We start from the raw sequence: 57,671 nt of genomic DNA, 5'->3' as shown, positions 1-57,671 counted from the left end.
GGAAGGACGAGCCGAACTCGAAGGGCAGGTCCATCGCCGTCAGCCCGCCGAAATCGCCGGACGAGCCGATATACATCGCCGCCTCGCCGTCGTTGAAGCGTGCCTGGTTGTCGTCCCAGCTGGTGCCGTAGAAGCCGAACAGCCCGGCATCGAGCCATTCCTTCAGCTTGGTGAAGTGCATCGCCATCTCGGGCGAGTCGATCAGGATCTCGGTCCCCTCGGCGCCCTCGTAGCCGTTGTCGTTGGTGGCGAAGGGCAGGTCGTGGCGCGAGTGGAAGTTCTCGACCATCTCCCAGGGCAGGTGCGTCTGGACGAGCGGGATGTAGCCCGCATCGCGCAGCGCCGGGGCGATCTGCTCGAAGTCCTCGTAGGTCTGCGGCACCTCGACGCCGGCCTCCTCGAGCGCGGTCTCGTTGTAGTAGAGCACCGGCGAGGACGAGTTGAACGGCATGCCGATCATCTTGCCGTCCGTGTCGGCGTAGAAGTAGCGCACACCGGGAATATAGGCCTCGATGTCGAACCCGGCGCCGTTCTGCTCCAGCAGGTCCTGCACCGGGATCGTGGCGCCCTGCGCGCCGATCACGGTGGCGGCGCCGGCGTCGAAGACCTGCACGACGTTGGGCTGCTCGCCCGCGCGGAAGGCGGCGATGGCGGCGGTCAGCGTCTCTTCGTAGGAGCCGCGGAAGACCGGGGTGATCGTGTACTCGTCCTGGCTCTCGTTGAAGCCGGTCGCGATCTCGTTGACGACCTCGCCGAGCTGGCCGCCCATGCCGTGCCACCAGGTGATCTCGACCTGTGCCATGGCGGTGGAGCCGAGCAGCGCGAAGGTCGCGGCCGCCGGAAGGATGAAGTGTCGCTGCATGTGTTCCCCTCGATGCAATTCGGGCCGCGCCCGGCATCTGCCGGACCGGCGGACCGGACGAGGGCCTGCGCCATGCGGATTCACCGCGCGGTCACGTCCCCCCCGTCCACGCGGCGTCCCTAGGCACCGTAGGATACAGGTCTGTGAAGCGGGGATGTCGGTTTGACGACAATCGCGTCCCGAGACCCCGGCCAGGGTCTCGAGGGTGGATGGTCGGGACCGGTCCCTCCCCCTCCATCCCCGTCACGGCGCCCCGCGCGAGGACCGGCTGTCGCGCGACTGTCGCAAACGCGTGCGATGGGCGCTTCCGCCAAGTCACCAATCACTTCCGGGGGAACCATGCACAGACCCACCCTTCCGCTCGTTTCGCTGCTCGCGCTCGTCGCCGGCACGGCCTCGGCCCAGGACATGTCCTTCAACCGGATCGCGAGCTTTCCGGTCGCCGCGAACGGCGAGGCCGAAGAAACCTCGGCCGAGATCATCGACGCCACGGGCGACGGCATGACGCTGGTCTATTCCAACAGCCCCGCGGGCGTCATCGGCATGATCGACATCGCCGATCCCGCGAACCCGCAGCCCGCCGGCGAGCTCGACCTCGGCGGCGAGCCAACCGCGGTCGCGGTGATCGACACCGCCGCCTTCGTCGGCGTCAACACCTCCGAGAGCTACACGGCCCCGTCCGGCCGCCTTGCCGTCATCGACCTGCAGACCCGGGTCGAGGCCTATTCCTGCGACCTCGGCGGCCAGCCCGACAGCGTCGCCGCGGCGCCGGACGGCAGCTTCGTCGCCGTCGCGATCGAGAACGAACGGGACGAGGACCTGGACGACGGCCGGGTCGGTCAGCTTCCGGCCGGCTGGCTCTCCATCGTGCCCGTCGATGGCGGCACCCCCGATTGCGCGGGCATCGTGCAGGTCGACCTCACCGGCCTCGCCGACATCGCCCCCGAGGATCCCGAGCCCGAATTCGTCGACATCAACGCCGAAGGCGAGATCGTGCTGACCCTGCAGGAGAACAACTGGATCGTGGTCGTCTCGCCGGAGGGCGACATCCTCTCCAGCTTCTCCGCCGGGGCGGTCGATCTCGAGGGCGTCGACGCGACCGAGGACGACGCCCTGTCCTTCACCGAAGGTCTCGCCGGCGTGGTGCGCGAGCCCGACGCCGTGGGCTGGATCGACGCCGACCACTTCGCCACCGCCAACGAGGGCGACATGGACGGCGGCAGCCGCGGCTGGACGATCTTCGCCCAGGACGGCACCGTCGTCTGGGACTCCGGCAACACGTTCGAGCATGCGCTGGTCGAGATCGGCCACTACCCGGAGGGCCGGTCCGAGAACAAGGGCGTCGAGCCAGAGTCGATCGAGGTCGCGACCTTCGGCGGCGTGCCGATGGTGTTCGTCGGGTCCGAGCGCGGCTCGGCCGTCGGGGTCTACGACGTGACGGATCCGGCCGATCCCGTGCTGACGCAGATCCTGCCCTCCGGCATCGGCCCCGAGGGCTACGTGGCGATCCCCGAGCGGAACCTCCTGATCTCGGCCAACGAGACCGACCTCGGCGCCGATGGCGGCGCCCGGGCGCATGTGTTGCTGTTCGACTACGGACAGGGCGCGCCCTCCTATCCCATGCTGACCTCCGCCGGTGCGGACGAGCTGATCGGCTGGGGCGCCCTCTCCGGCCTCGCGGCGGGCGAGGACGGGATGCTCTACGCGGTGAACGACAGCTTCTATGCCGGCTCTCCCACGCTCTTCGCCATCGATCCGTCCGCCGAGCCGGCCCGTATCGTGTCGGCCACGCCCGTCACGCTGGACGGAGCGGCGCCCGAGGGCATCGACATGGAGGGGATCACCTCCGACGGGGCGGGCGGGTTCTGGATCGCCAACGAGGGCCACGCCGAGAACGGCCGCCCCCAGGTGATCTGGCATGTCGGCGCCGACGGCGCGATCATCGAGACGGTGGACCTGCCGGCGGACCTGGTGGCGGGCGCGACGACCAACGGTCTCGAGGGCATCACGCTGGCCGAGGACGGCACGCTCTGGATGGCCGTCCAGCGCGCCTGGGCGGACGACGAGGACGGCACCGTGAAGCTGCTGAACTACGCGCCGGAGACCGGCGAGTGGACCGCCGTCGCCTACCCGCTCGAAGCCACCGAGACCGGCTGGATCGGCCTCTCCGAGATCGTCGCCCATGACGGCGCCCTCTACCTCATCGAGCGCGACAACCAGATCGGCGCGGCGGCGCGGGTGAAGCTGATCACTCGCGTGTCCCTCGACGGCGTCACCCCCGCCCCGCTCGGCGGCGAGTTGCCGGTGGTGGAGAAGGAGATCGTCCGCGACCTGCTGCCCGACCTGACCGCCACCGGCGGCTACGCGGTGGACAAGGTCGAGGGCATGGCCTTCAGCGCGGACGGCACGGCCTACGTGGTGACCGACAACGACGGTGTCGACGACAGCTCCGGCGAGACGCTGTTCTTCCGTCTGTCGCTCTAGGGTCCGGGATCGACGGGAGCGGCGCCGCGCGGGCGCCGCTCCACCGGCCGCCCGGGACCACGTGACCCGCCCCTTTGCCTCGCGGGGGCACCCGCCCCGGACCCGCCCCGGATCCGGCCCGGATCCGGCCCGGTCCGCCGCCCCCGGGGCGGCGCCGCTCCTCCAGGCGACGGACCTTCGGGCGGGCGACGACCCGGGGACCGACCGCCCCGTCTGGCCGGAGGCCCCCCAGGGGGGACGGACGGGCGCGCCGCCGCGAAGCTGTTCCGCAACTTTCGGATCGGGCCCGAACCCGGCTTGCCGGGTTCCGGCTTTGCCAATACGCAGATGTCATGCAAGCTCACGAACTGCTCGCCCGCGACCTCGCCCGCCGCGGACCCGTGTCGGACAGGGATCGCGCGGCGCTCGCCGCCCTGCCCTCCCGCCCGGTGCGGATCGGGCCCGCGACCCGGCTGATCGAGGCCGGCCCGGCGCCCGATGAAAGCTGCCTGCTCGTCCGGGGCATGACGATGCGCCAGCACCGGATCCCGGGGCGCCGGCCCGTCGTCTCGGCGATCCAGGTCACGGGGGAGTTCCTCGACCTGCACGCGGCCCTTCTGCACCATCTGGACCACGACGTGACGACCATCGGCCCCGCCGAAGTCGAGTTCGTTCCGGCCGAGGCGCTGCGCGCCCTGACCGAGAGCCATCCGACCCTCGCCCGGCACCTCTGGCTCGCCACGCTGATCGACGCCAAGATCCACAGGGTCTGGATCGCGGTCCGCAGCGCCCTGCCCGCGGCACGACGGACCGGGCATTTCTTCTGCGAATTGCGGGCGCGGATATCGACGGGGACCGGACCGGCGCCGGAGGCGTTCGACGTGCCCTTCGACCAGCGCACGCTGGCGGAGATCCTCGGCTATTCCGCCGTCCACATGAACCGCGCAATCCGCGACCTGCGCGAGGAAGGTCTGCTGACCTGGCAGAACGGACGGATCCACCTGCCCGATCCGGACCGTCTCGCCCGGATCTGCGGCTTCGACCCGGCCTATCTCGAGCTGGGCGATTTGCCTGCGTGACCGCCCGGCCGGCCGGCCGACCTCACGCCGGGCTTTACATTTGTTAACTTTTGTGTCCGGACCCCCGGCGGCCTCTACCTGACCCCTGCGCCCGGGGACCGACCGGCCCGCCGGCGCGCGTGCAGATGACCCGCACGTCCCCCCCTGCGGCCCGGCATGTCCCGTGCCGGTTCCGCCGGGTGGGGCGCGGGCGCCTTTCAGCAAAGGGTCCAGACCGATGTTCCACCATTCCAGCAAGCTGCAATACGAAGTCCGGGTCGACACGCCCGATCCAGTCTTCGCGAAATACCTCCAGCAGGCGATCGGCGGCGTCGAGGGCGAGATCCGCGTCGCGATGCAGTATCTCTTCCAGGCGATGGGCGCGCGCGGCGACAGCAAGTTCCGCGACATGCTGATGATGACCGCGACCGAGGAGCTGAGCCATATCGAGTTCCTCGGCCATGCCGTCGCGCTCAACCTGCAGACCGCGCCGCTGAGCCAGCAGGAGGCGGCGGCGCAGGACAGCGTCGTCGGCGCGATCATGGGCGGGATGAACCCACGCCACGTCCTGTCCTCGGGCCTGTCGGCGATGCCCGTGAACTCGAACGGCGTGCCCTTCGACATGAGCCATGTCTACGCCACCGGCAACATCGCCGCCGACATGCTGGCCAACGCGATGGCGGAATCGTCGGGCCGGGTTCTGGCCAGCCGGCTCTACAACATGACCGACGATGCCGGGATGAAGGACATGCTGTCCTTCCTGATCGCCCGCGACACGATGCACCAGCAGCAATGGATGGCCGTGATCGAGGAGCTGGGCGGGATCGAGGCCTGCACCCCGATCCCCAATTCCACGCCCGAGAGTCACGAGGCGATGGAGCACAGCTACTACTTCCTCAACACCTCGCTCGACGAGCCGACGCCCCAGGGCGTGTGGACGAATGGCGGGCCGACGATGGACGGCCGCGGCACCTACATGGCGAAGGAGAAGCCCGAGCCGCAGGGCCAGAAGCCCGATCTCGGCAAGGCGCGCGAGGGGTCCGGCGCCCAGAAGGAACAGATGTAGGGACGCTTTCCCGCGACGCTCGACGGCCTCCCCCGCCGGGAACATCGGACCTCCCGGCTTGTTGGGGGCCAGCCCTGCCTTGGGAACGCCGCCGCCGCGGGACATTCCGACCACGGCGGGGGCCGGGGCGATGCGGCCCCCGCCCCCGCCGACCGATCCGCGCGGCCCGGCGAGACGGCCGGGTCGTGATAGGCGAAAAGGACACGAGATGGCGGCCCCGATCGAGAGGCGACACCCTGCAGGGCAGGTCCCCCTGGCCATCGTCGACACGTTGGCGCCGCACCCCTATTCCGACCGGAACGACAGCCTGATCGGCCTCGGCGGGACCGAGGCGACGGTGATCGCCGTCGTCATGGCGCTCGGCATCGAGGTCGACGTCCGGCAGGCGGCCCGGCAGGACACCGACCGGCGGGGCCCCGTCCGTTTCGCCCCGCTCGACCTTGCGCGGCCCCTGCCGGGCGATCCGGCCCGCATCGTCGTCATCAATTCGTGGAAGGTCGCGCTGAAGCTGCGGCGTCTCCACCCCGAGGCGGAGATCGCGGTCTGGCTTCACGTCTTTCCCGGCCGCCACAATCGCGGCATGGGGCCGGCGCTCGCGCAGGCGGGCATCGGGGTGGTCTGCGTCTCGGCTGCGCTGGCCGACCATCTGGTCCGCCGGGCGGGGGCGCCGACGCCGCGGATCGACGTCGTGCCCAATCCCATTCCCGACGACCTCGTCCCCGACGCCACGCCGCGCGACCCGGACCTGCTGCTCTTCGCCTCCTCGCCGCACAAGGGGCTGGACCAGGTCTTTACCGCCTTCGCCGCGGCGCGGGCCGAGTTGCCGGACCTGCGGCTCGCGGTGGCGGATCCGGGCTACCTGCGCTGGCGGACCGGGCCGGTCCCGGACGGGGTGGAGATGCTGGGCCGGCTGGAGCCGCCGCGGCTGCACGCCCTGATGCGCCGCGCGCTCTGCCTCTTCTATCCGCAGACGATGTTCGCCGAGACCTTCGGCCTCGTCGTGGCCGAGGCGAACGCGCTCGGCTGCCCGGCCCTGCTGCATCGCCGTCTCGGCGCGAACGATGCCGTGGCGAGCGATCCGTCGCAGCTGGTCGACGTGCGCGACCCGGCGCAGATCCTGGAGCGGCTTCGCGCGTGGCGGGACCATCCGCCGGATGTCGCGGGGCGTGACGAGTTCCGCCTCTCGCGGGTCCGGCTGGCCTGGCTGGATCGTCTGGGCCTCGGCGCCCGGCCGGCGATGGCGGCCGCCGAATGAGGGGCGCGGCGCCTTGTCCCTGGACCGTCGCCGTGACGATCCCCGCCCGGGACGAGGCCGAGCGCATCGGCGCATGCCTCGACTCCGTAGCCGCGGCGCTGGAGGGACGGGGCGGGGTGGTCGTCATGGTGAACGGCGCGGCGGACGCGACGGCCGACATCGCCCGGGACCGGCTCTCGGCCCTGGGCTGCCCGGGGCTGGTGCTGGAGCAGCGCTTTCCCCCCGCCGGCGGGGGCGTCGGCTGGGCAAGGCGGCTCGCGATCCGGGCGGCGCTGGACCGGCTCGCCCCGGGCGGGGCCGTCATGACGACCGACGCCGACAGCCGCGTCGCGCCGGACTGGGTCCGCGCGAACCTCTTCGAGCTGGACCGGGCCGACGTGATCTGCGGCACGATCCTCCCCGACCCGGAGGAGGCGGCCGCCCTGCCCCCCGTCATCGCCGGCAAGGGCCGGGTCGAGGGCGAATACGAGGCGCTGTCCCGCCGGATCGGGGCCCTGATCGACCCGGTTCCGCACGATCCCCATCCCGCCCATCTGAACGCGGCGGGGGCCAGCCTCGCCTTCCGGCGCGGTGTGCTGGACCTGATCGAGATGCCGCTGCTGGCCACCGGGGAGGACCGCGCCTTCGTCCGCGCCGCCGGTGCCGCCGGCCTGCGGGTGCGCCATTCCTGGCGGGTGCGGGTCACGACGTCGTGCCGGCTAGACGGCCGGGCGGACGGCGGCATGGCCGGGGCGCTGCGCCGCCGCATCACGGAGGAGGACCCATGGGTGGACGAGATGCTGATGCCGGTGGAGGTGCTGCTGCGGCGGGCCCGGACCTCGGCCGAGCTGCGGGCGGGGCGGGACCAGCGGGCCTACGGTCCGCTCTGGGCGGCGCGCGAGACAGCCGATCCCGCGCTGCGCGCGCCCCGGATGCGCCTGTCGGACCTGTGCCGCGAGCTGCCCCGCCTGCGGGTGGAGGCCGCGCGCCTGACGGAGCCGGAGGTCCCGGCATGACGCTGGATATCCCGCCGACCTGCCCGGCCCCGGCCGAGGCGCTGGACAACATCCGGGCGCGGGCGCTTGCCGCGGACGAGGGCCGGGCCGACCTGTCACAGGACATCTCGGACCTGCGGGCCTGCGGGCTTCTCGATGCGCTGGCCGAGCCGGGCGACCCGCTCTGGCAGGCGACATGGCTGCGCCGGATCGGGCGGGCCAGCCTGTCCGTCGGGCGGCTGGTCGAGGGGCACATGAATGCGGTGGCGCTGATCCGCCTCTACGCCTCCTGCCCCCGCAAGCACGCCCTGCTCGCCCAGTGCCGCTGGGCGCTGCATGGCGTCTGGGGCGCCGAGCGCGAGGATCCGGCCACCATTCGGGAGGCGTTCGACGGGCGCCTCACCCTATCGGGGACCAAGAGCTTCGCCTCGGGCCTCGGCCTCGTCGGCACCGCGATCGTCACCGTCGGCGGGGCGGATGGAACGCGGCTCGCGCTGGTCCCGGCGAGCGATCCCAGCCGGGCCGACATCTCGGGATGGGCCGTGCCCGGAATGCGGGCGACGGCCTCGGGGACGTTCGGCCTCGACGGGCTGGAGGGCGAGGAGCTCGGCCGCGCGGGCGATTACGAGCGCGAGCCGCACTTCCAGGGGGGCGTCTGGCGCTACGCCGCCCTGCAGGTGGGCGGGCTCGAGGCGCTGGTCGAGGCGGCCCGGCAGGCCGTCCGGCGCGACCCGACCGAGGCGCGGCTGCACCGCCTGGCCCGGCTCGCCGCCCGCACCCATGCCGCCCGGTTGATGGTGGAGGCGGCCGCCCGCGCCACGGCCGGACCACGGGCCGGTGAGGCCGAGGTCTCGCTGGCCCTGCTCGCCCGCGAGAGCGTGGAGGAGGCCTGCCTCACCGGCATGGGCGAGGTCGAGCGCCTGCTCGGCACGCGCGCCTTCGTCGAGGGAACAGAGGTGGAGCGGGTGCGCCGCGACCTCGCCTTCTTCCTCCGGCAGGCGGATCTGGACGGAAAGCTCACGCGTGCCGGGCAGGCCGTCTGCGCCGGCGGCGCCATCGGCGAGACCTGGGGGGCCGATGACGCCCTTCCGTGAGGATACCGCCCTGCTGAGGGCCGCGGCCACGGCCCCCGAGCCGGAACTCGAAGAGCTGACCGGCGAGGGGGATGTCCTCGTCCTCGCCCCGCATCCCGACGACGAGAGCCTCGCCTGCGGCGGCGCGATCGCGGCGGCGATGGAGACGGGACGACGGGTCCGCGTCGTGATCGTGACGGACGGCTCCCGTTCGCACCCCTCCTCGACGAGCGATCCGCCCGGAATCCTGGCCGAACTCCGTCATGGCGAGGTCGACAGGGCCGTCGCGATCCTGAGCGAGGGGCGGCTCGTCCCCGACTGGCTCGGCTATCCCGACGACGCCGCGCCGGATGGTCCGGCCGCGTTCGAGGAGATCGAGGGGCGGCTGGCGCCGCTGCGGGGGATCACCTCGATCTGGACGACATGGGGCGGCGATCCCCACCCCGACCACCAGCGGGTCTGGCGCCTTGCCCGCTGGCTCGCCCCCCGGATCGGGGCGCGGGTCTGGGGCTGCCCGGTCTGGGGCCGGTTCGAGACGTCATGGGACATCCCGGACCGCGTGGTCCGGTTCGGAACGACCCCCTGGCGCGAGAGGAAGCGCGCCGCCGTGGCGGCGCATCTGTCGCAGATGACCGCGCTGATCGACGACGATGGCGGCGGCTTCGTCATGCCGGAGGAGGTCCAGCGCCACTTCGTCGACACCGACGAGATCTTCATCCCGGCATGAGCACCGATCCCGCCCATTTCGACAGGCTCTACGCCGCCGACCCCGATCCCTGGGGCTTCGAGACCAGCGCCTACGAGGCCGCGAAGCTGCGCGCCTGCCTGGACCTCCTGCCGGAGGAGCGCTTCGCGCGCGGGCTGGAACTCGGCTGCTCCATCGGGGTGATGAGCGAGGCGCTGGCAGCGCGGTGCGGGCGGTTCCTCGGCCTGGACACGGCCCGGGCCGCCATCGACCGCGCCCGGGCCCGCCGGATCGCCAACGCGGAGTTCCGCGTCGCGCATCTGCCCCGCGACTGGCCGGACGGCGGCTGGGACCTCATCGTGCTGTCGGAATTCCTCTACTTCCTCGACGCGGAGGATATCGCCCTCACCGCGTCGCGCGTCGCGTCGTCCCTCGCCCCCGGGGGCACCCTCCTCCTGTGCTGCTGGCTCGGTCCAACGGAGACCGAACTCGATGGCAGGGCCGCGCAGTCGCTGTTCGTCGATCGCCTGAACGGGATCGCGCCCTTCGACATGACGGACGGGCACGAGACCGACGCCTATGCCGCGTCGATCTGGCGCTTGCGGTAGGCCGGACCGACCGGGAGGGGCGGCCGCGCCGGCAGCGCGGGACGGGACGATGCCGGAACGGCCATTCGCGAGGGGCCGGGGAAAGGATTATTTCCGGGCGCTCCGCGCCGCCCCTTGCGGGGGATCGCGGCCCCTCCGATCTTGCCGGGATGATCGACGGGCGCCATCGCGATGACGGGCTGATCCTGCGCTGGCTGCGCGTGATGGCCGCGCTCTGCCTTGCGCTCGGCCTTCTCGCCTTGCCTGCTTCCGGGGCGCACGGGACGGCGCGGCTGACGGTATCCCCCTCGGGCCTCGACCTGCCCGGCGGCGCCGCCGCCCTGGCCGTCATCCAGGGCCCGGCGGCGCTCCAGCGAGGCGAGTGCCGCGTCGAGCCCCGCCCCGCTGGTCCACCGGGACCGGCCCCCTGCGCGGGCCGATCCGTCCTTTCCAATCGTTCCGGCTCGCCCTGCGGACTGGGCCCCCCTGCGCGGCAGGCGGTCCCGCTGCGGAGCTTCCGCCCCGCGCGCCCGCCGTCGCAGGCCCCGCCGCCCCCGGCCTGACGCGCCCGCCCCGCCGGGGCAAGGGCGCTGCCCGGCCGCCGAAGCGCCGCCTTCGTCCTCCATCCTCCATTCCCCCCTTGGCCCCGAGGGCCGCCCGCCGCGTGCGCGCGCCCCTGGCCCTGTCCCGGATCCCCTCCCATGTGGCATCGCTCCACCTCCCCGTCCCCGTCCCTCACGCTCCCCTTGCCGATCCCGGTTCCGCCTCCCGCAAGCGAGGGCGCCTCGCGTCAGGCGACCGCCAGCCCTGCCGAAGAGGGTCCGACCTGCCGCGGCTGCGGCACCTCAGTCCCGGCGAACGAACCCCTCTGCCCGATCTGCCTGCGCGTGCAGGCGCCGGCGACCGGAACGGACTGGACGACCCTGCGCAACTGGCTCGTCATGCTGCTCGCCCTGGCGGTGATCCTCGGCGCGGGCGTCTGGCTCGCGCCCGCCTGAGCAGCGCAGGCGATCCCGGCGGGTCCGCCGGGTCGCCTCGCCGGCACCCCTTACGCGATCGAGGACGTTGCGCCTCTCATGTGATCGTATGTCCGGGCGCCCGGGTCTCGTCCCGATGAGGCGCCGCCCGTCGGCGTGCCCCGGCAGCGACACCGGAAAGCGCCGCGCTCCGGCCCGGTCCGGGGGGCCCCGGCCGATCAGCCGGTCCGTCCGGCGAGCTCCCTCCGAAGGACTGGATCCCGGCGCCTCATCAATGCGGCGCTACGAACGCCACCGGCATCCGGCCGTGCCCGACCACGTGCCGGATCGGCCGAAGGACCCGGTGCGGACACGAATCATCCGCCGGAGAGCACGGCCCTCTCCCGCCTTGCCTGTCGGGATCCGGGCGCCCCGGCCCGTCGACGGCGGGAATCGGCCGAGGACCGGGCGGCGTCAGCCGTCCGTCCGGTCCGCCTCGTCGATCAGCCGCTGGAGATGACGCGCCAGCAACCTCAGTCGCTCCGGCGTTTCCTCGGCCGTGATCTCCCGAAGCTTGCGCTGCAATTCCTCGTCGACCTGATCCCCGACGCGGGTCGGATCCTGGCTGTCCTGTTCCATATCGTCATTCCGCCTACCTGACCTCGATCTAGGCCCCGCGGCGCAGGAAATCCAACCCGGGGCAGGCTTCCACTCGCCATCGGAACATGATCGTGACAAACTGATCCCTGAAAGCGGAAGGGCCGCCGCAGTCGTTTCCGGTCCGGCAGACGCGAGGTGCTCGATGGGCCGCAGAGGACTGCCGATCCTGATCGTCGAGGACGATTACTTCATCGCCCAGGACATCGCCAAGGCCGTGCGCGCGCACGGCGATCAGGTCGTCGGACCCTTTCCCGACGTCGATCTGGCCCTGCAGCATCTCGGCGAGGCGCGCGCCGCGATCCTCGATATCAGGGTGGGCGAGCGCACCTCCTTCGCCATCGCCGACCTGCTGGCCCGGCACGGGACTCCGTTCATCTTCTATTCCGGGATCTCTCGCGCGCGCCTGCCGCCCCATCTCAACCATGCGCGCTACGTCTCGAAACCCTGCCGACCGACGACCCTGATCGACCTGCTGCACCGGATGGACGCCCGCCCGGCCGGGACGGATACGGATATCGAGGATCTCCTGCCGCTGCTGAGACTGCGCGCGCGGCAGCTGCTCATGGACGAGCAGGCATCGGACCGCCTCGTCGAGGCGACGCTCATGCGGGCCGTCGCGTCCTTGGAGGAGCGTTCGTTCCCGCCGGACACGGCGAAATGGCTGCTGGACCTGCTGGCGCGCGAACATCGGCGGCATCCCGGTCGGCACCTGAGCTGACCGGGCCCGTCCCGGCGGACGGGGGTCGGCTCGGCGCTAGAGCTTCGCCGGGTCGCGCCCGATCAGGGTGCCAAGCGTCTGGACGAGTTCCGACACGGCGACCGGCTTCTCGTACCGGCAGACTTCCGAGAACCGGTCCGGAATCACCCGCGCGTCGTATCCGCTGGCGATCAGCAGCGGCACGCCGCGCTCGATCAGCGCGTCGGCCAGGTCGAAGGCCATCTCCCCCTGCAAGTTGATGTCGAGCAGGGCGGCGTCGAGCATCGGTTCGGCCTGCATCATGGCCATGCCCTGCCGGATGTCCGGGGCCGGACCGACCACGACGGCGCCGCGCAGCTCGAGCTCGGCGCGGAACGCGTCGGCTATGACGTATTCGTCCTCGACGACGAGGATGCGTCGACCGGTGAGATCGGGTTCGGACATCGGGTCTCCCGTGGTGGCTTGCCGCCGGACGAAGGCGCGGACCGATCCGATACCGGCCGGCGCCGCGGGCGGGTCGTTTCCCCGAACAAAATCGGGCGGGAATTGATCCGGCGCCGCGCGACGGCTTTTCCGGGGCCTGCCGGGCCGCCGCTCTGAACCTGCCGTCGCCTGCCCGGGGCCGACGCCGCACGATCCCCGGCCTTTCGTCCAGCGGGCGGACGGGCTGGAACATCGGATGCCGCTGCCTGTTCCGGGACTTGCCCGGCCCCCCGCGCGAGCCGGATCGACAGGATCGACGGAAGGTTCCGATGAGAGACAAGACCCCACCCCGCCCACGCGTCCATCCGGCCGTCGCCGTCCTGGGCTGGATCTGCGTGCTTCTCGGCCTCCTGCTGCTGGCGGGGGGGCTGTGGCTCATCGTGCTCGGGGGATCGTGGTACTACGCCCTCGCCGGGATCGGCCTCTGCGCCACCGGATTGCTGCTGACGCGGGGGAATCGCGCCGCGATCTGGGTCTACCTCGTCACCTGGCTGGGCACGCTCGCCTGGGCCTGGTGGGAGGTCGGGTCCGATTGGTGGCAGCAGGTGCCCCGGCTGCTCGCCCCGACCCTGATCCTCGTCCTCGTTCTTCTCTGCCTGCCCGCGCTCGGCGCCCGCAGGGCCCGGCACCCCGGAGTCCCGTCATGACCAGATCCCTTCCGACCCTCCTCCTGCTGGCGCTCGCCGCTCCGCTGAGCGCGCAGGAGGCCGCGCCCGCCGCGGAGCCGGGGGACCAGGCCGTCGAAGCCGAAGCAGCCGACAGCCCCGCAGGCGAAGACCGATCCGAAAATTCCGCAGCCGGGATCGCCGCCGAACCCGCTTCGGAGGCCGGTGCCGCACCCGTCCCCGGGGCCCGAGCGGCGCAGCCGCAGCGCGAAGTCGGCGCGGACTGGCCGTTCTGGGGCGGCGACGCCGCCGCGACGCGCTACACCCCGCTCGACCAGATCACGCCCGCCAACGTGGACCGGCTCGAACGAGCCTTCGTCTACCATACGGGCGACCTGCCCGAGGGCACCGCCGAGGGGACCTATTCGCCCGAGACCACGCCGCTGAAGGTCGGGGACGACCTGCTGCTCTGCTCGGCGATGAACGTGCTGATTTCGGTGAACGCCGCGACCGGAGAGGAGAACTGGCGCTTCGATCCCGGCGTGCCGAACGAGGCCATCCCCTATGGCGCGACCTGCCGGGGGGTCGCGCTCTGGACCGATCCCGAGGCGGCGGAGGGCGATCCCTGCGCGACGCGCGTGATCGAGGCGACGCTCGACGCCAAGCTCGTCGCCGTCGACATCGCGGACGGCTCCCCCTGCGAGGAATTCGGCGAGAACGGCACGGTCGATCTCTGGCAGGACATCGGCGAGCGGGTGCCCGGCTGGTATGCCGTGACCGCCCCGCCCGCGATCGTGCGCGGCGTCGTCGTCACAGGCGCGCAGGTGCTGGACGGCCAGGCGGAGGAGGCCCCCTCCGGCGTCGTGCGCGGCTTCGACGCCCGCACGGGCGAGCTGGCCTGGGCCTGGGATCTCGCCGCGCCCGAGCAGAACCGGAGCGGCCCGCCCGAGGGCGAGGTCTATACGCGCGGCACGCCGAACATGTGGACCACCGCGACGGCGGACGAGGAGCTGGGCCAGGTCTACCTGCCGATGGGCAATTCGGCGGTCGACTATTACGGCTCGAACCGCAGCGAGGCCGAGAACGAGTACGCCACCTCCCTGGTCGCGCTCGACGCGACGACAGGCGAGGAGGTCTGGCACTTCCAGACCGTGCGCCACGACGTCTGGGACTACGATCTCGGCAGCCAGGCGACGCTGCTCGACTGGCTGGGCACGCCCGCGATCCTGCTGCCCTCCAAGCAGGGCGATCTCTACATCCTCGACCGCCGCACGGGCGAGCCGCTGACGCCGGTCGGCGAGCTGACCGACCTGCCGCAGGGCGAGATCGAGCCGGACTACATCTCGCCCAGCCAGCCCTATTCGGAATGGCACACGCTGCGGATGGAGCCGCTGGAGGCGAAGGACAGCTGGGGGGCCACGCCGCTCGACCAGCTCTGGTGCCGGATCCAGTTCCACCGGGCGAATTACGACGGCTATTTCACGCCGCCCTCGTCGGACGAGCCCTGGATCCAGTATCCGGGCTACAACGGGGGGTCCGACTGGGGATCCGTCGCGGTGGACACCGCTCGCGGGATCATCGTCGCCAATTACAACGACGTGCCGAACTACAACCGGCTCGTCCCGCGGGACGAGGTGGAGGGGGTGCCGATCGACGAGCAGGACGAGCGGGGGACCGGGCCCGAAGGCGCGGCGGACCCGCAGGTCGGCGCGCCCTACGGCATCAACGTCAATGCCGGCTGGCGCAATCCGGTGACCGGCATGCCCTGCGTCGCTCCGCCCTATGGCGGCATCCGCGCCATCGACCTCGATACCGGCGAGACGCTCTGGGACCGCCCCCTCGGCACGGCGCGCCGCAACGGCCCGTTCGGCATCCCGTCCTACCTGCCGATCGACATCGGCACGCCGAACAACGGCGGCTCGGTCGTCACCGCGAGCGGGCTCGTCTTCATCGCCGCGGCGACGGACAACCTGTTCCGCGCCATCGACATCGAGACGGGCGAGACGCTGTGGAGCGACGTGCTGCCGGCCGGCGGCCAGGCGAACCCGATCGCCTACGAGGCGAACGGCCGGCAATACGTGCTCGTCACCGCGATGGGGCATCATTTCATGGAGACGCTCGTCGGCGATTCCGTGATCGCCTACGCGCTGCCGGAATGACGGGGCGGGCGAACGCGCGGGAATGGCCGTTTCCGCCCGGGGGCTGAAGCCGGCCCGGCGGCCGCAGATGGACCGGGCCGGAACCGGAAGGAGGCGGGGCGCGCTCCGGCCCGCCGGCGGCGGCGCCCCGCCGCGCCCTGCCGCCCTGGCCCGTCCTGTTCCGTCCACCCGCATCGCGCCGCCACGGCCGGCCGCCGGCCGTGGGCCGTCGGTCCGAACGCCGCGCCGCATGGGGCTTGCCCCGGCAACCCTCCGACTGCGGGCCCTCGAAAAGCGGGCCCCGAATGTGCAGGCCCCGATATGCTTGAACGGGACGGCAGCCGGTTGCCATGTCGCGAAGGGAAGCACAGGCCACCGACTGCCGCCGGCCCCGCCCGAAGGGGAAACAGGGGCGGGGCATCCGGATCGCGCATCTTCCCCGCCGACCGCGAAGCGAGGGCGGGAGGAGAGGCGCAGTACTCGCAGGGCATCGACTGCCCGACTTCGGGTGTCCTCGAACACGGGCGATGCGGCGATGTTCCCGGCTATCGGGCACCGGACCGGCGGTCCCCCCAGGACGGGCCCGCCTGGAACATCGCCGGGCCTCTTCTGTTGGGGCCTAGGAAAGGATCGCGATGCCCCATGAGAGTCACCAGCCGCTGCTCTGCCTCAATGCCGGCTCTTCCAGCCTCTCCGCCGCGTTCTTCGACGGAGGGGACGAGGCCCGCTGGACGGCCGAGATCGACCTGACCGCCGGAACGGGCCCCGTGATCCGTGCCGCGGACGGCACGTGCGAGACGCTGGACGGCCCCGATCCCGCCGATTTCCCCGCCGTGGCGAAGTCGCTGCTGGGCCGGGCGGAGGGGGCGGTCCCGGTGCACCGCATCGTCCACGGGGGCGGCGCCACCACCGACGCGGTCTGGCTGGACGCGCCGGAGATGACCCGGCTCGGCGCGCTGTCCCCGCTGGCGCCGATCCACCAGCCGGTGAACCTCTCCCTCGTGCGGGCTCTGGCAGAGGAGCGGCCGCGCCGGCGGCAGATCGGAGTGTTCGACACGGCCTTCCACCGGACGATGCCGCCTCTTGCCCGCGCACTGCCGGTCCCGGCCGAGGGGCCGTTCGCGGGGCTGCGCCGCTACGGCTTCCACGGGCTGTCGCATGAATGGGTCGCGCATGTCATGGCGCGGTCCGACACCGCGCCCGACCGCATCGTCTCGCTCCACCTCAGCGGCGGGGCAAGCGCCTGCGCGATCCGGGGCGGCGTCAGCGTCGACACGACGATGGGCGCGACACCGCTGGACGGGCTGATGATGGGCTCGCGCTCGGGATCTCTCGATCCGGGCCTGATGCTCTACGCCCTCGGCCAGGGGATGGAGGTGGAGGCCCTGTCCGAGCTGCTCTGGACAGGGGCGGGCCTGAAGGGCCTGTCAGGCCTCTCGTCCGATCCGCGCGACATCACGTCGGCCGGCGGCGTGGAGGCGGAGGCGGCGATCGCGCTCTATTGCCGCCGGGCGGCACAGGCCGTCGCGCGGATGGCCGTCTCCATCGGCGGGATCGACGCGCTCGTCTTCACCGGCGGCGCGGGGGTGGAGCAGGCGGGCATCCGCGCGCGCATCGCAGGCGATCTCGGCTGGATGGGGGTCGTGCTCGATCCGGAGGCGAATGACCGGCACGCGCCGGTCGTCAGCCCTGCGGACAGCGCGGTCGAGCTGCGCCTCGTCCCCCCGGAGGAGGAGCGCGTCATGGCCCGCCACGCCCGATATCTCATCGCAAGGGAGGAGGCATGACTCCCGACCTCGACGCCGTCGACGCCTGGTGGCGCGCCGCAAACTACCTGTCCGCGGGGCAGATCTACCTGACGGGCAATCCACTTTTCTCCCGCCCGCTGGAGCCGCGGGACATCAAGGCGCGGCAGCTCGGCCATTGGGGCACGACGCCGGGCCTGACCTTCCTGCAGGCCCATGCGATGCGCGCAATCGTCGCGCGCGGCATCGACATGCTGTTCGTCGCCGGCCCGGGCCATGGCGGGCCCGCGATGCTGGCCGGGTCGTGGCTGGACGGGTCCTACAGCGAACGGCATCCGGAGGTGACGCGCGACGCGCGCGGCATGGCAGAGCTCTTCCGCCAGTTCTCCTTTCCCGGCGGCGTCCCCTCCCACGCCGCCGCCCCCACCCCCGGCTCGATCCACGAGGGGGGCGAGCTCGGCTATTCGCTCGCTCACGCGACCGGCGCGGCCTTCGACAATCCGGAGCTGACGGTCCTCTGCGTTGTCGGGGACGGCGAGGCGGAAACGGGCGCGCTCGCGACGAGCTGGCATTCGCACCGCTTCCTGCGGCCCGAACGCGACGGGATGGTGCTGCCGGTCCTGCACCTCAACGGCTATCGGATCGCCGCGCCGACGATCCTCGGCCGGATGCCGAAGCACGAGATCGCCGCGCTATTCGCCGGCTTCGGCTGGAACCCGATCTTCGTCGAGGGCGACGATCCGGCGAAGATGCATTCCGGCATGGCCGCGGCGATGGATACCTGTCTCGACGCACACGCGCGGATCCGGCGCACGGGAACGGGCCGCCCGCCGATGATCGTCCTGCGCAGCCCCAAGGGCTGGACCGGCCCGCGCGAGGTGGACGGCGATCCGGTCGAGGGCACGTTCCGCGCGCATCAGGTGCCGCTGGACGTACCACGCGAGGACGGCCCGCAACTGCGCCAGCTCGAGGACTGGCTCCGCGGCTACCGGCCGGACGAGCTGTTCCCGGACGGGCGTCCCTCCGACCTCGTCCTGTCGCTGGTCCCGGAGGGCGACCGCCGGCTCGGCGCGACGCCCCATGCCGATGGCGGGCGGCTGACGCGCCCGCTGGACCTGCCGCCGGCGGAGGCGGCCGCGCTCGACATCTCCGCCCCCGGCGCGGTGACGGACAGCGCGACGAAGGTGCTGGGGCACTGGCTGGCCGACGTGATCCGGCGCAATCCCCGCACCTTCCGGCTGTTCGGCCCGGACGAGACCGCCTCGAACAGGCTCGACGCCGTCTTCGACGCCTCGCCCCGCTACGCGCCCGGCCGGGTGGAGGAGACCGATACCGACCTCGCCCCGGACGGCCGGGTGATGGAGGTGCTGTCCGAGCATCTCTGCGAGGGCTGGCTCGAGGGCTATCTGCTGACCGGGCGGCACGGGCTGTTCAACTCCTACGAGGCCTTCATCCCCATCGTCGCTTCGATGGCGACGCAGCACGTCAAGTGGATGCGCGAAGCGAAGGAGACCGGGTGGCGGGCGCCCATACCCTCGCTCAACTGGCTGCTCTCCAGCCATGTCTGGCGACAGGACCATAACGGCTTCACGCACCAGGATCCGGGGTTCCTCGACCATCTCGCCGCCAAGGGGGCGGAGATGGTGCGGCTCTACCTGCCGCCCGATGCCAACACCCTGCTCGCGGTGGCCGAGCAGGTTCTGGCCTCGACCGACCGCGCGAATTGCATCGTGGCGGGCAAGCAGCCCGAGCCGCAATGGCTGAGCCTGGACGCCGCCCGCGCCCATCTGGGTTCCGGGTTCGGCATCTGGGACTGGGCGGCGGACGATCCGGATCCGCAGGTGGTCATCGCCGCCGCCGGGGACGTGCCGACGCTAGAGGCTCTGGCGGCGGTCGACCTCCTCCGCCGGGAGGCGCCGGACCTGCGCCTGCGCTTCGTCAACGTGGTCGACCTCATGGCCCTCCAGCCGCCGGACCTCAATCCGGACGGAGCGCCGGATGCCGCCTTCGACGCAGCCTTCGGCACGGACATCCCCGTGATCTTCGCCTTCCACGGCTATCCGGGGCTGGTTCACGAACTGGCGTATCGCCGCGCGGCTCACGCCAGGCTTCACGTCCACGGCTACGGGGAGAAGGGGACGACCACGACGCCGTTCGAGATGGTGGCGATGAACGGGCTCGACCGCTTCACGCTCGCCCTCGATGCGGCCGACAGGGCCGGCCATCCCGCGCCCCGTCTGCGCGCGGTCTGCGCGGATCTGCGGGACCGGCAGCACGCCCATAGCCGCGAGACCGGCACCGACCTGCCCGAGATCCGGGACTGGTCCTGGCCCGCAGCCCCCCTTCCCACCGGCCCAGGAGGCGACGATGACGACGCATGACGACAGGCGCGCGCGCATGGTGGAGCAGCAGATCGCCGCGCGCGGCATCACGGACCCCTCGGTCCTCGAGGCGATGCGCGCGGTGCCGCGCCACCGTTTCGTGCCCGAATCGCGGGCCCAGCAGGCCTACGAGGACGCGGCCCTGCCCATCGGCGAGGAGCAGACGATCTCGCAGCCCTGCATCGTCGCGGCGATGATCGAGGCGGCGGAGCTGCGGCAGGACGCGCGCGTGCTCGAGATCGGGACGGGGTCCGGCTACGCCGCCGCCGTGATCGGCCGGATCGCGATGGAGGTGCATTCCGTCGAGAGGATCGGCAGGCTGGCCGAGGAGGCGGCCGAGCGGCTGCGGGAAGAGGGCGTGCGCAACGTCCATGTCCATCACGGCGACGGAACGCGGGGCTGGCCGATGGAGGCCCCCTACGACGCGATCCTCGTCGCGGCCAGTGCCCCGCACGTTCCGAAGGCGCTGTGCAGCCAGCTCGTGCCGGGGGGGCGGATCGTCATGCCCCTGGGCGATCCCGATTCGCCCGGGGGTCAGGCGCTGACGCGGCTGACCCTCGTCGGACCGTCGAGCTGGGACGAGAAGCGGATCGGCTCGGTGCGGTTCGTGCCGCTGATCGGGGAATAGGCCGGCGAAGACACCGGGTGAGGGCATTTCCGGGCCCGTCCCGTGATCCCGGGCCGTCGCTGTCCGGGATCGACCGGTGGGGCCGGGCGCAGCCGGGACCGGCCCGGGGATCGGGCAGACCGGCCCCCGGAGCGAGCCCGCCCTGTGCGGGATCCGGCGCCGGGACGCGACGATCCGCCGGGGGTCTATCGGCGCCTTCGGCGGATCGTCCGCGGGCCGGCGTCGGTCCTGGCGGAGGGGGAGGCCGGCCCGCCGCGCCGCGCATCCGTCCGGGCTCAGCCCTTCGGCGCGTCGCCGCCCCGTCCGCGTCCGCTGCGATCCCGGCCCTCGGACCGGGAACCGCCTTCGTCCGTCGCCCTCCCGCGCGCGCCGGCGCCCGGCGCCTCGCGCCCGGAGCGGCGCGGCCAGCCGCCCGGCCCGTAATCGCGTTCGGCAGCCCTGAAATCGGGCGTCTCGGCCAACGGGCGCCCGGGATCGGAAGAGGGTCCGGGGGGCATGCCGTAGCGGTCGGCGTAGCTGTCCGGGCGGGGCGCCCGATCGGGGCGCGGGCCGTGCCGGCCCTTCGCCACCCGGTCCCCGTCGCGGTCGATCCCTTCGCCGGGTCCGGGGCCGCCCTCCACGGCGTCCGGGCCGCCGGCCCGGAGCCATGCATCCTCGCGGGAATGTCGTCTGTCCATGACGTCAACCTCCTGGTCTGGCCCCCACGAACAAGGCCGGGGCGTCGATGTTCCCGCCCGCCCGGGGATCGGCCCCCTCCGCCCGCCACCGGAACGCGCGCCCTTCCCCGCGCGTTGTCCACCGCAACGTCCGTGTCCCGAGCCGGAACCGAGCGACATGCCCGAGCGCCACGCCGACGCCAACGACCGCGACCGCCTTCTCGAGAGACAGCGCATCCTCGCCGATTTCGGCGACTTTGCCCTGCAATCCGAGGATCTGGACGCGGTGCTGACAGAGGCCTGCCGCCTCGTCGCAGAGGCGATGCAGACCCGCCGGGCCAAGATCCTCGAGATCGAGGAGGATGGGCGCACCCTTCTCGTCAGGGCCGGGACCGGCTGGAGTGCGGAGGTCGTCGGCCATACCCGCATCCCGATGGACGAGACCTCGTCCGAATCCTACTCGATCCGCGAGGGGGCGCCGGTCATCAGTCGCGACATCACGACCGATGGCCGGTTCAGCGTGCCGCCCTTCATGCGGGACGAGGGGGTCGCCGCGCTGGCGAATGTCCCGATCTTCCTCCCCGGCGGCCGCCCCTACGGGCTGCTCCAGGTCGACGATACCGAGGCGCGCGACTTCGACGGCGACGATTCCGAGTTCCTGCGGACCTATGCGACGATCCTGGGGCCCGTGATCGACCGGCTCTTCGCCCTGCGCGACCAGCGCTCCACCGAGGCGCGCTACCGCGCCTTCGTGAATGCCAGCGCCGACCAGGTCTTCCGGCTGAGCCTCGACTTCGGCGACCTGCGCGACCTCGACGAGCGGGGCCGGCTCGTCGCCCTGCAGGGAACCCCGGCGAACTGGCTCGATCACTTCGCGCATGACGAGGATCGCCCCGCCCTGCGGGAGGCGATGGAGGCGGCGATCCGGACCGGTGCGCCCTTCGAGACGGAGCATCGCTCCGCAGACGGCACCAAATGGCTGCTCACCCGGATCGTGCCGCTGCGCGACTCCGAGAACGCCATCGTCGAATGGATGGGCACCGCGCGGGACATCACGGGTCAGAAGGAGGCCGAGCTTCATCTCCGCGAGAACGAGGAACAGCATGCCCTTCTGCTGAATCTCTCCGACGCGTTGCGGCCCCTGGTGGACCCGGCCGAAATCCAGGCCACCGCCTGCCGGCACCTCGCCGAAGAGCTGTCGGTCGACCGGGTCTACTATGTCGAGCTCGACCATGCGGCGGGCCGCGCCAGTGTCGCGCGGGACCATGTCGAACCGGGCGTCATGTCGCTGGCCGGGATGCATCGGATCGCCGACTTCGCCTGGTCCGTCGATCTGCTCCGCGCGGACCGGCATGTCATCCGGGACACCCGGGTCTCGGACCTCGTGCCGGAGGCCGACCGGCAGGCGGCAGCCGCGCTGGATATCATCGCCTGCGCCGGGGCGCCGCTGATCAAGGGGGGCGAGTTGGTCGGGGCGCTGTGCGTGACGAACGGGCAGCCGCGCAACTGGACAGCTCACGACCTGCAGCTCCTGCGCGAAGTCGCAGACCGCACCTATGCGGCCATTCTGGCGGGGCGTGCCGACGCGGCCCGGTCGCGGAGCGAGGCCCGACTCGCCTCGGACCTCGCCGCGACGAGCCGGCTCCGCGATCTGGGCGAGCGGCTCGTGACGGAGGAAAGCATCGGCGCCATCCACGAGGAGGTGCTGGACGCCGCCCTCGCCATCCTGTCGGCCGATGCGGGGTCGGTGCAACTCCACGACCCCGGGTCCCGATCCCTTTATCTGCTCACGACCCGCGGCTTCGACGAGAGGCTCACGCGGCACCTCGCCCGGGTCGACGTGGACGGCCCGACCGCCTGCGCGCGGGCGATCCGCTCCGGCGCGCGGGTGATCGCGCGGCTGGACGAGTCCGAGGCCGGCGAGATCGGCCGGATCAATGTCGCCGCGGGCTACCGTTCGGTCCAGGCCACGCCGCTGATCTCGCGGTCCGGGGCGATCCTCGGCGTGCTCTCGACCCAGTGGCGCGCCGCCGACCATTCGCCCGACCAGCGCGACCTGCACTTCATCGACCTTCTCGCCCGGCAGGCCGCCGACCTGATCGAGCAGCGCCGCGCCGCACGGGCCCTCCGCGAGCGGGAGGCGCAGCTGCAGGGCTTCGGCGAGGCGAGTTCGGACGTGCTGTGGATCCGCGATGCCGAGACCTTGGGCTGGACCTATCTCAGCCCCGCCTTCGAGCGGATCTACGGGATGCCGCGCCAATCCGCGTTGGCGGGCGACACGCTGGGCAACTGGCTCTCGCTCGTCGTGGAGGAGGACCGCGACCTGGCGCGCCGGAACCTGCAGCGCGTCCTGGAAGGGGAGCGGGTCACGTTCGAATACAAGATCCGCCGCCCCTCCGACGGCGAAATCCGCTGGCTCAGGAACACCGACTTCCCGATCCGCACCGTCGCTGGAGAGGTCGCCTGGATCGGCGGGGTGGGTCACGACGCGACCGACGAGATCCGGATGCGCGACCGCCTGGAACTGCTCGTCGCCGAGCTGCAGCACCGGACGAAGAACCTGATGGGCGTCGTGCTGTCCATCGGCGAGCAGACCCTCGGAACCAGCGCGTCGCTGCCGGACTTCGCGGTGCGGTTCCGCCGGCGCATGGACGCGCTGGCCCGGGTCAACACGCTGCTCTCCCGGCTCGACGTGGGACAGCGCGTCACCTTCGACGAGGTGATCGGTGCCGAGATCGACGCGCTCGACGAGGTATCCCTGCGGGCGGGAAAGGTGCGGCTGGACGGCCCGCCGGGCATCGCCCTGCGGTCCAGCGGTCTGCAGACCTTCGCCCTCGCCCTGCACGAGCTGGCGACGAACGCCCTGAAATATGGCGCGCTGGCGCATCCGCAGGGGCGGCTCGACGTCTTCTGGCGTCTAGAGGAGATCGAGGGGCGGCCCTGGCTGCGCGTCGACTGGCACGAGACGGGGGTGCCCCTCGGCGACGAGGCGGACCGGCAGCGTCCGAGAGGGGCAGGACGCCGTCTGATCGAGGAGGGCCTGCCCTATCAGCTCGGGGCGCGGACCAGCTTCGTCCTCTCGCGCGGCGGCGTCCGGTGCTCCATCGCCGTGCCGGCCTCGCAGCAGGGCAGGACCGGGACGGGCCCGGACTGATCCGGCGCCCGTCAGGTCCGGCCGCCCCCCTTGGCCCGGAGGGGCCGGGGCGCGGGCCACGAACCTCCCCGGGGGGGGCGGGGCAACCCCGGGGGCCTCTTCGCGCGCATGACCCGCCCATCGCGCGCCGCCCGGCCGACCGGGACCGCCAGGCGACACCGGCCTAACCGGTCTTCAGGACCACCTTCGTCCAGTCGTTCTGGTTGAAGCGGAAGTTCTCATAGCCGCGGGCGGCCTCTTCCAGCGGGAGGCGGTGGGAGATGAGGAACGTCGTGTCCAGCTCGCCCTCGCCGATCTTGTGCAGCAACTCCTTCAGGTAGCGCTGCACGTGGGTCTGCCCGGTGCGGATCTGGACGCCCTTCTCCATCACCGCGCCGAGCGGGAACTTGTCGAGAAAGCCGCCATAGACGCCGGGGATCGAGATCCGGCCGCCCTTGCGCACCGCCAGGATCGCCTCGCGCAGGGCATGCGCGCTGTCGGCGCCGACACCGATCCGCTGCTTGAGGTTGTCGAGCAGCGTGTCGGGGGCGAAGCCGTGCGCCTCCATCCCCACGGCGTCGATCACGGCGTCGGGGCCGATCCCGCCCGACATCTCCATTAGCGCCTCGAGCACATGGGTCCGCTTGAAGTCGATCACCTCGGCGCCGAGCTTCCGGGCAAGGTCGAGCCGGTTCGGCCATTCATCGATCGCGATGACCTTGCCGGCCCCCATCGCCAGCGCCGATTGCACGGCGAAGAGGCCGACCGGACCGCAGCCCCAGACCGCGACCACGTCGCCCTCCTCGATGTCGGCATTCTCGGCCGCCATCCAGCCCGTCGGCAGGATGTCCGACAGGAACAGCACCTTGTCGTCCTCCAGCCCGTCCGGGACCACGATCGGGCCGACATCGCTGTAGGGCACGCGGACGTATTCCGCCTGCCCGCCGGGATAGCCCCCGGTGAGGTGCGTGTAGCCGAACAGGCCGGACATGGCGTGACCGTAGAGCGGCTCGGTCAGGTCCTGGTTGTCCACGGGATTGGAATTGTCGCAGGCCGAGTATTGCTGCCGCTGGCAGAAGAAGCAGGCCCCGCAGGAGATGGTAAAGGGCACGACGACGCGCTGGCCCTTCCGCAGGGTGCTGTCCGGCCCGGTCTCGACCACCTCGCCCATGAATTCGTGGCCGAGGATGTCGCCCGATTGCAGGCCGGGGATGACGGCGTCGTAGAGATGGAGGTCCGAGCCGCAGATGGCGGTCGAGGTGACCTTGAGGATGGCGTCGCGGGGATTGACGATCTCGGGATCGGGGACCGTGTCGACCCGCACGTCGTGCTTGCCGTGCCAGGTAAGGGCGCGCATGGGATTTTCCTTCAGTCGGTCTTGCGATTGCGGTTCGTGGCGATCTCGCCCGTCTCGAAGAGCATCTTGAGCCGCTTGAGGTCGCGGCGGCTCTGGATGGCGGGCTCGGTTCCGAGGGTCTTGGCGATCCATCGGCCGAGTTCCCCCATCGGCGGAACGTAGGCGATCAGCGCCTCGACCTCGGTGCCGCGCCCGGCGGGCGCGTCGCGGAAGCGGACCTTGCCGCGCGTCTCGATCCGGGACTCCTCGGTGGAGGCCCAGGCGATCTGCTCGCCCTCGATATCGTGGACGACCCGCGTCTCGACCGTCACCGCGCCGGTCGGGGCGGGGATGACCCAGCGCGTGATGTCGCCCGCGACGGTCACGTCCCGCACGTTCCGCATGAAGGCGGGCAGGTTCGTGAAGTCGCGCCAGAAGGCGTAGATCTCCTGGCGGGGCGCGGCGATGGTCACCGTCCGCCCGGTGACCGCGTAGTCGTCCCCGCGGGACCGGCGCGAGGTCCGGCCTGGCGCGCTGTCCGGCGGCCGGCGATCGACCGCGTTCCGGTCCCGCTGGTGCCAGAGGCTCACCCCGGCATAGCCGGCGACGAGGCCCGCGCCCAGAAGCAGCAGGGCCCCTCTCGATCCGGACCCCCGGTGGTGTCGTCCCGTCATGTCGGCTCCTTTCTGCCTCCGCGGCGCGAGGCCGGCCGGGATCCGGCGATGCGCCGCCCCGGTCCGGACCCGGTCCGAGGTCCAAATCGGGCGGGCCGGCAAATGTTCCCGACCTGCCGGTCGGCATCGGCCCCCGGGGGGCTCGCATCACCGGGCCGGTGAGGGGGAATCTACGGGGCCCGGCGCGGTCTCCGGTCCCGACATGCGTTGCACCGTCGCGCCAGAGCCGCGCCCTACGCCGGTCGGCCCATTCGCGGCTGTCGTGCTCGAGCGCGCATCTCCTTCGGAGGGCCAACGGCGTGGGGGCACCCGAAGCGGAGACCCGGCCGCCAGCCGTGTCGAGGGGCGAGCGTCGACCCCTCCCTGCCGGCGGGCGGCGGGATGAACCGCCCCATTGCCGGGGCGATCCGGGCAGGTGTCGTGCGGGTGAGAGAGCCCCCCTCTTCCCGGGAAAGGCCGAAGGCCCCCCGGCCGACCGGCGGTCCGGGCTCCGCCTGCGACTCCGAACCGGGAGGAGCGATGGTCGGCGCCGGCAACGCGCTCCTGCCACGGGCGGGAACGGCCGCGCCGGACAGGGCTATTTCGGGCAGGCAGGGACCCGGGATCGCCGGTGGACCGGGCCGGCCCCTCTCTCTCTGGGAGGCCGGCCCGTCCGGGAGGGTCAGCTTGCCGGCTGGACGAGGTTCGCCAGCAGCCGGAAGGCGCCCGGGACCAGCTGGTCCAGCTGGTGATGCAGGATGAGCGAGGTATGGGTGTGCCGCCCCTCCCCGATCTCCGCCGACAGCAGAGAGCCCTCCAGCGGTTCCTCCCCCGGATCGCTCATCGCGAGCAGCGGCGTATAGGCCGGTGCCCAGTCCGAGGCGAAGTAGAGGCCCCGCTCCTTGTCCCAGTTCGCCCAGTCCTCGGGACCGATCGCGTTCGGCGTGGTGAGGAGCGGGTGGTCGGGGGCGAGGACCGTCACCTCGGCATCGGGATCGGTGACTCGCCAGCGGATCGACGGAGAGCCGATCGTCAGCATCTCCGGCGGCACCGTCTCGGGGTCCCAGCCGTCGCGGGGGCGGTGGTAGAGCGTCACGAGGTGCCCCCCGCCCCGGACCCAGTCATGGAGCTGCGGCACCGCGGCGGCGAGGTCGGGCCGGCGCCCGAAGGCGTAGATGCCCACCACGATTGTCTGCAGATCGCGATACTCGCCCCGCTCCACCTGCTCGGGCGTCAGGTCGACCACGTCGAGACCCATCCGGCTCATCCACGTGCCGACATTGTCGTTGCCGCCGCTGATGTAGCCGACGCGGCGGACCTCCGGCAGGGTCGCCTCGACCGCGACGACGGGGATCGAGACCCGGTTCGGCACGACCGAGGTGCCGATATGGGGATAGCTGAACCGGTCCACCTGATAGGCCGGCTCGCCGTCCAGCATCGGCTGCAGGACGATGCGCGTGCGCCCCACATCCTCCGGCGGGGCGAGCAGATAGGTCCGCGATTCCGGCGTGCCCTCCCCGGCGGGAGAGATCGACCAGCCCGCCGGCAGGTCGAAGTCGAGATCGTCCGGCGCCGCGTTCTGGACCGTGACCGTCATCTCTGCCGGCTCGATGGGCTGCGCGGTGTTGAAGAGCACCCCCTCCGGCGAGACCTGGACCGAGGCCGCGGGCAGCACGCGCAGGTCGTCCTCCAGATCGACGTCGAGCGTCACATCCCGCCCCGCGACGGTGGCGCTGACCCGGACGAAGGCGTCCCCGTTGCCGCCCAGCACGTCGAACGCGGTCGTGAGCGGATCGGTCAGCGCCGCGCCCGCCGGGGCCGACACGGTTCCGCCGCCCTCCGCCGGTTCGACGGCGAGGCCGCTGCGGGCGATCACCTCGACCCCCTCGACGGTCACGTCGCCGGGCGCGTCGATCACGGTGGTGACCGTCGCGGTTTCGCCCGGGGTGATGTCGTCCCCCTCGGTCCAGGCCCGGACCGACAGGCCGACGGCCACAGCCAGCGCCTGGTCCGCCTCGCGCAGCTTGCGCTCCAGCCGGTGGCCGACCTGGGCGCGCATGTCGTCTGGCATCGCCGACAGGGCCAGCTCGACTGCATCAGCCAACGCGGCGACCCGGTCGATCACGAGGGCGGTGTCGGTGTAGCTCTCCACCGCCTCGTCGGCCATCGTCTGCGCGCGCCGCAGCGCGTCAGCCGCGCCGGGCGGCAGGCCGTCCATCTCGGAGATCGCGCCGAGGGAATAGAGCGTGCCCTGCCGGATGTCGGCTTCCTCATGCGGGCTGCCCTCCGCTGTCCGGGCGAGGTTCAGCTCCCACTCGGTCTGCGGCTCCTCGCGCCAGCTGCCCATGCCTTGCGTGAGGTGGAAGGACCGGGACCATTCCCCGATCTGCGGCCAGGTCGCGCCGGTGACCGGATCGCGCGCGGGCACCTGCACGACCAGCGTCGCGGGGGGCGGCGGGGTCTCGTCGTCGTAGACGCCGCCGCCGCCTCCATAGGCCGGCTGGTAGACCTTCGGCACGTTCCAGACCGTGATGTCGCCCGTCAGCTGATCGGGATAGGCCTCGGGATCCGCGGCCATCTCGACCGCCTCGAACGTGGCGACGTTGACGGCGCGGTGATGGCCGTGCTGCCCGCCGACATCGAGGAAGGGCGTCATGATCGCGTCGGGGCGGTGCATGCGGATGCCGAGCACCATCCGCTCCAGCGTCCGCTCGCGGCCCCATTGGTCAATGGTGGCATTCGGATCCTTGGAGAAGCCGAAATCGCGCATCGGATCGTCGGGGCCGACGCTGCCGACCATCATCGAGGCGTCGAGGGCGCGGGACGCTTCCTCCATCTCGCGGGTCCGCAGCACGCCGAGTGCGGCGTTGCGCTCGGGCCCGATGCTGTTCTGGCCTCCCTCGCCCCGCGTGATGACGAAGAGGACCGGGTGGATGCCGTAATGGTAGCGCAGCGCGGCGAGCAGCGCGCTCGGCTCGTCGTCGGGATGGGCGCCGGTGATCATCAGCGTCATCGTGGAGGTCAGCCGTTCGAGCGCGCGGCGCAACTCGACGATCCTGGGCTGCCGCCGCTGCTGCGCGATGAGATCGAGCGCGGACATCGGTTCGGCGAAGGCGATCGACCCCTTCGCGGCGGCGAGCGCCGGAAGGGACGCCACGAAGGTTCGACGTGTCATGGTGGGCATGGTCTGGTCTCCTTGTGGGGGGGTCGTGGTCGTGGTCGTTGCGGGGCGCCTATCCTTGTATCGACGCGGCAAGGGCGGTGCGGGCGGCGCGGGCGGCGCCGACGAGGGCGGCCCGCGGTCCGAGGGCGGTGACGCGGCAGGCCGGGGGCCGGGCCATGCTGCGGGCGAGGACGGCCTCGACGCGGCCCAGCACTTCCGGGCGGAAGCCGAGGCTGCCGCCGAAGACGATGGCCTCGGGATCGAGGATGGCCGCGACGGCCTGGCAGGACCGCGCGACCCAGAGCGCCAGCTGGTCCAGCACCTCGTCGAGCGCAGGGTCCGGCCGGGCGAAGGCGTCGCGCAGGCTGTCCGCGCGGCCCCCGGCGGCCCGGTAGACGCGCATCAGCGCCTCGCTGGAGATGGCGTGTTCGAGCGGGCCCATCGCGTGCGTCGCTGGATCCTCGGGATCGGCGCCGAGCGGGAGGAACGCGATCTCGCCGGCGGCGCCCGTCGCGCCGCGCAGCAGCCGGTCGCCGATGACCACGCCCATCCCGATGCCGGTTCCGATGGCGATGAAGACGGTGAGGTCGGCGCGGCGCGTGCCCCCCCGCCAGTGTTCGCCGAGCGCGGCCATGTTCACGTCGTTCTCGATGGCCACCGGCCGGCCGAGCGCGGCGGCGAAGCCGCCCGCGAGATCCCCTTCCTCGAGCCCGGGGATGTTGGGACCGCGGTGCAGCCGCCCCGTCGCGGGGTCGATCGAGGCGGGAACGCCGAGGCCCGCCGCCGCGATGTCTGCGCACGGCCGGCCGATCTGTCCCAGCAGCGCGTCCCGCTGGGCGATCACCCGGTCGACGAGGGCCGGCGCCCCGGCATCCGGGGTCGGGTCGGTCGTCTCGGCCAGCACCCCGCCGCGCAGGTCGCAGAGCGCGGTCAGCATCTTCGTGCCGCCGATGTCGCTGACGAGGAGCAGCGCGCGATCGGCGCGCAGACGCCCCTCGCCATCGGTCCAGCCCTCTTCCCTCAGCCTGCGGTGCGGATCCCGCAGGGCCCTGCCCCGCAGCAGGTTCGCGAGCGCGGCCGAGGCCGGGTCGGTCAGGCCGACCGGGGGGGCGTCCCCGTCCATCAGGACGGCCCCAGGGCTTTCTCCGTCTCCGCGTCGAAGCGGTGGATCACCGAGTCGGGGGCATGCGCCTCGATCCGGCTGCCGACCTCGGGGATCTCGGATCCCGGCGCGCTGCCGATCACGGTCTCTCCGTCCACGTCGAAATGGACGAGCGTCTCGGGGCCGAGCGGCTCGACCGCCGTGACGGGGCCGGACAGGGTCAGCCCGCCCTCGCCCGCGCGCCTGCCGACCTGCAGATCCTGCGGGCGCACCCCGATCAGGATCGGCCCGCCCGCTCCGGCGACGGGGGCGCCGCCCTCCATCCGGCCGGGGAGGACGTTCATCGAGGGCGTGCCGATGAACCGCGCGGTGAAGACGTCTACGGGGTTCGAGTACAGTTCCATCGGCCGGCCCTGCTGCAGGATGTACCCGTCGCGCATGACGACGATCCGGTCGGCCATCGTCATCGCCTCGACCTGGTCGTGGGTGACGTAGGCGATGGTCGCGCCGAGACGCTGGTGCAGGGCCTTGATCTCGATCCGCATCTGCGCGCGCAGCTGCGCGTCGAGATTTGACAGAGGCTCGTCGAAGAGGAAGGCGACCGGGTCGCGCACCATCGCGCGGCCCATCGCGACGCGCTGGCGCTGGCCGCCCGACAGGGCGGCGGGGCGACGGTCAAGATAGGGATCGAGGCCGAGGATGCGGGCCGCCTCCTCGACGCGGCGGGCCTTCTCGCCCTTCTCCAGCTTGGAGGTGTAGAGGCCGATGCCGATGTTCTGGCGCACCGTCATGTGCGGGTAGATGGCGTAGTTCTGGAACACCATCGCGATGTTGCGGCTCTTGGGGTCGAGCTCGTTGACGACGCGGCCGCCGATCCGGATCTCGCCGCCCGACACCTCTTCCAGCCCCGCGATCATCCGCAGCGTCGTCGACTTGCCGCAGCCGGACGGGCCGACGAAGACGACGAACTCGCCGTCCTTCACGTCGAGGTCGATGCCGTGGATGACCTCCGTCTTTCCGAAGCGCTTGGTCAGCTTGTCGAGCGTGATGGTCGCCATCAGCGGGCCTCCGAAAGGGCGCGAAAGGTTGTGTCGAGCTCGGCCGCCGCGTCCGCCTCGCGGGCGGCGATGGCGTCTGCGCGGGCCGAGAAGCCGGCGAGCGCGGCGTCGTAGGCGCCCAGCGCCTCGTCCATCGGTCCGGTCGCCGGGCCGCCGAAGCGGTCCCGCACGGCGACGAAATGCTCGGGCGAGGCCGCCTCGCGGAACGCGGCCTCGTCCATGCCGGGCGCGCGGCCCGTCGCCTGCTCGAAGGCGGCGGTGAAGGCGGCGTAGCCCGAGGGCAGGTCCGACTCCTCCGCCACCACGGCGCGGGCGGTGGCGGCGGCGATCTCGTGCGCCTGCCGGAAGGACAGGCCCTCGCGCCGGACCACGGTATCGGCGAGTTCGGTGATCGTGATGCAGGACCGGCGGATGTTGCGGTCGACCTTCGCGGGGTCGATCCGCATGGCGGCGACGAAGGCGGCGAGCAGTTCCAGCACCCGGCCCCCGCTGGCAAAGGCCTCGTAGCCCGCCGAATGGCTCTCGCCCTCGCTGTCGTTCATGTCGGTGAACGGCGTGTTGTGCATGATGTCCCGCATCGTCCGGGCCCGGCCCATCGTCTGGCTGGCGAGGTGGCGCATGTGCTCGATGGGCACGGGATTGCGCTTCTGCGGCATGATCGACGAGATCTGGACGAAGGCGTTCGGCACGTAGAGCTGCCCGACCTCGAAGGACGACCAGGTCTGGAAGTCCTGGATCAGCCGCCCGAGATGCAGGAACAGCAGCTCGACGGCGGAATAGGCGCCCGTCGTGTAGTCGACGGCGGCGATGCAGGAATAGGAGTTCCGCTGCGGCGCCGCGAAGCCGAGCAGATGCGCCATCCGGGCCCGGTCGATGGGAAAGCCGGTCGTCGTGATCGCCGCTGCGCCCATCGAGCAGAGGTCGCAGGTCGCGCGCGCCGTCTCCAGCCGTTCGATGTCGCGGATCAGCACCTCGATGGCGGCGCCGAGGTAATGTCCGAGGGTCGTCGGCTGCGCGGGCTGGCCGTGGGTATAGGCGACGATGATCGTGCCGCGCTCGCGCCGGGCGGTGCCGATCAGCGCGGCCAGAACGGCGCGCGCCTGCGCCATCAGGCGGTCCAGATGCGCCTTCAGCGACATCTTGAAGAGCGTGTGGTCGATGTCGTTGCGCGAGCGGCCGGTATGCAGCCAGCCGCCCGTGTCGGGACCGACGCGCTTCTTCAGCTCGGCCTCGACGAGGAAGAACCAGTCCTCGACCTCGCCGGTATAGGTCAGGCCGGCCGGGTCCACCTCGCTGTCGATCGCCTCCAGTGCGCCGGCGATGGCGGCGGCGGTTCCGGGCGTCACGATGCCCGTCTCGGCCAGCATCACCAGATGCGCCCGGTCGATGCGGCGGAAGCCGTCGACATGGTGCGCGCGCGCCCCGTCGAAGAGCGGCGCCAGCACCGTGTCGCGGTAGACCGGGTCGGGAAAGCGCGTCTCGTCTGTCGCGCGGGGATCGGAAAGGCTCATCCCTTCAGCCCCGCCAGCATGACGCCGCGCACGATGTAGCGCTGCAGGGCGAGGAACACGAGCAGCGTCGGGATCGTCGCCAGCGCCGCGCCGGTCATGATCATCTCCCACCGGATCGCCTGCTCGACGGCGAAGCTCGTGAGGCCGATGGGCAGGGTGTAGAGCTCCTTCGAGGTGGTCACGATCAGCGGCCAGAAGAACGCCGTCCAGTTGCCGAGGAAGGTGAAGATGGCGAGGGCGGACAGCGCGGGCGTCACCAGCGGCATCGCGATCTTCCACCAGATGGTGAACTCGTTCATGCCGTCGATCCGCGCCGCCTCGAGGAAGTCGTCGGGCACCGTCTCGAAGAACTGCTTCATCAGGAAGGTGCCGAAGGCGGTCGTCATGCCGGGGAACATGATGCCCCAGTAGGTGTCGAGCCAGCCGAACTGGGCGCTCATCAGGTACCACGGGATCACCAGCATCTCGGTCGGGATCATCAGCGTCGACAGGATCGCGATGAAGATCAGCCGCCGCCCGCGGAAGCGGAACTTGGCCAGAGTGTAGCCGACGAGGCTGTCGAAGAAGAGGTTCGACGCCGTCACCACGATCGCCACGATGGAGGAGTTGAGGAACCAGCGCGGGAACTCGCCCTCCGACAGCACCTCGACGTAGTTCGCCAGCGTAGGCGCCGCCGGGATCAGCCGCAGGTCGTAGATCTGGCCCGGCGTCTTGAGCGAGGTCGAGAACATGTAGAGCAGCGGCGTCACCATCAGCACACCGCCGATGAACAGGATTGTCCAGCGGATGATCCGGCCCGGGCGGATGTCGCGCATCCGGCGCTCGCGGATGTCGGCAGTGGCGGTCATGTCCGCTCCCTCAGCACCCAGAGCTGCAGCAGCGACACGACGAGCAGGATGGTGAACAGCACCACCGTCTGTGCCGCCGCCTGGCCCATGTCGTAGGACGAGAAGGCCGTCTGGTAGATCATCAGCACCAGCGGCTCGGTCGATCCGAGCGGCCCTCCGGGATCGTTGGTCGTCATGTTGTAGACCTGGTCGAAGATCCGCAGGAACGCGATGGAGATGAAGACGACGAGGAAGACCATCGTCGGCTTGAGCAGCGGAAGCGTGATCTTGCGCAGGATCGCCCATTCGCCGAGGCCGTCCATCCGGGCCGCCTCGTAATAGGTGTCGGGAATGGCGCGCAGCCCCGCCATGAAGATGATGATCTGAAAGCCGAGGCCCGCCCAGATCGCGGTGACCATGATCGAGGGCAGCGCCCAGGTGGTCGATTTCAGGAACTCGATCTGGCCGATCCCCGCCTCGCCCAGCACGCCGTTGATGAGGCCGGTCGGCGCGGGCTGGTAGAACCAGCGCCAGACCCAGGCCATCGCCGCAGCGGTCGTGATGTAGGGCATGAAGTAGAGCGCGCGCAGGAAGTTGTGCGCGAAGCGGACCTTGTCGAGGTAGTAGGCGATGACGAACGCGATCACGAGCGACGTGGGCGTGCCGTAGATCAGGTATTCGAACGTGTTCCAGAAGGTCTTCCAGAAATCGTCGTCCGCGAACATGTCGCGGTAGTTCTCGAGGCCGATGAACTCGGCATCCGACATCAGGTCCCAGTCCGTCAGCGACAGCCAGAACGCGTTGAAGGTCGGGTAGAAGCGGATGACGACGTAGAAGACGAGCGGCACCGCGAGGAAGGTCCAGACCCAGACCGCGCTGCGCATGCGCATCGACAGCCGAGGCTGGTTCATCAGCGGCCGGGTCGGCACCGTGTCATGGTCGGTCGGATGGGTCATCGCCCCTCTCGGCTTGATCGGTCGTGCCCGCCCGGGCCGGCCCGACCGGTTGGACGCGGCGCCGCCCCGGGGAGTTGCGGGGCGGCGCCATCTCGGACGTGCGCGTCAGTCGCGGGCGTCGTCGATGATCTCCTGCTCCTCCTCGGCCGCCTCGGCGATCGAGTCCTCGGGGGACTGCCCCTCGAGCAGGACACGGTTCGTCATGTCGATCGCGACCTGCCGCTGGGCGGCCTCGTCGACGAAGAGCGTCGTGTGGGCGTAGGGCAGCGCGGCGAGGAAGGGCCCGTAGATCGGGTCGGCCATGTTCTCGTCCGTCATCGCGGCGGCCCGGCGGGCGGGCAGCTCGCCCACCACGTCCAGCCAGACGGCCATAGCCTCCTCCGAGGAGATGTATTCGAGGAACTTCACCGCCGCGTCGTATTCCTCGCCCTCGGCGCCGGAGCCGATCGCGTTTGCGAAATAGCTGGCATAGTTCGACTGGACGCCCTCGGCATTGGCCGGAAGCTCGGCCACGCCCCATTCGAAATCCTCGATCGACGAGAACGAGCCGAGGCGGAAAGTGCCGTCGATCGTCATCGCGGCGCGGCCGGCGCGGAACGCGGCCTGCCCCTCGTCCATGAAGCCGGGCGTGCCGATACCGTGGACCGTGGCGAGGTCGGTGTAGAACTGCAGCGCCTCGGTCCCGGCCTCGTCGTCGTAGGTGACCTCGGAATAATCCTCGGAATAGGGCTCGCCGCCCATCTGCCGCACCAGCACCTCGCGCCACCACTGGTGGTCCTGCCCGGCCATGTCGAGCGTCATGCCGACGACCTCGAAATTGCCGGCGTCGTTCGTCTGGGTCAGCTGCTGGCCGATCTCGACCAGTTCGTCCAGCGTCTCGGGCGGACCCTCGATGCCGGCCTCGGCGAAGAGGTCCTTGTTCCAGAACAGCGCGAGCGAGCGGACGGCCGTCGGCAGGCCGTAATACTGGCCGTCGCGGCTCATCGCCGAGACGATGGGAAAGAACTCTTCCTCGATCTGCTCGGGCGGGAACACGTCCTCGGGGAGCGGCTGGATCAGCCCGCCCTCGATGAACTTGTCGGCCCAGCCGTAGAAGAGCTGCATCACGTCGGGGCCCTGCCCCGCCATGTTCGCGGCGACGATCCGGGTCTGGTAGTCGGCATAGGGGAACGTCACCTGGTTGACGGTGATGTCCGGGTTCGCCTCCTCGAAGGCGGCGATGAGCTGGTCCATCGCCTCGACGCGGGTGTCGTAGATGTACTGCCAGTAATCGATCTCGACGGCCTGCGCCGATCCGGCGAAGCAGGCGAGGGCCGAGGCACCGGCCAACAGGTGCAATCTGGTCATGGGGTCCTCCGTTGGGAAAAGCGGCACTTCTTGCAGGTGCCGGCTGGAAGCGTCGCCGCCATTCGGGGGGCGGTCCGTCGTTCGCCAAGCATGGAAGAAGAGGTCGATTCGAGTCAATACAATAAATATCTTGTTTTATTCTTTTCCGCGTTCCACCCTTCCGGGGACATGCACGACGCCTGCCTGCCGAGGATCAGATCCTGACCCCCAAGGACACCTCCCGCCCGACTCCCCGGGGCAAGAACCCGGGCCGCAACCGCGAGCACAACCGGCGCGTGGTGCTCGACCTCATGCGCCGGCACGGGCGGACCGGCCGGCTCGAGATCGCGCGGCTCTGCCAGCTGACGCCGCAATCGGTGACCAACATCCTCGACGAGCTCATCGGAGAGGGGCTGATCCGCGCCGCCGGGCGCCGCAGCGCCGCGGGACGCGGCCAGCCGCCCCTCGACTACGAGATCAATCCCGACGGTGCCTTCACCATCGGCATGGAGCTGGCGGTGACCCGGATGACCGCCGTCGTCGTCGACCTCGCCGGGCAGATCCGGCGGCAGAGCTCGGTCGACGTCGCGGACATGTCCCCCGGGGCCGCCCTGCCCCGGATCGAGACGCTGGTGAGAGAGCTCTCGACCGACCAGCAGGGCCGGCTGATGGGGATCGGCGTGGTCATGCCCGGCCCGTTCGAGATCGAGGGCTTCTCCAGCGTCGGCCCCACGACGCTGCCCGGCTGGGCCGGGCTGGACGCGGCCGCCGAGCTGACCGCGCGCCTCGGCGCCCCGGTCGTGGTCGAGAACGACGCGAACGCCGTCGCGATCGGCGAGACGCTGCTCGGCGATCACCTCCACCTGTCGCAGTTCGGGGTGATCTATTTCGGAACCGGCATCGGTCTCGGCGTGATCTCCTCCGGGGCACTGATGCGGGGGGCCTACGGCAATGCCGGCGAGATCGGCCACGTCGTCGCCGCCCCCGGGGGCCGGCCCTGCCCCTGCGGCCAGAACGGCTGCCTCGAGCGCTACGCCTCGACCCACGCGCTGCGCGAAAGCCTGCTGGCGGCCGGCCGGTCGGGCGACCTGGCAGAGCTCGACACCGCCCATCCGGACGCCGATCCGGTCCTCTCCGCCTGGCTCGACGAGGCGGCGGCGCATCTCGGCCCCGTCATCTCGATCCTCGAGAACGTGCTCGACCCCCAGACCATCGTGCTGGCCGGCGGGCTCGCCCCGGACTGGCTGGACGCGATCATCTCGCGTCTCCGGCTTGGCACCAGCGTCTCGCGGCGCAGCGACCGGACCCTGCCGAGGGTGATGCGCGGGCAGAGTGGCGTCTTCGCCGCCGCCATCGGCGCGGCGGCCCTGCCCATGCACGACGCGATCACCCCGCGCCTCGAACTCAGCGAGGTGTCGCCCCCCCGGACCGAACCCACGGAGCCGCCCAGATGACCGACCGCTTGGACAGCCCCCAAGGCCGCCTCGCCCGCGACGAGGGGGATCCGGCGCTGCTGCGGCTGCATCGCGCGCTGTCGCGCCTCGGCTCGGTGCTGACGATGATGAATACCGGCGCCCATCCCGACGACGAGCATAGCGGCCTGCTGGCCTGGCTCCGCTTCGGCCGGGGGATGCGGGTCGTCGTCGCCTGCTCCACCCGGGGCGAGGGCGGGCAGAACGTGATCGGCCCCGAACGCGGCCGGGCCCTCGGCCTGCTGCGCAGCCGCGAGATGGAGGAGGCCGCGCGCGTCCTCGATTGCGACATCGCCTGGCTCGGCTTCGGCCCCGACGATCCCGTCCACGATTTCGGCTTCTCTAAGGACGGCGACGACACCTTCGCGCGGTGGGGCGAGAACCTCGTCGTCGGGCGGCTGGTCGACGCGATCCGGCGCGAGCGGCCGGACATCGTGCTGCCGACCTTCCTCGACGTGCCGGGCCAGCACGGCCACCACCGCGCCATGACCCGCGCCGCGGAGACCGCCATCCGCCTCGCCGCCGATCCGGATCACCGGACCGGGGCCGATCCCTGGACCGTCGCGCGGCACTACCTGCCGGCCTGGAGCGGTGGCGGGGGGACCTATGACGACGAGGTGCCGCCGCCGGAGGCCACCCTGCGCGAGCGGGTCGCCGGGCGCGAGGCGGCGACGGGCGCGGATTTCTCGCGCATCGGGGAATGGTCGCGCCGCCGCCATGCCAGCCAGGGAATGGGACGCTGGCACGACAACCCCGCCCTCGACTGGCCGCTGCACCGGGTCGGCGGCGGGGCCGAGAGCCGGATCGGCGAGGGGCTGCCCGCGACGCTCGCCGATCTCGCGGCGGTCGAGACGGCCGCGTCCGCCGACCTGCGCGACGCGGACGCCGCCTGCGAGGCCGCGCGCACGGTCTTTCCCGACCGCGACGCGATCCTCGTGGCCCTCGCCGCCGCCGACGCCGCGCTGCAGCGCGCCGAGCCGAGGACTGGGCGCGCGAACCGGCACCGCGTCGCGATGAAGCGCCGGCAGGTCGCCGCCGCCGCGCTGGAGGCGACGGGGCTCGCCCCGCGCCTGACCCTCTCGGTCCCCGAGATGCGCCCCGGCGGAACGGCCGAGCTGCGCCTCGACCTCGCGCCGCCGCTCGCCTCCGGCACGCTCTCCCCGAGGCTCGCCCTCCGCCTGCCCGAGGGGATCTCCGCGCACGGCGAGGGCCCGGTCAGGCTGGAGGCCGCGACGGACGCGGCGCCCGGCCCCGCCTTCGCCGGGGGATGGTCGCCGCTCGGCGGGAACGGTCCCCTCGCCGCGTCGCTGACCTTCGCGGCCCACGGCCGCGAGATGACGGCCTCGCTGGATCTCGAGCGGCCGTGGCAGCTCGCCCCGATCGCACGCCTGGACCCCGCGCCCGACGCCTTCGTGCGCCGGATCGGCGCTGCGGACGCGCCGCCCATCGTCTTCGCCCACGACGCGGCGGGGACGCTCGGCGCCGATCTGCCCGAGGGATGGTCGTTCGACCCAGGGGCGGCCGAGGCACGGATCGTGCCGCCCGCCGCGCCGGAGCCGGGGCTCGTACGGATCGTCCCGCGCGTCGACGGCCACCCAGCGATCCGCGAGAGCGTGACCGAGCATCCGCATGTTGGTCCGATCCGCAGCCGCGCACCGGCCGGGATCCGGGTGCTGCACCTCGACGTCGCGCTGCCCGAGGGCGCGCGCATCGGGTGGATCGGCGGCGGCAGCGACCGCACGGACCTGTGGCTGCGGCGGATGGGGCTGGACGTCACCGACATCGACCGCCTGCAGCCGGATACGGACCTGTCGGGTCTCACCGCCATCATCGTCGGCGTCGTCGCGCTGGCCAATCGGCCCGACGTCACCCTCGCCATCGGGCGGCTGCACGCATTCGTGCGCGAGGGCGGAACGCTGGTGACGCTCTACCAGCGGCCCGACCAGGGCTGGGACCCGGATCGCATCCCGCCGGCGCCGCTGACGGTCGGCACCCCCTCGCTGCGCTGGCGCGTGACGGACGAGACGGCCGAGGTCACGATCCTCGAGCCCGATCACCCGATCCTGCGCCGCCCCAACCCCATCGGTCCGGCGGACTGGCAGGGATGGGACAAGGAGCGCGGCCTCTACTTCGCCTCGAGCTGGGACGACGCCTATCGCCCGCTCCTCGCCATGTCCGATGCCGGAGAGGCGCCGCTCGAGGGGGCCCTCGTCTCCGCCAGGATCGGCCGGGGGCGGCACAGCCATGTCGCCCTGAACCTGCACCACCAGCTCGACCGGATGGTGCCGGGGGCGTTCCGCCTGATGGCCAATCTCCTCGCGCAGGAGGCGTGACCGCCCGGGCGGGAGGGGCGGACGGGGCCGCGGACAGGGCCGATCCCGGCGACGACCCCGCAGCGGGGATCGGCTGGCTGCTGGCGGACATGACGCTGGTCACGGTCGTCAACGTCCTCGTCAAGGCGACGGGGACGGAGGTCCCTGCCCTTCAGCTGGTCTTCCTGCGCGCGGCGATCGGGCTCGTCCTGATCGCGCCGCTGGTCTGGCGCCGCCGGGCGGAGCTGTCCCGGATGGGGGCGCCCTGGCGGAACGCGGCCCGCGTGGCCTGCAACGCGGCCGCGCTGACCCTCACCTTCAGCGCCCTGACCCTGCTGCCCCTCGCCATCGTCAACGCCATCGGATTCACCCGGCCCCTCGTCGCGATGGGCCTCGCGGTCGCGCTGCTGGGCGAGCGGGTGGTGCGGGCGCAATGGCTGGGCCTCGCGGTGACGCTGGCGGGCGTCGGTGTGATCGTCGCCCCGGGCGCCGGGTTCGGTCCGGTGCCCGTCCCGGGCCTGATCGCGGCCTTCGCGGGGGTCGGCTTCGGCGCGATGGCCGCGATCCAGACCCGGGCCCTGAGGGGCGAGACGACGATGGTCCTGATGCTGTTCTACACGGGCGGCCTGACGGCCTTCACCGCGATCCCGGCGGCCGTCGTCTGGACCCCGCTCGCGCCGGGAGCCTGGGGGGTCATCCTCGCCATCGGGATCCTGGCGCAGGTGGCGCAGATCTGCTTCCTGCGGGCCTACCGGGCGACCCGGGCGACGGTCCTGTCGCCGGTCTCGCATGTCTCCATCCTGTTCGCCACGCTGGCCGGCTGGGTCGTCTTCGCCGAACGCCCCGGCCCGACCTTCGCTCTCGGGGCGGGCCTGGTGCTGCTCGGCGGGCTGGTCGGGGCCAGGGCGGCCGGGCTGGCGAAGGGCCGGGCCGGGCGGGGATCGCCGCCCCGGCGCTGAGCGCCGCAGACCCCGCCGCGACGGGGTCGGAGATCCACGGCCGTATGCGCTCCCACACCCCGCGGCAGGTTGCGGCGACGCGGGGCGGGCCGGATCAGGCCGCCTTCGCGACCGCGGAGCGCCGGGGCGGGGCCTCGGTGGGAAAGCCGCAGAGGGCCAGGCCGCGGCGACCCAGAAAGGCGAAATGGGCGTCGATATCGGCCCGGATCCGCGCCTCCTTGGCGGGCTTCATCCCCCGCCGGCGGAGGACCTGCGCCGAATGACGCGGCGTGTCGTTGTCTCCGCGATGGGTCACGATGTTGGGAACGTGCGGGTCGACGACCGAGACGAAGCGCGAGGGGATCGCGAAATGCCCGAACTCGAAGACGGTCTTCGCCGGATGACGGATCGCCGCACCCGCACTGAAGAAGGGGCAGGGCCAATCGTAGATCCCCTCCGTCGGACCGTCCGTGACGCAGTAGTAGTTGCGCGAGAAGCTGATCCCGAAGGCGCGGTTGCCCCACAGCGCCCGGGCGTGACGCTTCAGCTGCCGGATGTAACCGCTCGCGACGCAATCGTCGTCGTCCAGCCGGAACTGCACGCAATCGGCGAGCGCGAGCTTCGTCTCGGCCACGTGCGCCTTCACCACCTCGGTGACATGCATCGAGGGCACGAATTTCAGCACGACCTGCGGGACGGGGTCGCAGATCTCCTTCAGCCGGCGGCGATAGGGGGCCGGCATCCGGTCGGAGGAGACGACGAGGAGCGTGAAGTCCGGATCGCTCTGGTTGCGCAGCGAGGCGAGCGTCAGGTGCTCGAAGCTGGCAAGGCGCGCCTCCATCCGCGCGGGGGCGAAGAGCTCGCGGGCCTTGGCCTTGTAGACGGGCCCGAGCTCGTCATCCGGCACGCCCGAATAGGCCTTCCAGTCGCCTCGGCCGATCATCGAGAACCGGCAGATGCCAAGGACCTTGATCTCGTCACGTGCCATCGGGCCCACCCTTTTCCCTACGAGGCCGCGGAATGATCCCGGGGCCGGTCCGCGAAGCGGTCTTCAGGTGACAGTCTGTTCACCAACCGGCGCGGCAAATGGGCGGGGCCGGGGCCATTTCGGACGCGGATCCGGTGTGCGCGCCACTGAATGGCCCCGATGCGGATCGACCGCAGGGGAATGGCGGGACCGGACAGCCGGCCCGCCGCCCTTTCCTCAGCCCGCGATGATCTCGTGCGCGCGGCGGGGATCGGGTGGCAGGATCGCGTCCCGCAGGGCGCGGGAATATGGGTGCTGCGGATCGTCCAGCACCGCCTTCGCCGGGCCCTGTTCGACGATCTCGCCCGACTTCATGATGATCAGCCGGTCGGCGATGTAGTAGGCCGTGGCGAGGTCGTGGGTGATGTAGACGATCGTGACACCCAGCCGGTCGCGCAGATCCTTGAACAGGTTCACGATCGACATCCGCAGGCTCGCATCGACCATCGAGACGGGCTCGTCCGCGACGATCAGGTCCGGCTGCGGGATCAGCGCGCGGGCGACCGCGATCCGCTGGAGCTGTCCGCCCGACAGCTCGTGCGAATAGCGGCCGCGCACCTCCTCGATCGTCAGCCCGACGAGCTGCAGCGCCTCGTCGGCCAGCGCCTCCTGCGCCTTGGCCCCCGTCGCGTCGCGGAACCGCCGCGCGGTCGAGAAGAGGTAGGAATCGATCCGTGTCAGCGGATTGAACGCCTCGAACGGGTTCTGGAAGATCGGCTGGACGCGCCGCATGAAGTCGATGCGCTGGCGCGCGCTCCGCGCGTCGGTGATGTCCTCTCCGTGCACGCGGATGCGGCCCGCGCTCGGCATCTCGCTGCCGAGGATCATGTTCGCGAGCGTCGACTTGCCGCTGCCCGACTGGCCGACGATGGCGAACACCTCGGGCCTGTCGGCCTCGAGCGTGAAGCTGACGTTCTTCACCGCCTCGACGGTCCGGGCCGAGAGCAGCCCGCCGCTGCGGAACCGCTTGGAGACGTCGTCGATCTCGAGAACCGCACTCATCCGATCCGCGCCTCCCCCGCGCGCCAGCAGGCGACCCGGCTGCCGCCATGCGGCCCCTCCAGGGGCGGCGTCTCGCGCTTGCACTTGTCGATCGCCAGCGGGCAGCGCGGGTGGAACCGGCAGCCGGGCGGCGGATCGGCGAGGTTGGGCGGCCGGCCCGTCAGGCTCTCGCGCGGGCGGTCGTCGCCGATCCGCGGCAGGCTGCCGATGAGGTGGACCGTGTAGGGATGCTTCGGATCCTCGAAGAGCTGCTCGGCCGGCGCCTCCTCGACCAGCCGGCCGGCATAGACGATGCCGATCCGGTCGGCGATCGTGGCATGAACCGACATGTCGTGGGTGACGAAGACGATGGAAGAGCCCTGCTGGCGCTGCACCTCCTTGATCATCTTGAGCACGTCGCGCTGCACGATCACGTCGAGCGCCGTCGTCGGCTCGTCCGCGATGATGAACTCCGGATGGCACACGGTGGCGAGCGCGATGGTCGTCCGCTGCCGCATGCCCCCCGAAAGCTGGTGTGGATAGCTGTCGAGGATGGCCGGATCGAGCTGCAGCTTCCTCAGGTGATCCTCGACCGCGCGCCAGAAGGCCGCCCGGCCCAGATCCATGTGCGGGAAGGCGAAGTCGTAGAACGAGTGGCGCACCTTGCGGACCGGGTTCAGCACCGACATCGAGCCCTGCATGATGTAGCTCAGATGCCGCCAGCGCAGCCGGGACAGGTCGGTGGCGGGGTCGTAAATGTCGACCTCGCGGCCCCCGAACTCGTAACGGACGGATCCGCCGACGACCTGCAGCGGGGGGCGCACCGCACCGGCCAGCGTCTTGACCAGCGTGGTCTTGCCCGAGCCGGATTCCCCGGCCAGCCCGTAGACTTCGCCCCGTCGGACACGCAGCGTCGCGCCGTCGACGGCCCGCACCTCGCGCGAAACGCCGTAGCTGCCGACGATGAAATAGGCGCGCAGGTCGTCGACGCGCAGCACGTCCTCGGACGCGGCGACGGGGCGTTCGGGGCTCTCGATCATGCGGCACCTCCCATCCGGTCGAGGCGCGACCGGGGATCGACGTATTCGTTGACCGACATTGCGAGCATGAAGAGTCCCAGGAAGAGGATGACGATCGAGAGGATCGGGAAGGCGATCCACCACCAGATCCCCGAGATGATCGCCTGGTGCTGGTTGGCCCAGTAGATCATCCCGCCGATGGTGGGCCGGTTGATGTCGGTGAAGCCCAGGACCGAGAGCGTCACCTCGAGGCTGATCGCCCAGATGAGGTTGTTCATCGCGGTGAAGAAGATGATCGGCAGCACGTAGGGCAGATGCTCCTTCCACAGGATGCGCCAGGTGCTCATCCCCGAGAAGACGCCGTGCCGGGTGAATTCCCGCGTCCGCAGGCTGAGCGAGACCGACCGGATCAGCCGGCTGTCGTAGGTCCAGCCCAGCAGCGCGGCGCAGACGGCGAGCAGCGGCCAGGTCATCTGCTCGCGCAGGACGAAGTAGACCAGCAGCAGGATCGGGATGTTCGGCAGGGCGATGAAGGTGTCGTTGATGCTCATCAGCACGCGGTCGGTCCGGCCGCCCAAGTAGCCCGAGACCATCCCGACCGAGATCGCGATCACCCGGCTCAGGATCGTCACCGTCAGGCCGAAGGACATCGTGTTCCAGACCGCCTCCGATAGCTGCCAGACCACGTCCTGCCCGCGCGAGGTGGTGCCGAACCAGTATTCGGACGAGGGCGGCATGTCGGGGGGCAGCAGGTAGAGGTTGTAGCCCGGATAGGGCGTCCAGAAATGCAGCGCGGCGAAGACGAGGACCAGCGCCGTCAGGGTGAAGCCGGCGAGGAACTCGCGGTTGTAGCGCAGCAGATCGCGGATGACCTTGAACATTGACTTATCCCAGTTTCACGCGCGGATCGATGAGCGGGTAGAGGATGTCGATCAGCAGCACCGCGAAGGCGACGGCGAAGATCGAGATCGTGGTGACGCCGAGGACGAGGCTGTAATCGCCCCGGTAGATGCCCTGGATCAGCAGCCGGCCCATGCCGGGATAGTTGAACAGGAACTCGACGATCACGGTGCCGCCGAAGATCTGGCCCAGCTGCATGGCGAGGCCGGTCATCTGCGGCAGCATCGCGTTGCGCGCGACGTACTGGCTGAAGATCTTGCGCCCCTTCACGCCCGCGAGCTCGGCGTAGAGGACGTGATCGTCGGTGACGACGTTCGACACGAGCGAGCGCATCCCGATGAACCAGCCGCCGAGGCCGGCGAGGACCAGCGACAGCGCCGGCAGGAAGCCGTGGTAGAGGACCGAGAGCACGTAGCCGAGGTCGAATCCCGAGGGCCGATTCATCTGCGCCCCGCCCGAGATCGGGAAGATCGGGAAGACGAAGCCGAGGAAGATCAGCAGGATCAGACCGATGAAGTAGTGCGGGATCGGGTTGATCGTCATGATCACCATGCCCAGCACCTTGAGGAAGCGGCTGCGGCGGAAGTAGCCGGCCAGCGCCCCGATCAGGTTGCCGAGGACGAAGGTGATGAGGATCGAGGTCACCAGGAGCCCGATCGTCCAGGGCGCGGCATTTGCGATCAGCGTGATGACCGGCGTCGGGAAGGCCGAGAGCGAGGGGCCGAAATCGGCCCGCAGCACGCGACCCCAGAAATTGACGTATTGCTCGAAGAGATTGCCCTGCAGGCCGTAGAGCTCGGCAAGGGATTCCCGCATCAGCTCGACCGCGCGCGGATCGCTGGCGCCGAAGCTGGTCAGCTGGGTCAGGGACTGCTCGACCGGATCGACCGGCGAGAGGTTCGTGATCAGGAAGGCCAGCGTGACGCCGGTGAAGATCACGAAGACGAACTGTCCGAGGCGTCGGAGGATGTAGGCGGTCAGGGTGTTCATCGAAGGCTCCGCCCCGGGGGGCCGTGGAGGGGCGGGCGCGACCCGGCGGCCGCGCCCGGAAGGGTCGAGGGCGCGCGGCCTAGCCGCCGGTCTTTTCGAGTTCGACGACCATGTAGCGGATGTTCGACCAGAACGGGCCGGAGGCCGAGTACGGGTTCTCGATGCTCGGGTAGCCGGTCCAGTAGGTCGTGTCGAAGGGCGCGAACTTGTTGTACGCCATCAGCGGGATGAACGGCATCTCCTCGACCGCGAGCTGCAGGTACTCCATCCCCAGCTCGGCCACGCGCGGGCTGTCGAAGGGCACCGTGCGGTTCTCCTCGATGATCGCGTCCAGCTCGTCGTTCTGCCACCGGTTCAGGTTCCGCGGCGGCTGGCTCTCGCCCAGCGGCACCAGGAAGTCGGAATGGTAGCTCTCGAGGAAGAAGCTGAGATCGGGATGCCCGCCCCAGGTCTCCACCGTCCAGAAGATCGCCGCCTCGTAATCGCCGACATCGAGCCGCTGGGTATGGGTGGGGCCGGCGACCACGACCTCGGTCGGGATGCCGTTCAGGCTCCATTGCTGGGCGATGATCGTGCCGGCCCGGGCAAGCGTCGGGATGTTGTCGCCCTCGACCTGCAGGGTCATCTCGAAGGGCTCTCCCTCGGGCGTCAGCCAGCCGTCGCCCTGCTCGGTGAACCCGGCGGAGCGCAGCAGCGCGGCGGCTGCCTCGGCATCCTGCTGCCACCAGCCGAAGCCGAACATCTCCTTGCGGAGCTCGGGATCCTCGGGGATCGAGTCGCCCCATTGCGGCGTGACCAGCTGCGCGATCTGCTCGGCGATGTCCGGGTTGTAGGGCTGGATCGTGCCCTCGCCGGTATCGAGCTCGTAGTCGATCAGCCAGTCCTGCATCGGGACGTAGTAATCAGGGATTGCCGACCCGGTCGGCGGCACCGACAGCGCCGCGATGTTGGCCGCGCCCCGGTAGGAGCCCATGCTGACCGCGCGGATGTCGATCAGCAGCGCGAGCGCCCAGCGCACACGCGGATCGGACAGCTTGTCGAGCTGGTTGTTCAGCAGCACCGAGGGCAGCGTCGGGTCGGGATGGGCGAAGGGAAAGCCCGGCAGCCACTGGGCGGTGGTGTCGCCGGCCTGCTCGACGATGGTGAACATGCCCTCGGGGGCGATGTCGTTGATCACGTCGAGATTGTGGTTCAGCTGCTCGATCACCCGCGCGTCGGGGTTCCCGGCGGTCCGGTAGACGACGTATTCGACCTCCGGCGCCTCGTCGAGCGTCATGCCGATCGAGGTCCGCTCCCAGTCGTCGCGCAGCCGCCAGATCGCCCATTGCCCGTTCGCGTCGTAGTTCTCGAGCACGTAGGCCGACAGCGAGACCGGCGGGTTGAAGGTCGCCGTGAGCGGATCCTCGACCTGGCTGAACACATGCTCGGGCATGATCCAGGCGGCGTTCCAGCGCACCGTGAACAGCGTGTGGAAGCGCGAGTTCGGCGCGTTGAGGTTGAAGACGACGGTATGGTCGTCCGGAGCCTCGACACTTTCGACGTTGATCGTGAACGGCGCCGACCAGTTCATGCCCGGGTTCGCCATCTGGGTCTCGACCGTGTAGACCACGTCCTCGGCGGTGAAGGGTTCGCCATCGCTCCAGAAGATGCCGTCCTTCAGCTCCACCGTCATCTGCGTGAAGTCGTCGTTGTAGATCGGGCGCGACGCGGCGAGGGCGTTCTGCCAGGCGTCGTCGCCCGAGCCCTCGGGATTGATGAACCACAGCGTGTCGGCCGACAGCTGCTGGTTGCCGTTCGGGCTGGCGCCCCCGCCCGGGGCCCAGAGGTTGAACCAGTCGGCGTTCTGCGCCGCGGGCCCCTGGATGATGAGCGTGTCCTCCCGCGGGAGCCCCGCGATGAAATCCTGCGCGGCGAGCGGAGCGGCCAAGGCCGTCGCGCCGATCGCCGTCAGAAACAAGGTCCTGATCTTCATTGTGTCCTCCCTCGAGCGCGGCATGTCCTCCGGGCGCGCCCTTGCCGATGCCGCCCCGCCGGAACGGGACTCGCCCCCAAACTATTGACAATTCAATTGGGCATGGCAACAAAAAATCCCGATCTTGCCGGTTATTTCCCTTGTTTGCCGCTTCGATCTCCGCTGTCTAGTCGACGATCCTACCTTGATTGTTGACAATGAATGCCGTCCCCGTAGTGTCGGCCAGGGCCCGGGGATGTCCCCCGGCACGACATCATCAGGGGCCGGCCGAGCCGCCGGGGGAGGAAGCGAAATGTCCGGACAGGCAAGGGTCGCCATGCGGGTCGACGGCAGCCGCAGCACGGGGGCCTACCACCCGATGTGGAACTGGTTCGGCTACGACGAGCCGAACTACACCTATACCAAGGACGGCGTGAAACTGCTGGGCGACCTCGCCGCCGCCTCCGGCACGCCGCCGCATATCCGCACCCACAACCTGCTGACCTCCGGCGACGGCGAGGCGGCGCTGAAATGGGGCTCGACCAATGCCTATACCGAGGATGCGGACGGCAATCCGGTCTACGACTGGACGATCATGGACCGCATCTTCGACGCCTACGTGCAGACGGGGACGGTGCCCTTCGTGCAGGTCGGCTTCACCCCCGAGGCGCTGTCCGACGATCCCGGCCCCTACCGCCACAGCTGGTCGCTGGACGACACCTATTCCACCATCATGACCGGCTGGGCCGCCCCGCCGAACGACCTGCGCAAATGGCACGACCTGGTGAAGGCCTGGGCCGAGCACCTGGTGGAGCGCTACGGCCGCGAGACCGTGGCGACCTGGCCCTGGGAATGCTGGAACGAGCCCGACGGCCACTACTGGACCGGCTCGATCCCGCAATACTGCGAGATGTTCGCGGCGACCGTCCGCGCGGTGAAGGCCGTCCTCCCCGAGGGGCGGGTCGGCGGCCCCCATACCTGCGGTGCGCATGACAACCCCAAGGCGCAGACCTTCCTGCGCGGCGTGCTCGACTACGTGGTCGAGCACGAACTGCCGATCGACTTCATCGCCTTCCACGCCAAGGGTCAGCCCAAGCTGAAGAACGGCGAGGTCTGCATGGGGCTGGCCAAGCACCTGCTCGACATCAGGGGCAATCTCGAGATCATCGCCGAATACCCGTCGCTGACTCACCTGCCCGTCATCATCGGCGAGAGCGATCCCGAGGGCTGCGCCGCCTGCTCGGCCCGCGTCCATCCGCAGAACGCCTATCGCAACGGCCCGCTCTACGGCTCCTACGTGGTCGAGAACATGGTCCGCACCTACGAGCTGTCGCGCAATGCCGGCATCCATATCGAGGGCGCGGTGACCTGGGCCTTCATGTTCGACGGCCAGCCCTGGTACGACGGCTTCCGCGACCTCGCGACCAACGGCGTCGGCAAGGCGGTGCTGAACGCCTTCCGCCTGCTGGGAAAGCTGGACGGCGAGTGGATCGAGGCGACGAGCGACGGCGCCCTCCCCCTCGACCGGATCCTCGATCAGGGGGTGCGGCAGGCGCCGGACGTCAATTGCGTGGCCACCCGCGATGCGGGCGGGATCAGCGTACTGGTCTGGAACTACCACGACGACAACGTGGTGACGCCCGACCACGCGGCTGCTATCGAGCTGACCGTCACCGGCCTGCCGGACGGCGCGCTCACCGTCAGCGAGTTCCGGATGGATGCCGATCACGGCAATTCCTTCGGCGCGTGGCAGGCGATGGGATCGCCGCAGGATCCCTCCCCCGCCCAGATCGCCGAGCTGGAGGCCGCCTCGCGACTGCCCTGCATCGAGGAGCGGTCGATGGACGCGGCGGACGGCACGCTGCGCCTGACGACGACCCTGCCCCGGCAGGGGGTCGGCCTGTTCCGGATCGACTTCTGAGGCGACCGGCCCGGTCGGCGCGACGGGCGCCGGCCGGGCACGTTGTCCGCTTGCGCGGACGCGCGCCATGCCCCACATCGCGCCCCCGGGAGGATGGAATGAGCGCCAAGGATCTGACGAACGAGGAAGAGGCGGTCGCCCGCGCCATCGAGATGGACATCATCTTCGGCCGGCTCGGCCCCGGCGAGCGCCTGACGGAGGAGACCATCGCCCGCGACAAGGCGGCCTCGCGCCACCACGTCCGCTCGGCGCTGATGATCCTCGAACGGGCCGGCATCGTCACGCGCGAGCGCAACAAGGGCGCCCAGGTCCGCGCCTATTCCTCGGAGGAGGTGCGCCAGCTCTACGACGTGCGCGAGATGCTGACCCGGCAGGCGGCGCTCAAGATCGCCCTGCCTGCCGGCGCCGAGGACATCGCGGGGGTCGAGGCGCTCCAGGCGGAGTACGAAGCGGCGATCGACCGCCGCGACCTGCCCGAGATCCATGCCACGAACGACGCGTTCCACGTCGGCTTCTTCGCCCTGTCGCGCAATCCCTACCTCGTCGAGATGGTGAAGCGGGCGATGGACATGACCTATGTCATCCGCGCCGCCGACATGAGCAACGCGGGCAGGCTCACCGCCGCGCGGGACGAGCACCGGGCGATGATCCAGCTGCTGCGGGGGACCGACAGCTGGGCGCTGTCCGAGCTCTGCGTGCAGCACCTGCGGCCGAGCAAGCAGCAGTATCTCAGCCGGCTGGAGCGGGAAGAGCAGGATCGCGGCCGAGCGCATAGGCCCGCTCGATGAGGCGGAGCGTCGCGAGGTTGTCCTCCACCTGAGCGGCGAAGGCGCGGGGATCGCCCGCCGCGACCGCCGCCACGAACTGCGCGATCATGCCCTGGTACGAGGCCGTGTAATCGGCGGCGAGGTCGACGGCCTCCTCCTCGTCCGGGCGTCCGGGCCGGCGCAGGGCCAGCCGATCCCCCTCCAGGGCGATGGCGCCTTCGGTCCCCTGCAGCTCCAGCTCGTCGGTCAGGCCGGGCGGCGCGCCGTGGCTGCGGAAATCGCCGATCACCGACACAGCCGCGGGCCCTGCGCGGAAGAGCAGGCTCGCCATGTCCTCGCCCCGCAGCGCGGGCGTATCCGCGCCCAGCGCCGCGCCGAGCAGGTCCATCTCGCCGACGACCGATCGCAGCGCGTCGACGTGGTGGATCAGGATCTCCATCAGCAGCATCCGCTCCAGCCCGGCCAGCATCGGCTGCCGCGCCAGGGCGGGCAGCGCGCCCTGCCCGTCCGGGAGGAAGCCGGAGGTGCGGGCTTGCAGCAGCCCCCGGCGCAGCCGGCCGATCCGGCCCCCGGCGACCCAGTCGCGGATCCGGCCGTAATGCGGGCGGTGCCGCCAGTTCTCGTTGACCATAAGCCGCGTGCCTGGCGGCAGGCCGTCCACCAGGGCGCGCGCCGCGTCCCAGGTCGGGGCCAGCGGCTTCTGGCACAGGATGGCGAGGCCGCGCCGGGCGCCCAGCGCGACCGAGGCGGCATGATGTTCGCGCGGGCTCGCCACGTCCAGCGCGTCGACCGCGACGGCGTCCAGCATCTCGGTATCTGTCGAGAAGGTGCGGGGAATGCCCCAGCGGGCGGCCCGCTCCGCCCGCGCGGCGGGGTCGGGATCGGCGATCGCCACGACCGAGACCGCCCCGCCCAGCCGGCGGTAGGCGGCGAGATGGTGTTCGGTGACCCACCCGGCCCCGACCATGGCGATGCGTAGCGACATTGACGACAATCCGGATCATGTTCTCTTGCCTGACCCTCATAAATACCGGTTACAGCTGGATCAACCCATCGCTTTGTTGACAACATCCGCGCGGCGGCACAATCTGGCCCGACACCGGAAGGAGGACGGGATCCATGACCTGCAGCGGCCTCTGGCCCCCCGCGGCGACGCCCTTCGACGCCGATCTCGCCGTCGACACGCCGGCCCTGCTCGCCCATTGCCGCGCGCTGCTGGCGGACGGGGCGCGGGGCATCGCCCCCCTCGGCACCACGAGCGAGGCCAACAGCCTGACCCTGGCCGAGCGGCGGGCGGTCCTCGACGGCCTGCTCGACGGCGGCATTCCCGCCGCGCAGCTGCTGCCGGGCACGGGGGCCTGCGCGGTCGGCGACGCGGTGGAGATGTCGCGCGCCGCAACGCGGGCGGGCTGTGCCGGGGTGCTGCTGCTGCCGCCCTTCTTCTACAAGGGCGTGCCGGATGACGGCCTCTACGACTACGTCGCGCGGGTCGTCGACGGGACGGGCGCGGACGGCCTTCGGATCTACCTCTACCATATCCCCCAGATGGCCGGGGCGGGCTGGTCGCTGCCCCTGATCGAGCGGCTGCTGCGGGACTTTCCCGGAATCGTCGTCGGCCTCAAGGACAGCACCGGCGACTGGAGCGGGACGCGCGCCTTCATCGAGACCTTCCCCGACCTCGCGGTCTTTCCCGCCAGCGAGGCGCATCTGAGCGACGCGATCCCGCTGGGCGCGGCGGGCTGCATCTCGGCCACGGCGAACGTCAACGCCGCCGGCATCGCCCGGCTGATCGACGCGCTGCGCAGCGGCGCCCCTGCCGGCGATCTCCAGGAAGAGGCGACGCGCCAGCGCGGCCTCGTCACCGCGGGCCCCCTGATCCCCGGGATCAAGGCGGTGATCGCCGCGCGGACGGGCGCGCCCGGCTGGGCGAGGGTTCGCCCGCCGCTGCGCCCGATGGGGGGCGGCGCGGCCCGCGACCTGGCGGCGGCGCTCGAGGCCGGGACGCTCGTGTCGTGAGCGACGGCAAGGGACGGGGAAAGGGCCTCGCGGGACGGCTGACGGCCTATGGCGATCCCGGCTTCGCGCAGTTCCTGCGCAATTCCTTCCTGCTCGCCCGGGGCTACGGGCCCGAGGTCTTCGACCGGCCGGTCGTCGCGATCTGCGACACCGGGTCGGACTACAATCCCTGCCACGCCACGGCGCCGCAGCTGGTCGAGGCGATCTCGCGCGGGGTGACGATGGCGGGCGGCCTGCCGATGGTCTTTCCGACGATCTCGCTGCACGAGAGCTTCGCCCACCCCACCTCGATGTTCCTGCGCAACCTCATGTCGATGGACACCGAGGAGATGCTGAAGGCGCTGCCGCTCGACGCCGCCGTGCTGATCGGCGGCTGCGACAAGACCATCCCCGCCCAGCTGATGGGGGCGATCAGCGCCGACGTGCCGACCCTGTCGGTCGCGGTCGGGCCCATGCTGACCGGCTCGCACGAGGGCGAGCGGCTGGGCGCCTGCACCGATTGCCGACGGCTCTGGGTCGAGCATCGCGCCGGCGCCCTGGACGAGGCGGCGCTGAATGCCGCGCAGTCGCAGCTGATGGCCTCGCACGGGACCTGCATGGTGATGGGCACGGCCAGCACGATGGCCTGCCTCGCCGAGGTGCTGGGCTTCATGCTGCCCGGCGGGGCGAGCATCCCGGCCGTCCATTCCGAGCGCCTGCGCCACGCCGAGGCGAGCGGCCGCCGCGCGGTCGAGATGGCCCGCGCGGGCGGGCCGACCCCGCGCGAGATGCTGACGCCGGCGAGCGTCCGCAACGCCGCCGTCACGCTGCAGGCTCTGGGCGGATCGACCAATGCCGCGATCCACCTCGCCGCGATCCTCGGGCGGGCGGGGCTGCGCTTCGACCTCGCCGAACTCGGCGCCATCGGGGCGGCGACCCCGATCCTGGCGGATCTCAAGCCCGTGGGCCGCGCCTACATGCAGGATTTCCACGCCGCCGGTGGCCTGCCGGCCCTCCTGCGCGAACTGGCCGGGGCGGGCCATTTCGACAGCGACACCCCAACCGCCGACGGCCGCCGCTGGTCGCAGGTGCTGGAGGCCCTGCCGGACTGGCGCGATCCGGGCGTCATCCGACCCGCCGGGGACCCGGTGGTCGCGGGCGGCGCCATCGCCGTGCTGCGCGGCAGCCTCGCCCCCGGGGGCGCGATCATCAAGCAGGCCGCGATGACCGAGGGACTGCGCGCGCATGAGGGGCCGGCGCTGGTCTTCGACGGGCTGGCCGATCTCGACGCGCGGATCGACGACCCCGGCCTCGACGTGACGCCCGACAGCGTGCTCGTCCTGCGCAATGTCGGCCCGGTCGGCGGGCCCGGCATGCCCGAGGCGGGACTCATCCCGATCCCGCGCAAGCTGGCCGCCACGGGGCTGCGCGACATGGTCCGGATCTCGGACGCGCGGATGTCGGGCACGGCCTACGGCGCGGTCGTGCTGCATGTCTCGCCCGAGGCGGCGGTCGGCGGTCCGCTCGCCCTGGTGCGGGACGGCGACCGGATCCGGCTGGACGTGGCGGCGGGCACGCTCGACCTGCTGGTCGATGACGCCGAGCTGGAGCGGCGCCGCGCCGGGTGGCGCGCCCCGCCGGTGCCGCGCCGGGGCTATGCCCGGCTCTACGCGACCACCGTGCAGCAGGCCGATCTCGGCTGCGATTTCGACTTCCTCGCGGCGCCCGGCGATGAGTGACGGCCCGGCCTGGGACACCCATGTCCACGTGATCGGCGAATCCGGCCGCTTTCCCCTCTCCCCCGCGCGCGGCTACGAGCCGCCCGACGCGCCGCTCGAGGCGCTGCTCGCCCATCTCGACGCCATCGGGGCGGGGCGGGCCGTCCTGGTCCAGCCCAGCGTCTACGGCTTCGACAATGCCTGCCTGATCGACGCGATCGCGCGCAGCGACGGCCGCTGCACCGGGATCTGCGTGCCGGATCCCGGCTCGGAGCCGCGCGACCTCGCCCGTCTGCACGCGGCGGGGGTGCGGGGCCTGCGCTGCAACCTCGTCAATCCCGGCGGACTGCAGCTGTCGCAGACCGAAGGCTGGTGGCCCTGGATGGCGGATCACGGCTGGCACCTGCAGGTGCAGATCGACGCGAGCCGCCTCGATGTCGGCGCGCTGGCCGCGCGCCCCGGGATCCCGCCCCTCGTGGTGGACCACATGGGCTACCCCCCGCGCGGCTCGGGTCCCGGCGCGATCGCCTCGCTGGTCGAGGCGGTCGCGGACGGCCTCGTCCATGTCAAGCTGTCCGCCCCCTACCGCCTCTCGACGCAGAGGCCGCCCTATCCCGATGCGACGCTGCTGGCGCGCGCGCTGCTCGCCGCCGGGGCGGATCGCTGCCTCTTCGCCTCGGACTGGCCGCATACGGAGCTGTCGGCCCCGCCGATGGGGGATGCGGACTGGCTGCACCACCTGCGCGCCGTCGCCGGACCGGGCTGGGAGCGGATGCAGCGCGCGGCCGAGGCGCTCTACGGCGGCGCCTGACGCGGGGGGGCGCTAGCGCCCGGCCCGCCGTTCGTCGATCGGCGGCAGGAACCAGACGGCCAGCCCCGCCAGCGGCAGGACCGCGCAGAACCGGTAGACCGCCTCGACCCCGTAGCTGTCGGCCATGATCCCCAGCAGTGCCGCCGCGATCCCGCCGAGGCCGAAATTCAGCCCGTAGAACAGCCCGCCGATCAGGCCGATCCGGTTCGGCAGCAGGTCCATCGCGTAGATCAGGATCGAGGCGAAGGCGCTGGCCATGACGAGGTTGATCGCCACCGTCAGCACCCCGGTCCAGAAGAGGTCGGCATAGGGCAGGATCAGCGTCAGCGGCAGCGGCCCCAGCACCGAGATCCAGATGATCCGCCGCCGCCCGATCGCGTCGCCGACCACGCCGCCGATCAGCACGCCCACCGCCGCCGCCATGAGGAAGACGAACAGCATCATCTGCGAGGCCGGGATCGAGAGGCCGAACTTCTCGATCAGGTAGAAGGTGTAGAAGGACCGGAAGCTCTCGCCGTAGGTGTTCTTGGTGAACATGAGGAAGGTGAGCACGGTCAGCCCGACCGCGATCGTCGCCGCGCCGTGCTGCGGCGTCGGCGATTCCGCCCGCCGTCGGGCGCTGCGGTCGGTGAACTCGGCCCGGATGCTGTGCTGCTGGCGGCCGATCCAGGTCAGGAGCACCATCGCGGCGAGGGCGAGCACCGCGAACCAGGCGAGGCTAGGCTGCCCCCAGGGGACGATGATGAGGGCGGCGAGGACCGGGCCGAGCGCGCCCCCCGCCTGCCCGCCCACCTGGAAGATGCCCTGCGCCAGCCCCTGCCGGTCCCCGGCCGCGTAGCGCGCCATCCGCGTCGCCTCGGGATGGAAGATGGACGAGCCGATGCCGATCAGCGCCACCGCGACGAGGATCGCGGCGTAGCTGCCCGCGAGGGCGAGGCAGACCAGTCCCGACAGGGTGAAGGTCATGCCCACGACCGGCGAATAGGGCGCCGGATAGCGGTCGGTCACCATGCCCATCACCGGCTGCAGCAGGGAGCCCGCGATCTGGAAGGTCAGGGTGATGAGGCCGATCTGCACGAAGTCGAGCCCGTAATCCTGCTTGAGGATGGGGTAGGCCGCCGGGATCAGCGATTGCATCAGGTCGTTCAGCAGATGCGTCGCGCCGAGCGCGGTGAGCACGGCGAGATAGGTCCGGGGCGGCGTGGCGAAGGTCATGGCAGGCGTCTTTGCAGGTCGGTCGAGCGGGTCGCGGCCCGCCGGGGCGACCGGCCGACCGCGCACCGGCACGGGGAGGGTGAGGGCCCCGCGAGGCGGGGCCGGCGCACAGAACGCCCCTTTCCCCGGCATGGCAAGGGGCGGCGCCGGCGGCAGGCGGGGCCCGCCCGCCCCATGGGTCCGTTGCCCGCCCGATCCCATGGTGGCGTCCGGTCCCATCCGGACCTTCCCCAAGGCGCGCGGCGCTCGTTCTGCCATGGCGGTCCCGGCCGCGCCCCTCTCGACGACCGCTCGCTTCCGCGCCGTCCGGGGTCCCGGCCGCGCCGCCCGACGCCGGGTCGGGATCGACAGCGGGCCGCGCCCCGCCCTAATGTCGCGGCCAGCAGACCCACCGGAGCCCCCGCCATGTCCCTTCGCGCCGCCGCCCTCGTCGCCCTCCTCCTGCCGGCCGCCTGCGCCGCGGTCGTCGGGGACCGGGCCGTGGTGACCGGGGTGGGGGCGGAGGACCTGCTGAAGCTGCGCGCGGGACCGGGGCTGAACTACACCGTCGTCCTCGGCCTGCCCGACGGGACCGAATTGCGGCGCGGCGACTGCGCCGTCGAGCTGGGGCAGCTGTGGTGCGCGGTCACGCTGTCCGACGCCCCCGGCATCGGCGGCTACGTCGCCGCCGATTACCTCTCGACGCCCTGATCCGCGCGGCCGCGCGCGGCGCGGCGCTTTCGGGCCGCGATGGGTCGGCGGCGGGACACCGCGCCTCTGGACAACGGGCAAGGTCCGGCCCAGCAAGCCGCTGACCGATCACCGACCCCCAGGAGCCCTGCCCCATGTCCTCCTTCGCCCTGCGCGTGCGCTGCGTCTCGAAGCGCGGCATCGTCGCCGCCATCGCCGGCTTCCTTGCCGAGCAGGGATGCAACATCACCGATTCCGCGCAGTTCGACGACGCCGATACCGGCGCCTTCTTCGCTCGGATGTCGTTCCGCTCGGAGGAGGGCAAGACCCTGGCCGAGCTCGAGAGCGCCTTCGCCGGGATCGCCGAGAAGCTCGAGATGGAGGCGGAGTTCTTCGACGAGGCCGCCAAGAGCAAGGTCGTCGTGATGGTCAGCCGCTTCGGTCACTGCCTGAACGACCTGCTCTACCGCAGCCGGATCGGCGCCCTGCCGATTGAGATCGTCGCCGTGATCTCGAACCACATGGACTACCAGAAGGTGGTCGTGAACCAGGACATCCCGTTCCACTGCATCAAGGTCACCAAGGAGAACAAGGCCGAGGCCGAGGCGCGGATCATGGACGTGGTGGAGGAGAGCGGCGCCGAGCTGATCGTGCTGGCCCGCTACATGCAGATCCTCTCCGACGCGATGTGCCGCAAGATGTCGGGGCGGATCATCAACATCCACCATTCCTTCCTCCCGAGCTTCAAGGGGGCCAATCCCTACAAGCAGGCCTTCCAGCGCGGCGTGAAGCTGATCGGCGCGACGTCGCACTACGTGACGGCCGATCTCGACGAGGGGCCGATCATCGAGCAGGACACCGTGCGCGTGACCCACGCGCAATCGGCCGAGGACTACGTCTCGCTCGGCCGCGACGTCGAGGCGCAGGTGCTGGCCCGCGCGATCCACG

45 protein-coding genes (2 of these 45 running past the window's edge) are annotated in these 57,671 nt (G+C 71.3%); 25 read left to right on the top strand and 20 right to left on the bottom strand.

All coding sequences use genetic code 11. The annotated features are described in order from the left end of the window. On the bottom strand, positions 1-862 hold the 5' portion of the coding sequence (locus BUE30_RS16470; protein ID WP_073334081.1) for an extracellular solute-binding protein. Its footprint begins 446 nt before the window's first position; only the first 862 of its 1,308 coding nucleotides appear in the window; it begins with the start codon at positions 860-862; its stop codon lies beyond the left edge, outside the window. Positions 863-1,201: 339 nt separating this feature from the next. Here BUE30_RS16470 and BUE30_RS16465 point away from each other — a divergent pair, with 339 nt between their 5' ends. The 8 genes from BUE30_RS16465 to BUE30_RS16430 all read left to right on the top strand — a co-directional run bounded on the left by BUE30_RS16465 (position 1,202) and on the right by BUE30_RS16430 (position 10,044). Next, on the top strand, positions 1,202-3,346 hold the full coding sequence (locus BUE30_RS16465) for an esterase-like activity of phytase family protein (RefSeq protein WP_073334078.1): 2,145 nt from the start codon (positions 1,202-1,204) through the stop codon (positions 3,344-3,346). 332 nt (positions 3,347-3,678) lie between these two features. Beyond that, positions 3,679-4,404: a Crp/Fnr family transcriptional regulator gene (locus BUE30_RS16460; protein ID WP_073334076.1), complete on the top strand. Its 726-nt coding sequence runs from the start codon at positions 3,679-3,681 to the stop codon at positions 4,402-4,404. 217 nt (positions 4,405-4,621) lie between these two features. Further along, complete coding sequence (locus tag BUE30_RS16455) at positions 4,622-5,449, top strand: manganese catalase family protein (protein WP_073334073.1); 828 nt, start codon at positions 4,622-4,624, stop codon at positions 5,447-5,449. Positions 5,450-5,657: 208 nt separating this feature from the next. Further along, complete coding sequence (locus BUE30_RS16450) at positions 5,658-6,704, top strand: glycosyltransferase (protein ID WP_073334071.1); 1,047 nt, start codon at positions 5,658-5,660, stop codon at positions 6,702-6,704. Between the two features lie 32 nt (positions 6,705-6,736). Continuing rightward, on the top strand, positions 6,737-7,699 hold the full coding sequence (locus BUE30_RS16445; RefSeq protein ID WP_073334068.1) for a glycosyltransferase family 2 protein: 963 nt from the start codon (positions 6,737-6,739) through the stop codon (positions 7,697-7,699). Then, positions 7,696-8,772, top strand: a complete 1,077-nt coding sequence (locus BUE30_RS16440) for an acyl-CoA dehydrogenase family protein (protein WP_083601448.1) — start codon at positions 7,696-7,698, stop codon at positions 8,770-8,772. Before BUE30_RS16445 ends, BUE30_RS16440 begins: the two co-directional genes overlap by 4 nt. Then, positions 8,756-9,478: a PIG-L deacetylase family protein gene (locus BUE30_RS16435; protein WP_083601447.1), complete on the top strand. Its 723-nt coding sequence runs from the start codon at positions 8,756-8,758 to the stop codon at positions 9,476-9,478. The genes BUE30_RS16440 and BUE30_RS16435 overlap by 17 nt, the downstream gene beginning before the upstream one ends. Next, positions 9,475-10,044 carry a class I SAM-dependent methyltransferase gene (locus BUE30_RS16430; RefSeq protein ID WP_073334066.1) on the top strand — a complete coding sequence of 190 codons (570 nt, stop codon included), beginning with the start codon at positions 9,475-9,477 and terminating at the stop codon, positions 10,042-10,044. The genes BUE30_RS16435 and BUE30_RS16430 overlap by 4 nt, the downstream gene beginning before the upstream one ends. 1,409 nt (positions 10,045-11,453) lie before the next feature. Here BUE30_RS16430 and BUE30_RS17895 read toward each other — a convergent pair. After that, the gene (locus BUE30_RS17895; RefSeq protein WP_170865665.1) at positions 11,454-11,618 is read right to left on the bottom strand and encodes a hypothetical protein; all 165 of its coding nucleotides are present in this window, start codon (positions 11,616-11,618) and stop codon (positions 11,454-11,456) included. A 163-nt stretch (positions 11,619-11,781) separates the two neighbouring features. Between BUE30_RS17895 and BUE30_RS16425 the strand changes: the two genes are divergently transcribed. Continuing rightward, the gene (locus tag BUE30_RS16425) at positions 11,782-12,357 is read left to right on the top strand and encodes a response regulator (RefSeq protein WP_073334063.1); all 576 of its coding nucleotides are present in this window, start codon (positions 11,782-11,784) and stop codon (positions 12,355-12,357) included. A 36-nt stretch (positions 12,358-12,393) separates the two neighbouring features. On the opposite strand, the gene BUE30_RS16420 is transcribed toward BUE30_RS16425, so the two are convergent. Beyond that, positions 12,394-12,780, bottom strand: a complete 387-nt coding sequence (locus tag BUE30_RS16420; protein WP_073334061.1) for a response regulator — start codon at positions 12,778-12,780, stop codon at positions 12,394-12,396. Positions 12,781-13,088: 308 nt separating this feature from the next. Between BUE30_RS16420 and BUE30_RS17660 the strand changes: the two genes are divergently transcribed. From BUE30_RS17660 to BUE30_RS16390, 6 genes are all read left to right on the top strand, one after another. Then, the gene (locus BUE30_RS17660; RefSeq protein WP_139300597.1) at positions 13,089-13,466 is read left to right on the top strand and encodes a glucose dehydrogenase; all 378 of its coding nucleotides are present in this window, start codon (positions 13,089-13,091) and stop codon (positions 13,464-13,466) included. Further along, entirely contained in the window at positions 13,463-15,583 is a 2,121-nt protein-coding gene (locus tag BUE30_RS16415; protein ID WP_139300596.1) for a pyrroloquinoline quinone-dependent dehydrogenase, read from the top strand. Before BUE30_RS17660 ends, BUE30_RS16415 begins: the two co-directional genes overlap by 4 nt. Before the next feature lie 614 nt (positions 15,584-16,197). After that, positions 16,198-17,349, top strand: a complete 1,152-nt coding sequence (locus tag BUE30_RS16410) for an acetate/propionate family kinase (RefSeq protein ID WP_073334058.1) — start codon at positions 16,198-16,200, stop codon at positions 17,347-17,349. Beyond that, positions 17,346-19,688 carry a phosphoketolase family protein gene (locus BUE30_RS16405; RefSeq protein WP_073334056.1) on the top strand — a complete coding sequence of 781 codons (2,343 nt, stop codon included), beginning with the start codon at positions 17,346-17,348 and terminating at the stop codon, positions 19,686-19,688. The genes BUE30_RS16410 and BUE30_RS16405 overlap by 4 nt, the downstream gene beginning before the upstream one ends. Next, a complete protein-coding gene (locus BUE30_RS16400; protein WP_073334054.1) occupies positions 19,675-20,316 on the top strand; it encodes a protein-L-isoaspartate(D-aspartate) O-methyltransferase in 642 nt (213 codons plus the stop codon). Before BUE30_RS16405 ends, BUE30_RS16400 begins: the two co-directional genes overlap by 14 nt. Before the next feature lie 834 nt (positions 20,317-21,150). Further along, positions 21,151-24,126, top strand: coding sequence for a GAF domain-containing protein (locus tag BUE30_RS16390; protein WP_073334048.1), 2,976 nt, complete (start codon positions 21,151-21,153; stop codon positions 24,124-24,126). A gap of 163 nt (positions 24,127-24,289) precedes the next feature. Here BUE30_RS16390 and BUE30_RS16385 read toward each other — a convergent pair whose 3' ends face one another. The 9 genes from BUE30_RS16385 to BUE30_RS16345 all read right to left on the bottom strand — a co-directional run bounded on the left by BUE30_RS16385 (position 24,290) and on the right by BUE30_RS16345 (position 36,058). After that, positions 24,290-25,462 carry a zinc-dependent alcohol dehydrogenase gene (locus tag BUE30_RS16385; RefSeq protein WP_073334046.1) on the bottom strand — a complete coding sequence of 391 codons (1,173 nt, stop codon included), beginning with the start codon at positions 25,460-25,462 and terminating at the stop codon, positions 24,290-24,292. Positions 25,463-25,473: 11 nt separating this feature from the next. Continuing rightward, complete coding sequence (locus tag BUE30_RS16380; protein ID WP_073334043.1) at positions 25,474-26,115, bottom strand: SRPBCC family protein; 642 nt, start codon at positions 26,113-26,115, stop codon at positions 25,474-25,476. 661 nt (positions 26,116-26,776) lie between these two features. Next, positions 26,777-29,278 carry a PIG-L family deacetylase gene (locus BUE30_RS16375; protein ID WP_083601446.1) on the bottom strand — a complete coding sequence of 834 codons (2,502 nt, stop codon included), beginning with the start codon at positions 29,276-29,278 and terminating at the stop codon, positions 26,777-26,779. A gap of 49 nt (positions 29,279-29,327) precedes the next feature. Next, entirely contained in the window at positions 29,328-30,380 is a 1,053-nt protein-coding gene (locus BUE30_RS16370) for an ROK family protein (protein ID WP_073334041.1), read from the bottom strand. Next, positions 30,380-31,417, bottom strand: coding sequence for an ABC transporter ATP-binding protein (locus BUE30_RS16365; RefSeq protein WP_073334038.1), 1,038 nt, complete (start codon positions 31,415-31,417; stop codon positions 30,380-30,382). Before BUE30_RS16365 ends, BUE30_RS16370 begins: the two co-directional genes overlap by 1 nt. Continuing rightward, a complete protein-coding gene (locus tag BUE30_RS16360) occupies positions 31,417-32,928 on the bottom strand; it encodes an argininosuccinate lyase (RefSeq protein ID WP_073334036.1) in 1,512 nt (503 codons plus the stop codon). Before BUE30_RS16360 ends, BUE30_RS16365 begins: the two co-directional genes overlap by 1 nt. After that, positions 32,925-33,776, bottom strand: coding sequence for a carbohydrate ABC transporter permease (locus tag BUE30_RS16355; protein ID WP_073334034.1), 852 nt, complete (start codon positions 33,774-33,776; stop codon positions 32,925-32,927). The genes BUE30_RS16360 and BUE30_RS16355 overlap by 4 nt, the downstream gene beginning before the upstream one ends. Further along, entirely contained in the window at positions 33,773-34,711 is a 939-nt protein-coding gene (locus BUE30_RS16350; RefSeq protein WP_073334031.1) for a carbohydrate ABC transporter permease, read from the bottom strand. The genes BUE30_RS16355 and BUE30_RS16350 overlap by 4 nt, the downstream gene beginning before the upstream one ends. A 105-nt stretch (positions 34,712-34,816) precedes the next feature. After that, on the bottom strand, positions 34,817-36,058 hold the full coding sequence (locus BUE30_RS16345; RefSeq protein WP_073334028.1) for a sugar ABC transporter substrate-binding protein: 1,242 nt from the start codon (positions 36,056-36,058) through the stop codon (positions 34,817-34,819). A 275-nt stretch (positions 36,059-36,333) separates the two neighbouring features. Between BUE30_RS16345 and BUE30_RS16340 the strand changes: the two genes are divergently transcribed. From BUE30_RS16340 to BUE30_RS16330, 3 genes are read left to right on the top strand one after another with little or no spacing between them, the layout of a single operon-like run. Beyond that, on the top strand, positions 36,334-37,491 hold the full coding sequence (locus BUE30_RS16340) for an ROK family transcriptional regulator (protein ID WP_244526394.1): 1,158 nt from the start codon (positions 36,334-36,336) through the stop codon (positions 37,489-37,491). Continuing rightward, positions 37,488-39,842 (top strand): PIG-L family deacetylase, encoded by a 2,355-nt coding sequence (locus tag BUE30_RS16335; protein WP_212590726.1) that lies wholly within the window; start codon positions 37,488-37,490, stop codon positions 39,840-39,842. Before BUE30_RS16340 ends, BUE30_RS16335 begins: the two co-directional genes overlap by 4 nt. Then, complete coding sequence (locus BUE30_RS16330) at positions 39,839-40,780, top strand: DMT family transporter (protein ID WP_244526393.1); 942 nt, start codon at positions 39,839-39,841, stop codon at positions 40,778-40,780. The genes BUE30_RS16335 and BUE30_RS16330 overlap by 4 nt, the downstream gene beginning before the upstream one ends. Before the next feature lie 94 nt (positions 40,781-40,874). On the opposite strand, the gene BUE30_RS16325 is transcribed toward BUE30_RS16330, so the two are convergent. The 6 genes from BUE30_RS16325 to BUE30_RS16300 form a co-directional block, all read right to left on the bottom strand. Continuing rightward, a complete protein-coding gene (locus tag BUE30_RS16325) occupies positions 40,875-41,747 on the bottom strand; it encodes a glycosyltransferase (RefSeq protein WP_073334023.1) in 873 nt (290 codons plus the stop codon). Positions 41,748-41,963: 216 nt separating this feature from the next. Then, positions 41,964-42,788 carry an ABC transporter ATP-binding protein gene (locus BUE30_RS16320; protein WP_073334020.1) on the bottom strand — a complete coding sequence of 275 codons (825 nt, stop codon included), beginning with the start codon at positions 42,786-42,788 and terminating at the stop codon, positions 41,964-41,966. Then, entirely contained in the window at positions 42,785-43,807 is a 1,023-nt protein-coding gene (locus BUE30_RS16315) for an ABC transporter ATP-binding protein (RefSeq protein WP_073334016.1), read from the bottom strand. Before BUE30_RS16315 ends, BUE30_RS16320 begins: the two co-directional genes overlap by 4 nt. Further along, positions 43,804-44,667: an ABC transporter permease gene (locus BUE30_RS16310; RefSeq protein ID WP_073334013.1), complete on the bottom strand. Its 864-nt coding sequence runs from the start codon at positions 44,665-44,667 to the stop codon at positions 43,804-43,806. Before BUE30_RS16310 ends, BUE30_RS16315 begins: the two co-directional genes overlap by 4 nt. Before the next feature lie 4 nt (positions 44,668-44,671). After that, positions 44,672-45,676 (bottom strand): ABC transporter permease, encoded by a 1,005-nt coding sequence (locus BUE30_RS16305; protein WP_073334008.1) that lies wholly within the window; start codon positions 45,674-45,676, stop codon positions 44,672-44,674. A 79-nt stretch (positions 45,677-45,755) separates the two neighbouring features. Further along, a complete protein-coding gene (locus tag BUE30_RS16300; protein WP_073334004.1) occupies positions 45,756-47,648 on the bottom strand; it encodes an ABC transporter substrate-binding protein in 1,893 nt (630 codons plus the stop codon). Between the two features lie 292 nt (positions 47,649-47,940). Here BUE30_RS16300 and BUE30_RS16295 point away from each other — a divergent pair, with 292 nt between their 5' ends. Both BUE30_RS16295 and BUE30_RS16290 read left to right on the top strand, forming a co-directional pair. Continuing rightward, entirely contained in the window at positions 47,941-49,548 is a 1,608-nt protein-coding gene (locus BUE30_RS16295; protein WP_073334000.1) for a GH39 family glycosyl hydrolase, read from the top strand. A gap of 98 nt (positions 49,549-49,646) precedes the next feature. Then, positions 49,647-50,336 carry a GntR family transcriptional regulator gene (locus tag BUE30_RS16290; protein WP_073333997.1) on the top strand — a complete coding sequence of 230 codons (690 nt, stop codon included), beginning with the start codon at positions 49,647-49,649 and terminating at the stop codon, positions 50,334-50,336. Here BUE30_RS16290 and BUE30_RS16285 read toward each other — a convergent pair. Then, the gene (locus tag BUE30_RS16285) at positions 50,278-51,300 is read right to left on the bottom strand and encodes a Gfo/Idh/MocA family protein (RefSeq protein WP_073333993.1); all 1,023 of its coding nucleotides are present in this window, start codon (positions 51,298-51,300) and stop codon (positions 50,278-50,280) included. The two genes, BUE30_RS16290 and BUE30_RS16285, sit on opposite strands and share 59 nt — an antisense overlap. 134 nt (positions 51,301-51,434) lie before the next feature. On the opposite strand from BUE30_RS16285, the gene BUE30_RS16280 reads away from it, so the two are divergent. From BUE30_RS16280 to BUE30_RS16270, 3 genes are read left to right on the top strand one after another with little or no spacing between them, the layout of a single operon-like run. Then, the gene (locus tag BUE30_RS16280; protein WP_073333989.1) at positions 51,435-52,331 is read left to right on the top strand and encodes a dihydrodipicolinate synthase family protein; all 897 of its coding nucleotides are present in this window, start codon (positions 51,435-51,437) and stop codon (positions 52,329-52,331) included. Beyond that, positions 52,328-54,049 carry a dihydroxy-acid dehydratase gene (locus BUE30_RS16275; protein ID WP_073333985.1) on the top strand — a complete coding sequence of 574 codons (1,722 nt, stop codon included), beginning with the start codon at positions 52,328-52,330 and terminating at the stop codon, positions 54,047-54,049. Before BUE30_RS16280 ends, BUE30_RS16275 begins: the two co-directional genes overlap by 4 nt. Beyond that, positions 54,042-54,839: an amidohydrolase family protein gene (locus tag BUE30_RS16270; protein ID WP_170865664.1), complete on the top strand. Its 798-nt coding sequence runs from the start codon at positions 54,042-54,044 to the stop codon at positions 54,837-54,839. Before BUE30_RS16275 ends, BUE30_RS16270 begins: the two co-directional genes overlap by 8 nt. 12 nt (positions 54,840-54,851) lie before the next feature. On the opposite strand, the gene BUE30_RS16265 is transcribed toward BUE30_RS16270, so the two are convergent. Beyond that, positions 54,852-56,054, bottom strand: coding sequence for an MFS transporter (locus BUE30_RS16265; RefSeq protein WP_073333978.1), 1,203 nt, complete (start codon positions 56,052-56,054; stop codon positions 54,852-54,854). A gap of 405 nt (positions 56,055-56,459) precedes the next feature. Between BUE30_RS16265 and BUE30_RS16260 the strand changes: the two genes are divergently transcribed. Further along, entirely contained in the window at positions 56,460-56,744 is a 285-nt protein-coding gene (locus BUE30_RS16260) for an SH3 domain-containing protein (protein ID WP_073333974.1), read from the top strand. A 134-nt stretch (positions 56,745-56,878) separates the two neighbouring features. Continuing rightward, positions 56,879-57,671, top strand: partial view of a formyltetrahydrofolate deformylase gene (gene purU, locus BUE30_RS16255; protein WP_073333971.1) — the 5' portion only. The gene runs 92 nt beyond the window's last position; 793 of the gene's 885 nt are visible here — the first part of the coding sequence; its start codon is at positions 56,879-56,881; its stop codon lies beyond the right edge, outside the window.

Origin of the sequence: Wenxinia saemankumensis (assembly GCF_900141735.1) — a bacterium.
Taxonomy (GTDB): Bacteria; Pseudomonadota; Alphaproteobacteria; order Rhodobacterales; family Rhodobacteraceae; genus Wenxinia; species Wenxinia saemankumensis.
Note: the sequence above shows the minus strand (reverse complement) of the source record. Positions and strands in the feature narration are given on the sequence as shown.

Bases quoted from the DNA above. Each gene is read 5' to 3' on its own strand.
- BUE30_RS16425 (WP_073334063.1), top strand. From the start codon at position 11,782: ATGGGCCGCAGAGGACTGCCGATCCTGATCGTCGAGGACGATTACTTC.
- BUE30_RS16265 (WP_073333978.1), bottom strand. From the start codon at position 56,054: ATGACCTTCGCCACGCCGCCCCGGACCTATCTCGCCGTGCTCACCGCG.
- BUE30_RS16430 (WP_073334066.1), top strand. From the start codon at position 9,475: ATGAGCACCGATCCCGCCCATTTCGACAGGCTCTACGCCGCCGACCCC.
- BUE30_RS16355 (WP_073334034.1), bottom strand. From the start codon at position 33,776: ATGACCGCCACTGCCGACATCCGCGAGCGCCGGATGCGCGACATCCGC.
- BUE30_RS16315 (WP_073334016.1), bottom strand. From the start codon at position 43,807: ATGATCGAGAGCCCCGAACGCCCCGTCGCCGCGTCCGAGGACGTGCTG.
- BUE30_RS16325 (WP_073334023.1), bottom strand. From the start codon at position 41,747: ATGGCACGTGACGAGATCAAGGTCCTTGGCATCTGCCGGTTCTCGATG.
- BUE30_RS16460 (WP_073334076.1), top strand. From the start codon at position 3,679: ATGCAAGCTCACGAACTGCTCGCCCGCGACCTCGCCCGCCGCGGACCC.
- BUE30_RS16375 (WP_083601446.1), bottom strand. From the start codon at position 29,278: ATGCCCACCATGACACGTCGAACCTTCGTGGCGTCCCTTCCGGCGCTC.
- BUE30_RS16305 (WP_073334008.1), bottom strand. From the start codon at position 45,676: ATGAACACCCTGACCGCCTACATCCTCCGACGCCTCGGACAGTTCGTC.
- BUE30_RS17660 (WP_139300597.1), top strand. From the start codon at position 13,089: ATGAGAGACAAGACCCCACCCCGCCCACGCGTCCATCCGGCCGTCGCC.
- BUE30_RS16405 (WP_073334056.1), top strand. From the start codon at position 17,346: ATGACTCCCGACCTCGACGCCGTCGACGCCTGGTGGCGCGCCGCAAAC.
- BUE30_RS16450 (WP_073334071.1), top strand. From the start codon at position 5,658: ATGGCGGCCCCGATCGAGAGGCGACACCCTGCAGGGCAGGTCCCCCTG.
- BUE30_RS16415 (WP_139300596.1), top strand. From the start codon at position 13,463: ATGACCAGATCCCTTCCGACCCTCCTCCTGCTGGCGCTCGCCGCTCCG.
- BUE30_RS16320 (WP_073334020.1), bottom strand. From the start codon at position 42,788: ATGAGTGCGGTTCTCGAGATCGACGACGTCTCCAAGCGGTTCCGCAGC.
- BUE30_RS16465 (WP_073334078.1), top strand. From the start codon at position 1,202: ATGCACAGACCCACCCTTCCGCTCGTTTCGCTGCTCGCGCTCGTCGCC.
- BUE30_RS16420 (WP_073334061.1), bottom strand. From the start codon at position 12,780: ATGTCCGAACCCGATCTCACCGGTCGACGCATCCTCGTCGTCGAGGAC.
- BUE30_RS16390 (WP_073334048.1), top strand. From the start codon at position 21,151: ATGCCCGAGCGCCACGCCGACGCCAACGACCGCGACCGCCTTCTCGAG.
- BUE30_RS16345 (WP_073334028.1), bottom strand. From the start codon at position 36,058: ATGACCAGATTGCACCTGTTGGCCGGTGCCTCGGCCCTCGCCTGCTTC.
- BUE30_RS16410 (WP_073334058.1), top strand. From the start codon at position 16,198: ATGCCCCATGAGAGTCACCAGCCGCTGCTCTGCCTCAATGCCGGCTCT.
- BUE30_RS16440 (WP_083601448.1), top strand. From the start codon at position 7,696: ATGACGCTGGATATCCCGCCGACCTGCCCGGCCCCGGCCGAGGCGCTG.
- BUE30_RS16360 (WP_073334036.1), bottom strand. From the start codon at position 32,928: ATGAGCCTTTCCGATCCCCGCGCGACAGACGAGACGCGCTTTCCCGAC.
- BUE30_RS16300 (WP_073334004.1), bottom strand. From the start codon at position 47,648: ATGAAGATCAGGACCTTGTTTCTGACGGCGATCGGCGCGACGGCCTTG.
- BUE30_RS16385 (WP_073334046.1), bottom strand. From the start codon at position 25,462: ATGCGCGCCCTTACCTGGCACGGCAAGCACGACGTGCGGGTCGACACG.
- BUE30_RS16290 (WP_073333997.1), top strand. From the start codon at position 49,647: ATGAGCGCCAAGGATCTGACGAACGAGGAAGAGGCGGTCGCCCGCGCC.
- BUE30_RS16370 (WP_073334041.1), bottom strand. From the start codon at position 30,380: ATGGACGGGGACGCCCCCCCGGTCGGCCTGACCGACCCGGCCTCGGCC.
- BUE30_RS17895 (WP_170865665.1), bottom strand. From the start codon at position 11,618: ATGGAACAGGACAGCCAGGATCCGACCCGCGTCGGGGATCAGGTCGAC.
- BUE30_RS16335 (WP_212590726.1), top strand. From the start codon at position 37,488: ATGACCGACCGCTTGGACAGCCCCCAAGGCCGCCTCGCCCGCGACGAG.
- BUE30_RS16435 (WP_083601447.1), top strand. From the start codon at position 8,756: ATGACGCCCTTCCGTGAGGATACCGCCCTGCTGAGGGCCGCGGCCACG.
- BUE30_RS16280 (WP_073333989.1), top strand. From the start codon at position 51,435: ATGACCTGCAGCGGCCTCTGGCCCCCCGCGGCGACGCCCTTCGACGCC.
- BUE30_RS16380 (WP_073334043.1), bottom strand. From the start codon at position 26,115: ATGACGGGACGACACCACCGGGGGTCCGGATCGAGAGGGGCCCTGCTG.
- BUE30_RS16285 (WP_073333993.1), bottom strand. From the start codon at position 51,300: ATGTCGCTACGCATCGCCATGGTCGGGGCCGGGTGGGTCACCGAACAC.
- BUE30_RS16310 (WP_073334013.1), bottom strand. From the start codon at position 44,667: ATGTTCAAGGTCATCCGCGATCTGCTGCGCTACAACCGCGAGTTCCTC.
- BUE30_RS16260 (WP_073333974.1), top strand. From the start codon at position 56,460: ATGTCCCTTCGCGCCGCCGCCCTCGTCGCCCTCCTCCTGCCGGCCGCC.
- BUE30_RS16400 (WP_073334054.1), top strand. From the start codon at position 19,675: ATGACGACGCATGACGACAGGCGCGCGCGCATGGTGGAGCAGCAGATC.
- BUE30_RS16350 (WP_073334031.1), bottom strand. From the start codon at position 34,711: ATGACCCATCCGACCGACCATGACACGGTGCCGACCCGGCCGCTGATG.
- BUE30_RS16455 (WP_073334073.1), top strand. From the start codon at position 4,622: ATGTTCCACCATTCCAGCAAGCTGCAATACGAAGTCCGGGTCGACACG.
- BUE30_RS16365 (WP_073334038.1), bottom strand. From the start codon at position 31,417: ATGGCGACCATCACGCTCGACAAGCTGACCAAGCGCTTCGGAAAGACG.
- BUE30_RS16295 (WP_073334000.1), top strand. From the start codon at position 47,941: ATGTCCGGACAGGCAAGGGTCGCCATGCGGGTCGACGGCAGCCGCAGC.
- BUE30_RS16270 (WP_170865664.1), top strand. From the start codon at position 54,042: ATGAGTGACGGCCCGGCCTGGGACACCCATGTCCACGTGATCGGCGAA.